The sequence below is a fragment of the uncultured Thermanaerothrix sp. genome (assembly GCF_938028735.1).
In the GTDB taxonomy this organism is placed as follows: domain Bacteria; phylum Chloroflexota; class Anaerolineae; order Anaerolineales; family Anaerolineaceae; genus Thermanaerothrix.
In genome coordinates, this window is the sequence record NZ_CALIMF010000004.1 from 1 (window position 1) to 57,671 (window position 57,671).

Annotated in this window: 51 protein-coding genes, 2 tRNA genes, 1 pseudogene and 1 other annotated feature (1 of these 55 running past the window's edge); of the genes and pseudogenes, 26 read left to right on the forward strand and 28 right to left on the reverse strand. The window is 55.0% G+C overall.

What is annotated here, in order from left to right; translation table 11 throughout:
• The 7 genes from Q0721_RS03085 to Q0721_RS03115 all read left to right on the forward strand — a co-directional run.
• Window positions 1-902 (forward strand): HD domain-containing phosphohydrolase (locus Q0721_RS03085; protein WP_299025188.1); only part of this gene is annotated, 902 nt, incomplete at its 5' end.
• A complete protein-coding gene (locus tag Q0721_RS03090; protein ID WP_299025190.1) occupies window positions 880-1,839 on the forward strand; it encodes an alpha/beta hydrolase-fold protein in 960 nt (319 codons plus the stop codon). The genes Q0721_RS03085 and Q0721_RS03090, both read left to right, overlap by 23 nt.
• A gap of 85 nt (window positions 1,840-1,924) precedes the next feature.
• Window positions 1,925-6,028, forward strand: coding sequence for a hypothetical protein (locus Q0721_RS03095; protein ID WP_299025192.1), 4,104 nt, complete (start codon window positions 1,925-1,927; stop codon window positions 6,026-6,028).
• Window positions 6,029-6,117: 89 nt separating this feature from the next.
• On the forward strand, window positions 6,118-7,371 hold the full coding sequence (locus tag Q0721_RS03100; RefSeq protein WP_299025194.1) for a S1 RNA-binding domain-containing protein: 1,254 nt from the start codon (window positions 6,118-6,120) through the stop codon (window positions 7,369-7,371).
• 68 nt (window positions 7,372-7,439) lie between these two features.
• A complete protein-coding gene (locus Q0721_RS03105) occupies window positions 7,440-8,537 on the forward strand; it encodes a membrane dipeptidase (RefSeq protein ID WP_299025196.1) in 1,098 nt (365 codons plus the stop codon).
• Between the two features lie 8 nt (window positions 8,538-8,545).
• Window positions 8,546-9,049 (forward strand): hypothetical protein, encoded by a 504-nt coding sequence (locus Q0721_RS03110; RefSeq protein WP_299025198.1) that lies wholly within the window; start codon window positions 8,546-8,548, stop codon window positions 9,047-9,049.
• Between the two features lie 59 nt (window positions 9,050-9,108).
• Window positions 9,109-10,311 (forward strand): M23 family metallopeptidase, encoded by a 1,203-nt coding sequence (locus tag Q0721_RS03115; protein ID WP_299025200.1) that lies wholly within the window; start codon window positions 9,109-9,111, stop codon window positions 10,309-10,311.
• 96 nt (window positions 10,312-10,407) lie between these two features.
• Here the strand turns inward: Q0721_RS03115 and thrS are convergent, their stop codons facing one another.
• Entirely contained in the window at window positions 10,408-12,201 is a 1,794-nt protein-coding gene (gene thrS / locus Q0721_RS03120; protein ID WP_299025202.1) for a threonine--tRNA ligase, read from the reverse strand.
• Window positions 12,202-12,709: 508 nt separating this feature from the next.
• Between thrS and Q0721_RS03125 the strand changes: the two genes are divergently transcribed.
• Both Q0721_RS03125 and Q0721_RS03130 read left to right on the forward strand, forming a co-directional pair.
• Complete coding sequence (locus Q0721_RS03125) at window positions 12,710-13,609, forward strand: cation diffusion facilitator family transporter (RefSeq protein WP_299025204.1); 900 nt, start codon at window positions 12,710-12,712, stop codon at window positions 13,607-13,609.
• A gap of 68 nt (window positions 13,610-13,677) precedes the next feature.
• Window positions 13,678-15,363, forward strand: a complete 1,686-nt coding sequence (locus Q0721_RS03130) for a YbaK/EbsC family protein (protein ID WP_299025206.1) — start codon at window positions 13,678-13,680, stop codon at window positions 15,361-15,363.
• Window positions 15,364-15,375: 12 nt separating this feature from the next.
• On the opposite strand, the gene Q0721_RS03135 is transcribed toward Q0721_RS03130, so the two are convergent.
• The 12 genes and pseudogenes from Q0721_RS03135 to trpE all read right to left on the reverse strand — a co-directional run bounded on the left by Q0721_RS03135 (window position 15,376) and on the right by trpE (window position 26,194).
• Window positions 15,376-15,906 carry a nucleoside-triphosphatase gene (locus Q0721_RS03135; RefSeq protein WP_299025208.1) on the reverse strand — a complete coding sequence of 177 codons (531 nt, stop codon included), beginning with the start codon at window positions 15,904-15,906 and terminating at the stop codon, window positions 15,376-15,378.
• A gap of 7 nt (window positions 15,907-15,913) precedes the next feature.
• A complete protein-coding gene (locus Q0721_RS03140) occupies window positions 15,914-16,690 on the reverse strand; it encodes an ABC transporter ATP-binding protein (RefSeq protein WP_299025210.1) in 777 nt (258 codons plus the stop codon).
• A gap of 2 nt (window positions 16,691-16,692) precedes the next feature.
• The gene (locus tag Q0721_RS03145; protein WP_299025211.1) at window positions 16,693-17,742 is read right to left on the reverse strand and encodes an iron ABC transporter permease; all 1,050 of its coding nucleotides are present in this window, start codon (window positions 17,740-17,742) and stop codon (window positions 16,693-16,695) included.
• Window positions 17,739-18,905: an ABC transporter substrate-binding protein gene (locus tag Q0721_RS03150; RefSeq protein ID WP_299025212.1), complete on the reverse strand. Its 1,167-nt coding sequence runs from the start codon at window positions 18,903-18,905 to the stop codon at window positions 17,739-17,741. Before Q0721_RS03150 ends, Q0721_RS03145 begins: the two co-directional genes overlap by 4 nt.
• Window positions 18,902-19,456 (reverse strand): PadR family transcriptional regulator, encoded by a 555-nt coding sequence (locus Q0721_RS03155; RefSeq protein ID WP_299025214.1) that lies wholly within the window; start codon window positions 19,454-19,456, stop codon window positions 18,902-18,904. Before Q0721_RS03155 ends, Q0721_RS03150 begins: the two co-directional genes overlap by 4 nt.
• Window positions 19,457-19,571: 115 nt before the next feature.
• The gene (trpA, locus tag Q0721_RS12315; protein WP_366519166.1) at window positions 19,572-20,468 is read right to left on the reverse strand and encodes a tryptophan synthase subunit alpha; all 897 of its coding nucleotides are present in this window, start codon (window positions 20,466-20,468) and stop codon (window positions 19,572-19,574) included.
• Window positions 20,466-21,647: pseudogene (trpB, locus tag Q0721_RS12320) on the reverse strand (tryptophan synthase subunit beta); the annotation flags it as partial. The pseudogene trpB and the gene trpA, both read right to left, overlap by 3 nt.
• Window positions 21,644-22,315 (reverse strand): phosphoribosylanthranilate isomerase, encoded by a 672-nt coding sequence (locus Q0721_RS03165; RefSeq protein ID WP_299025218.1) that lies wholly within the window; start codon window positions 22,313-22,315, stop codon window positions 21,644-21,646. The pseudogene trpB and the gene Q0721_RS03165, both read right to left, overlap by 4 nt.
• Window positions 22,305-23,108 carry an indole-3-glycerol phosphate synthase TrpC gene (gene trpC, locus Q0721_RS03170; RefSeq protein ID WP_299025220.1) on the reverse strand — a complete coding sequence of 268 codons (804 nt, stop codon included), beginning with the start codon at window positions 23,106-23,108 and terminating at the stop codon, window positions 22,305-22,307. Before trpC ends, Q0721_RS03165 begins: the two co-directional genes overlap by 11 nt.
• The gene (trpD, locus tag Q0721_RS03175; RefSeq protein WP_299025222.1) at window positions 23,105-24,124 is read right to left on the reverse strand and encodes an anthranilate phosphoribosyltransferase; all 1,020 of its coding nucleotides are present in this window, start codon (window positions 24,122-24,124) and stop codon (window positions 23,105-23,107) included. Before trpD ends, trpC begins: the two co-directional genes overlap by 4 nt.
• Before the next feature lie 11 nt (window positions 24,125-24,135).
• Window positions 24,136-24,705, reverse strand: coding sequence for an aminodeoxychorismate/anthranilate synthase component II (locus Q0721_RS03180; protein ID WP_299025223.1), 570 nt, complete (start codon window positions 24,703-24,705; stop codon window positions 24,136-24,138).
• 16 nt (window positions 24,706-24,721) lie between these two features.
• The gene (gene trpE, locus Q0721_RS03185; protein ID WP_299025224.1) at window positions 24,722-26,194 is read right to left on the reverse strand and encodes an anthranilate synthase component I; all 1,473 of its coding nucleotides are present in this window, start codon (window positions 26,192-26,194) and stop codon (window positions 24,722-24,724) included.
• Window positions 26,195-26,234: 40 nt separating this feature from the next.
• Window positions 26,235-26,543, reverse strand: a binding site (T-box leader).
• A gap of 126 nt (window positions 26,544-26,669) precedes the next feature.
• Here trpE and Q0721_RS03190 point away from each other — a divergent pair.
• The 8 genes from Q0721_RS03190 to Q0721_RS03225 all read left to right on the forward strand — a co-directional run bounded on the left by Q0721_RS03190 (window position 26,670) and on the right by Q0721_RS03225 (window position 33,934).
• Window positions 26,670-26,740 (forward strand) — tRNA-Gln (locus Q0721_RS03190).
• 142 nt (window positions 26,741-26,882) lie between these two features.
• Window positions 26,883-27,959, forward strand: a complete 1,077-nt coding sequence (locus Q0721_RS03195; RefSeq protein ID WP_299025226.1) for an NTP transferase domain-containing protein — start codon at window positions 26,883-26,885, stop codon at window positions 27,957-27,959.
• Window positions 27,952-29,256 (forward strand): hemolysin family protein, encoded by a 1,305-nt coding sequence (locus Q0721_RS03200; RefSeq protein WP_299025228.1) that lies wholly within the window; start codon window positions 27,952-27,954, stop codon window positions 29,254-29,256. The genes Q0721_RS03195 and Q0721_RS03200 overlap by 8 nt, the downstream gene beginning before the upstream one ends.
• Window positions 29,207-29,614 (forward strand): cytidine deaminase, encoded by a 408-nt coding sequence (gene cdd / locus Q0721_RS03205; protein ID WP_299025230.1) that lies wholly within the window; start codon window positions 29,207-29,209, stop codon window positions 29,612-29,614. Before Q0721_RS03200 ends, cdd begins: the two co-directional genes overlap by 50 nt.
• Before the next feature lie 30 nt (window positions 29,615-29,644).
• The gene (recO, locus tag Q0721_RS03210) at window positions 29,645-30,472 is read left to right on the forward strand and encodes a DNA repair protein RecO (RefSeq protein WP_299025232.1); all 828 of its coding nucleotides are present in this window, start codon (window positions 29,645-29,647) and stop codon (window positions 30,470-30,472) included.
• 128 nt (window positions 30,473-30,600) lie between these two features.
• On the forward strand, window positions 30,601-30,894 hold the full coding sequence (locus Q0721_RS03215; protein WP_299025234.1) for a hypothetical protein: 294 nt from the start codon (window positions 30,601-30,603) through the stop codon (window positions 30,892-30,894).
• A gap of 279 nt (window positions 30,895-31,173) precedes the next feature.
• Window positions 31,174-33,057, forward strand: coding sequence for a hypothetical protein (locus Q0721_RS03220; protein ID WP_299025236.1), 1,884 nt, complete (start codon window positions 31,174-31,176; stop codon window positions 33,055-33,057).
• Between the two features lie 25 nt (window positions 33,058-33,082).
• On the forward strand, window positions 33,083-33,934 hold the full coding sequence (locus Q0721_RS03225; RefSeq protein WP_299025238.1) for an alpha/beta hydrolase: 852 nt from the start codon (window positions 33,083-33,085) through the stop codon (window positions 33,932-33,934).
• Window positions 33,935-33,939: 5 nt separating this feature from the next.
• Here the strand turns inward: Q0721_RS03225 and cyaB are convergent, their stop codons facing one another.
• From cyaB to Q0721_RS03240, 3 genes are read right to left on the reverse strand one after another with little or no spacing between them, the layout of a single operon-like run.
• Complete coding sequence (gene cyaB / locus Q0721_RS03230; RefSeq protein ID WP_299025240.1) at window positions 33,940-34,566, reverse strand: class IV adenylate cyclase; 627 nt, start codon at window positions 34,564-34,566, stop codon at window positions 33,940-33,942.
• A complete protein-coding gene (locus Q0721_RS03235; RefSeq protein WP_299025242.1) occupies window positions 34,544-34,978 on the reverse strand; it encodes a hypothetical protein in 435 nt (144 codons plus the stop codon). The genes cyaB and Q0721_RS03235 overlap by 23 nt, the downstream gene beginning before the upstream one ends.
• Window positions 34,975-37,281 (reverse strand): glycosyltransferase family 39 protein, encoded by a 2,307-nt coding sequence (locus Q0721_RS03240; RefSeq protein ID WP_299025244.1) that lies wholly within the window; start codon window positions 37,279-37,281, stop codon window positions 34,975-34,977. Before Q0721_RS03240 ends, Q0721_RS03235 begins: the two co-directional genes overlap by 4 nt.
• 425 nt (window positions 37,282-37,706) lie before the next feature.
• On the opposite strand from Q0721_RS03240, the gene Q0721_RS03245 reads away from it, so the two are divergent.
• From Q0721_RS03245 to Q0721_RS12325, 6 genes are all read left to right on the forward strand, one after another.
• Window positions 37,707-38,528, forward strand: a complete 822-nt coding sequence (locus Q0721_RS03245; protein WP_299025246.1) for a DUF169 domain-containing protein — start codon at window positions 37,707-37,709, stop codon at window positions 38,526-38,528.
• A gap of 194 nt (window positions 38,529-38,722) precedes the next feature.
• A complete protein-coding gene (locus tag Q0721_RS03250) occupies window positions 38,723-39,352 on the forward strand; it encodes a ferredoxin family protein (protein WP_299025248.1) in 630 nt (209 codons plus the stop codon).
• A 63-nt stretch (window positions 39,353-39,415) separates the two neighbouring features.
• On the forward strand, window positions 39,416-40,573 hold the full coding sequence (locus tag Q0721_RS03255) for an MFS transporter (RefSeq protein ID WP_299025250.1): 1,158 nt from the start codon (window positions 39,416-39,418) through the stop codon (window positions 40,571-40,573).
• 21 nt (window positions 40,574-40,594) lie between these two features.
• Entirely contained in the window at window positions 40,595-41,824 is a 1,230-nt protein-coding gene (chrA, locus tag Q0721_RS03260; protein ID WP_299025252.1) for a chromate efflux transporter, read from the forward strand.
• A gap of 626 nt (window positions 41,825-42,450) precedes the next feature.
• On the forward strand, window positions 42,451-42,912 hold the full coding sequence (locus Q0721_RS03265; RefSeq protein ID WP_299025254.1) for a universal stress protein: 462 nt from the start codon (window positions 42,451-42,453) through the stop codon (window positions 42,910-42,912).
• Between the two features lie 101 nt (window positions 42,913-43,013).
• A complete protein-coding gene (locus Q0721_RS12325; RefSeq protein ID WP_366519163.1) occupies window positions 43,014-43,142 on the forward strand; it encodes an OsmC family protein in 129 nt (42 codons plus the stop codon).
• Window positions 43,143-43,326: 184 nt separating this feature from the next.
• On the opposite strand, the gene Q0721_RS03270 is transcribed toward Q0721_RS12325, so the two are convergent.
• The 5 genes from Q0721_RS03270 to Q0721_RS03290 all read right to left on the reverse strand — a co-directional run bounded on the left by Q0721_RS03270 (window position 43,327) and on the right by Q0721_RS03290 (window position 46,073).
• Window positions 43,327-43,641, reverse strand: a complete 315-nt coding sequence (locus tag Q0721_RS03270; RefSeq protein WP_299025256.1) for a hypothetical protein — start codon at window positions 43,639-43,641, stop codon at window positions 43,327-43,329.
• Window positions 43,631-43,993, reverse strand: coding sequence for a hypothetical protein (locus Q0721_RS03275; RefSeq protein ID WP_299025258.1), 363 nt, complete (start codon window positions 43,991-43,993; stop codon window positions 43,631-43,633). The genes Q0721_RS03270 and Q0721_RS03275 overlap by 11 nt, the downstream gene beginning before the upstream one ends.
• A gap of 298 nt (window positions 43,994-44,291) precedes the next feature.
• Window positions 44,292-44,489: a hypothetical protein gene (locus tag Q0721_RS03280; protein WP_299025260.1), complete on the reverse strand. Its 198-nt coding sequence runs from the start codon at window positions 44,487-44,489 to the stop codon at window positions 44,292-44,294.
• Between the two features lie 293 nt (window positions 44,490-44,782).
• Window positions 44,783-45,607 (reverse strand): DUF2268 domain-containing putative Zn-dependent protease, encoded by an 825-nt coding sequence (locus Q0721_RS03285; RefSeq protein WP_299025262.1) that lies wholly within the window; start codon window positions 45,605-45,607, stop codon window positions 44,783-44,785.
• Between the two features lie 394 nt (window positions 45,608-46,001).
• Window positions 46,002-46,073: transfer RNA gene (locus Q0721_RS03290), tRNA-Met, on the reverse strand.
• 104 nt (window positions 46,074-46,177) lie between these two features.
• On the opposite strand from Q0721_RS03290, the gene Q0721_RS03295 reads away from it, so the two are divergent.
• Window positions 46,178-46,951, forward strand: a complete 774-nt coding sequence (locus Q0721_RS03295; protein WP_299025264.1) for a DUF72 domain-containing protein — start codon at window positions 46,178-46,180, stop codon at window positions 46,949-46,951.
• A 93-nt stretch (window positions 46,952-47,044) separates the two neighbouring features.
• Here the strand turns inward: Q0721_RS03295 and Q0721_RS03300 are convergent, their stop codons facing one another.
• From Q0721_RS03300 to Q0721_RS03310, 3 genes are all read right to left on the reverse strand, one after another.
• Complete coding sequence (locus tag Q0721_RS03300) at window positions 47,045-47,443, reverse strand: hypothetical protein (RefSeq protein ID WP_299025266.1); 399 nt, start codon at window positions 47,441-47,443, stop codon at window positions 47,045-47,047.
• 104 nt (window positions 47,444-47,547) lie between these two features.
• On the reverse strand, window positions 47,548-48,864 hold the full coding sequence (locus Q0721_RS03305) for an NYN domain-containing protein (protein ID WP_299025268.1): 1,317 nt from the start codon (window positions 48,862-48,864) through the stop codon (window positions 47,548-47,550).
• Window positions 48,865-48,925: 61 nt separating this feature from the next.
• On the reverse strand, window positions 48,926-51,730 hold the full coding sequence (locus Q0721_RS03310; protein ID WP_299025270.1) for a helicase C-terminal domain-containing protein: 2,805 nt from the start codon (window positions 51,728-51,730) through the stop codon (window positions 48,926-48,928).
• Between the two features lie 190 nt (window positions 51,731-51,920).
• Between Q0721_RS03310 and Q0721_RS03315 the strand changes: the two genes are divergently transcribed.
• Window positions 51,921-53,861 (forward strand): glycosyltransferase, encoded by a 1,941-nt coding sequence (locus Q0721_RS03315; protein WP_299025272.1) that lies wholly within the window; start codon window positions 51,921-51,923, stop codon window positions 53,859-53,861.
• A gap of 57 nt (window positions 53,862-53,918) precedes the next feature.
• Complete coding sequence (locus tag Q0721_RS03320; RefSeq protein WP_299025274.1) at window positions 53,919-54,836, forward strand: 1,4-dihydroxy-2-naphthoate polyprenyltransferase; 918 nt, start codon at window positions 53,919-53,921, stop codon at window positions 54,834-54,836.
• Between the two features lie 17 nt (window positions 54,837-54,853).
• On the opposite strand, the gene Q0721_RS03325 is transcribed toward Q0721_RS03320, so the two are convergent.
• The 4 genes from Q0721_RS03325 to Q0721_RS03340 all read right to left on the reverse strand — a co-directional run.
• Entirely contained in the window at window positions 54,854-55,597 is a 744-nt protein-coding gene (locus tag Q0721_RS03325; RefSeq protein WP_299025276.1) for an ABC transporter permease, read from the reverse strand.
• Entirely contained in the window at window positions 55,594-56,355 is a 762-nt protein-coding gene (locus Q0721_RS03330; RefSeq protein ID WP_299025279.1) for an ATP-binding cassette domain-containing protein, read from the reverse strand. Before Q0721_RS03330 ends, Q0721_RS03325 begins: the two co-directional genes overlap by 4 nt.
• A gap of 5 nt (window positions 56,356-56,360) precedes the next feature.
• Entirely contained in the window at window positions 56,361-57,305 is a 945-nt protein-coding gene (locus Q0721_RS03335) for a MetQ/NlpA family ABC transporter substrate-binding protein (protein ID WP_299025281.1), read from the reverse strand.
• Between the two features lie 154 nt (window positions 57,306-57,459).
• Window positions 57,460-57,671 carry the final stretch of a heavy metal translocating P-type ATPase gene (locus Q0721_RS03340; protein WP_299025282.1) on the reverse strand. It continues 2,191 nt past the right edge of the window, so the window shows 212 of its 2,403 coding nt (coding positions 2,192-2,403); the start codon falls outside the window, past its right edge; its stop codon occupies window positions 57,460-57,462.

Here is a 57,671-nt window from a genome sequence, read left to right on the forward strand (position 1 = left end):
TCCTCGTGCCGGAAGATTGTGCTTACGAAGCGATTCTGAGCCGTCGAGTTGTGCAATACTCAAGCCCTGATCAGATTCCATTCCCCTCTGCAATCCGTGCTTTGTGCACCACCGAAGGACTCCAAACCTACTTGGTGGCACCTTTGATTGCGCGGGGCGAGACACATGGGATTTTTGAACTCTATTCTCGTTCCTCATTGCCCACTCCTCCTGACTGGCTCTCATTTTTTGAAAACCTTAGCGCCCAGACCGCAGTGGCCGTGGAACACGCACAGATGTTTCAGGCGCTGCAACAGGCCAATCTGCGTCTTACTCAGGCCTACCAAGCCACCATCGAGGGCTGGGCAGCGGCGCTGGAACTGCGAGATGGCAGTCTGAGTGGACACTCCCGCCGAGTAGCCGAATGGAGTGTTGAACTGGCCAAAACATTGGGGCTTAAGGGCGAGGACTTGACCTATATCCGTTACGGGGCTTTGCTCCATGACATCGGCAAGATGGCCATTCCAGACTCCATTCTTCAGAAAGAAGATGACCTTTCTGCTAAGGAATGGGAGGTCATGAAACGTCATCCTGAATATGCTCAACAATTTCTGGCTGCAGTGGATTTTCTCAAGCCCGCGCTAGATATCCCCTATTATCATCACGAGCGCTGGGATGGCAGTGGTTATCCGCACGGTTTACGAGGTGAACAAATTCCCCTGGCCGCGCGCATCTTTGCGGTGGTGGACGTATGGGATGCCCTGCGCACCCCGCGTGTCTACCGTTCAGTTTGGAATGACCACTCGATTGCGGAGTACCTGCGCCGAGAAAGCGGCCGTTTGTTCGACCCGCGCGTGGTGAGTGCATTCCTTGACTTACTCAAAGCCAAAGGCATCTTAGATGCTTCGGATCAAGAGTATTAGCATAAAGAAAATAGGCGCTAAGGGATTTCTGCGTACGCTGCTCAGGGGCTGGCTAGGCTTGGGACTGATCGGGACATTAGTCAATTGTAGTCCCGTTGTTCCCTTAAGAGGGCTCTCTACAGAGACGTTGCCTCCTGCTCCATCACCAAGTACACCCTCTCATACACCTTCGCAAACTACTTTTAGAGTTATCCCCTCTCCAACGCGACCCACCCCAACTCCCTGCGGAGCTGCTCGTCTGGAATCCCACACTATTGAACCTACCCCCATCGGTAAACCGCTCCGCTTTCAGGTTTACCTGCCCCCCTGCTACAACCCACAGGCCACCCCAGGGTACCCGGTACTCTACCTTCTCCACGGACAGGGTAGCGACGAGACCTTGTGGCTCGCTCTGGGTTTGACCGAAACGCTGGATAGGCTTGTTCAGGCCCATCAGGTGAAGCCCTTTCTGGTCGTCATGCCCCATGAGGAATATGCCCTCCGTAACCCTCAAGAATCGGCCTTTGGGCAAACACTCATTGAAGTCCTCGTCCCTTGGATTGAGACGCATTTCTCCGTCTGCCGCGAACGGGGATGCCGCGCGCTAGGGGGCATCTCCCGAGGCGCTGGATGGGCTCTCCACCTGGGTATTCAGCACGGGGATCAGTTCATCGCCATTGGTGCTCATAGCCCGGCGCCATTTTGGGGCGATGACCTGCGCCTATATTACCGAGCGGCTGAGCTCCCCGCCGACCAATGGCCGCGTTTCTACCTGGATAGTGGAGATCGTGACCGCTACCTTCAGGCAGTCCTGGCCTTTGTGGATCGTCTATCCAACTTGGGGCTACCCTATGAGTGGCACTTAAACGCAGGCGAGCATGATGTGGCTTACTGGCGGGTACATCTCGAAGATTACTTAAGGTGGTATGCTGCCCAGTGGCAAATCCCATCCCCCTGATCCTTTCTTGGACCAGTGCCAGAAGCCAACTTGTGAATGTGCTATAATCTCTCCCCAGAAAGTCTTTTAAGAAAACCGAGGATGTATGTTTAAGAATCTTATCCGTGTGCTAAGTGGCGATCCAACTCGACGCGAGCTCAATCGGCTGGTGCGTCTGGTGGAACGCATCAACGAACTGGAAAAAACCCTCGAAACCTACAGCGACGAGGCGCTGCGCGGCAAGACCGACGAATTCCGACAACAATTGCGCGAAGCCACTGCTGGCATCGAGGACGAGCAAGAGCGCTATCAAGCCGAGCAGAGTGCACTGAACGAACTTCTGCCCGAGGCGTTTGCCGTGGTGCGCGAGGCTGCCAAACGCACCTTGGGCTTGCGCCCCTACGATGTACAACTCATGGGCGGGATTGTGCTCCATGAGGGCAAAATCGCCGAGATGCGCACCGGCGAAGGGAAAACACTGGTGGCCACACTTCCCCTTTACCTGAACGCCCTCACCGGCCGCGGCGTGCACTTGGTAACCGTCAATGATTATCTGGCCCGGCGCGATGCCCGCTGGATGGCGCCAATTTATGACCTGTTGGGGCTCAAAGTGGGGGTTTTGCAAATGGCCGCCCGCACCGAGAACGGTAAAAAAGCCTTTTTGGTGGACTTGGAGAAAACCTCCCCCTTTGAGGACCAGCATCAGTTGCGCATGGTAGATCGGGCAGAGGCCTACCGCGCAGACATCGTTTACGGCACCAACAGTGAATTTGGGTTTGACTATTTGCGGGATAACCTGGCTATGCGCCTGGAAGATCGCGTACAGCGCGGACATTATTACGCCATCGTGGATGAGGTAGATAACATTCTCATTGATGAAGCCCGTACCCCTCTTATTATCTCCGGTCCGGCTGCTGAGGAAACCGAATGGTACGTCCGCATGGCCCAGGTGGTGCGCCAGTTACGCGAAGAAGACTACGAGATCAACGAACGTGATCGCACAGTGACTCTGACCGAAGTGGGCAAGGCCCATGTTGAGGCCCTCCTGGATATGGCACTAGGTGACCCCGACCGCCCTGAGGATATCACTCCCGAGCAGGCGCGCATCCTGGGTTACTTGGAGCAAGCTCTCAAAGCCCAATTCCTTTTCAAGCGCAATAAAGATTACATTGTTCAAGGCGGCAAGGTCATCATCGTAGATGAATTCACCGGGCGGCTGATGCCCGGAAGGCGCTGGTCAGAGGGTTTGCATCAAGCCGTGGAAGCCAAAGAGGGTGTCCGTGTCGAGCCCGAGAATGTCACCTACGCCACCATCACCATCCAGAATTACTTCCGTATGTATCAGAAACTGGCTGGCATGAGCGGCACGGCGTTGACCGAAGCCGAGGAGTTCAGCAAGATCTACAAACTGGAAGTCGTGCCCATCCCCACAAACTTGGAATATCAGGCCATGCAACCCGACTCACCCCTCATAGAGGTAACGGCGAAAGACGAGGATGGGTATAAGTACACTTACTACGCGCGCCGCGACGACCCCCTCAAGCAGCCTGTCTACTGGAAACGTAAAGATTATCCCGATGTCGTTTATCGCACCGAGGAGGCCAAGCTCCGTGCCATAACCCTGGAGATTCTACGTTATCATGTGCTGGGGCGCCCTCTTCTGGTGGGTACGACCTCGGTAGAACATTCAGAACGACTCTCCCAGCGCTTGCAACCGGAACTTCTGCGCCGTCTGATGCAGGCGTTGTTGGTGCGTCAGGCGTGGTTGGAAAAGCACAACCGCCAGGAAGGCGAGACCGCCATTCCCGAGTTGCAGTTCCTCAATAAGCCGCTGCCCGAACTGAATGTTGGTGAGTTGCGTCAGTTCGCACGCAGTGTGGGCATGACCTCTCTCAATCCGGAGGAAGGCGCTAACCTGGAACGTCTAATGCAAATGTTGGAGGTGCGTGAAGAAGACCGCCCTCGCCTGATTCGCGCCTTGCAGGGTGGGGTACCCCACCAAGTGCTCAATGCCCGCAAGCATGATGAGGAATCTCAAATCATTGCCCGCGCGGGGGCCTATGGGGCTGTGACCATTGCTACCAATATGGCCGGGCGCGGCGTGGATATTAAGTTGGGCGGTGAATTGCGCGAGGAGATCATCCGCGACGTGGTGCGCGTGCTGCGCCGCAATGGTTTTGCCAATGCCTATGAGATGAACAATGAAGAACGCCGTCAGGTACTCCAGAGTCTGCGCGAAGAGCAATATGGCATCTATGCCGAAGCGGTGCACACCTTTTTGAAGTACATGGACGAAATGGAAAAGGTGCGTGCCCTGGGCGGTTTGCACGTGATCGGCTCCGAACGACATGAAGCACGCCGCATTGACAATCAGTTACGCGGACGCGCTGCTCGTCAAGGCGACCCCGGCTCTTCACGGTTCTATCTCTCGCTAGAAGACGACTTGATGCGCCTTTTCGGGGGTGAGCAGGTGGAGGCCATGCTACGCCGTTTCAACTTTGACGAAAGCCTACCCATTGAGCACGGCTTGGTTTCGCGCATCGTCGAGCAATCGCAGACTCGCGTCGAGGGCATGAACTTTGACGTGCGCAAGCACTTGCTGGAATACGATGATGTGCTGAACCTACAACGCCAACGCATCTACGCGCAGCGAGATCGCGTCTTTGCCAAAGAAGACTTGAGCGAAGACGTTACCGATATGCTACGCAGTGAAATCCAGGCTCGGGTTCCAGCTGCTTTGCGCGACGAAGAAGGTCCCTGGCGCCTGCTTGCCTACTTGGAGGAGATACAGCCACCCATTGACGTGGATGGTCTTTATCATCCCTCTTACACCTTGCGCCTGGTGCTGGACGACTTGCGTCAGCGCCTGCCGGAGGACGTCGTGAGTCGCGAGCAACTCGTCACCGAATTGGTGGGAGTAGCGCGGCGAGCCCTAGAGGCTGAGCACGATCACCTACGCCGTATCGTAGAGACGCTCCTAGAACGGACCGAGGAGACGTTTGAGACACAACTTCGCGAACGCCTCGAAACTCTAGAAACTTACCTGGAAGGGCTGGAAGACCGCTTGGCTGAGAGCGAGGCCCCTCCCCGTCCTCAGGCTTTGCTGGATGAGTTGCAGACTCTGGTGCGCACTCCATTGCGCCTGAGCCCTGAACAACAACGCCGTTTGATCTCTGGGGAAGACGGACGTGAAGACATTGAACCCGTTTTGCGTGAGCAAATCGAAACCCACCTGCAGAACACTGCGCTGAACCGCCTGCTGGGGGCACTGCAGCAGCGTATAGAGAACTGGAATTTGCGCACTCCCGATGTACTAGGCCTGACCTGGGATGAGATTCGCCATCAGGTGCTTGAAGCCCTCGCGATAGCCTTCGACCAGCGCCTAAACCTGCTGGTTGGAGAGGATGGGCAGATTCTGCGCGATCTCAACACTTCTTTTGAGAAAGTGAATGGCAACATCATAGTGGACGAGCGTAGCCTGATGGGCTTGCTGCTTTTCATGACGCAAGGCACGCGCCTGGCATTCGACCGGCGTACCCACCGCCGTGGACAGATGCGCTACTTGCGCTTTACCTACGTCTACTATGCCGCCCGGCTGCTGGCCGACCAGGATCCCCGGGCTTTGGCCGAGGAGATCTTGAACCACCTAGAAACTGCCCAGCAGGTCTTGCAACGGGTTTGGGGGCGTTTCGAGTTCAACCGCCTGGCCCAAAGTGGAGCCACGGTTGGGCAACTCGATGAACGCGTGTTACAGCGCTTGAACAACCAGCAGGGAGAAGCATATCTGGAAGCCTTGCGCGATTTCCCCCTGGAAGCACTGAGCGAAGAACAGCGCGAGGCCGTCATTGAGGCTTTGGGATGGCGTTTGCAGAACGAAATTTACCGAGACCTTTTGCTCAGCGTCATTTCTCAGATGTGGGTGGATTACCTGACGCGCATCGAAGCCCTGCGTGTCTCCATTGGCTTGGAGGCCTATGCCCAGCGTGATCCGCTGGTGCAATACAAGAGCCGGGCTTCGGAGATGTTTGAAGAACTCCTTAGTGAGATTCGCGCGGGTGTGGTCACCCGCATGTTCACCGCTCAACCCACGCGCAGCATGACGGCTACTGTGGAACGCGAAAGGGCTGATGTAGCATTGTCCAATACATCTGCACAAACTATTCCAAGGGCTGAGAATACGACTCCGCGCAAGAAGCGTCGCCGTCACTAAGGAGGGTCAAATCGTATCGCGAGGGTTGCCAATCATGCTATTCACCTTTATAATGGGAACAATCTTTTTAGGCGGAGTATTTGAATCGTATGGACTACCATGAGACCTCACCGGAGCAGGGGGAAACCCCCGAAACCCCTACCAACGAAAACAACAACATGGCCACCCTCCTTGAGCAGGGCATGGCGATAGATTTTCCCAAGCGTGGGGAGATTCGCGAGGGCATCATTGCCAGCATCAACCCGGAGCAGAAACAAATTCTGGTCAGTGTTGGCACCAAATCTGAGGGCGTTATCAGCGGGCGCGAATTTGAACAAATCCCCCATGATGAACTGGCACAGCTCCAGGTGGGTCAGCGCATCCCCGTGTACGTGCTCGATCCGGAAGATCAGAACGGGAACGTCATCCTTTCTTACACGCGCGCCCGTGATGAGGTTGCCTGGCGCGAAGCGGAAGAATTGTTGCGTTCTAAAAAGCCTGTGCGCTCCAAAATTGTGGGGTATAACAAAGGGGGGCTGATTGTTCCGGTGAGCGGCCTGCGCGGTTTTCTGCCTGCTTCCCAAGTCAGCCTCTCCCGTCGGGCAATGGCCACTGGGGACACCCCCGAAGAGCGCTGGAGCAAAATGATCGGCCAGGAAATTGATGTAGTTGTGATTGAAGTGGATCGCGAACGCCGCCGCCTGATTGTTTCAGAACGTGCCGCCAGCACCGAAACCCGTGAGTCCATCAAGGAACGGGTGATCGAAGAATTGGAGGAAGGGCAGGTTGTCACCGGCCGGGTGACTAGTTTAGCCGACTTTGGCGCCTTCGTCAACATCAGCGGTGCAGATGGACTGGTCCATCTTTCTGAGATCTCCTGGGAGAAAATCAACCACCCCAGTGAGGTGCTCAAAGTAGGGGATGAGGTTCAGGTTAAGGTCATCTCCATTGACCGTGAGAAGAAGCGCATTGGTCTTTCAATCCGCCAACTTCAGGAAGACCCCTGGTTGCAGCGCGTTTCCAAGTACAAAGTAGGACAATTGGTCGAGGCAAAGATCACCCGCCTGACAAAATTTGGTGCGTTTGCTCAAATCGAGGGCCAGGAAGACTTGGAAGGGCTGATTCATATTTCTGAACTAAGTGAAAAGCGGGTGGAGCATCCTAAAGAGGTGCTGAAAGAGGGTGAAACGGTGACCCTGCGTATCATCCGCATTGATCCCGAGAATCATCGCATCGGCCTGAGCCTACGGCGCGTGGACTCATTGGCTTATGCAGATATGGACTGGTCAGCACTAGAAGAAGTTATTGAAGAAACGGACACCGAAAGCGAAGATCAGGCCCACAGTGAGACCGCTGAAGCCTGAAGAATACTGCCCTCATGAGGGAGCGCACCGCATATAGTGCGCTCCCTGCATCCAGGCACATCCCCCCCATGACATTGATCATAGATGGTCATCAAGATATCGCCTATAATGCCCTGACCTTTGGTCGGGATGTACGCCGTTCGGCGCTAGAAACGCGCCAACGCGAAGCCGACACTTGGATTCCAACTGTGACTGGCGAGACCCTGCTGGGCTGGCCTGAGTACCAGCAGGCCCAGGTGGGGCTGATCTTTGCCACTATTTTCCTCACGCCCGCCCCATACAAAGCAGGGGAATGGGAAACCCAGGTCTACGCCACGCCTGAGGAAGGCTACCACCTTGCCCAAGCCCAACTGGCCTGGTATCGCCAATTGTTTGATCACAATCCGGACTTTTTCCGCCCGGTAACCACGCGCCGAGAACTCGAAGCCGTACTGACCCCCTGGCGTCAGCGACCTGCCGCCTATCCTGCGATCACTTACCCAGTTGGACTCATGCTGACTCTTGAAGGCATTGAGTGGATGACCGACCCAGCCCAACTGGCTGACTGGTACGAGGCTGGGGTACGTCTGGTGGGGATGGTTTGGGCAGGAGATGAGCGGTGCGGTGGGATGTACCGGCGCAATGGCTTGAGTCGTGAGGGCCAACGCTGGCTCGCGGCCCTGGCTGAGGCGGGATTTATCCTGGATATCACCCACATGAGCGAGGCTGCCGCGCTGGCTGCGCTGGAATATTACGAGGGGGTAGTGGTGGCCTCCCACAGCAATGTACGTGCCCTGCTCCCTGAGGATCCTCTTGAGCGCCACCTTTCTCCGCTTCAAATCCGTTCCTTGATCGAGCGAGATGGCCTGATCGGCGTGTTGCCCTTCAATCGCTACCTGCACCCCGCGTGGAAAAACGGCGACCCGCGCGACCAGGTACGGTTGGACCATCTAATTGCCCATATTGACACAATTTGTCAAATGGCTGGCAACGCCCGCCATGTAGCGCTGGGTACCGATTTCGATGGTGGGTTCGGCTATCCGGCGGTCCCCCTGGAAATCAACACTATAGCCGATTTACCCAAATTGGCCGAGGGGCTACGCCAGCGTGGCTACACGTCCACGGACATCGCTGCAATTTTCCACACTAACTGGTATCGTATCCTTGAGAAGGTTCTGCCGGAGTGATCCCACAAATGTCCGAATCGCTTCCCACTTCTCGAGATGAACGTGCCGCTGGTCAGGAACCCCCTACCGGCCCACTGCCTTACTCACGATCGCGGATTCGCCTGGGGCTCTTGCTGACCCTGATAGGCTTCCTGGTCTTTTTGATCGGCGCACGCCCAGGGCTGTTTAGCCTGGATCGCAGTCCGGTGATTGGCTTTGTGCAGATTGCCGTGTTCCTGATCGGGCTGGCTATCATTTGCTTGGGGGGATACATTGCCTTGATGGCACTCTGGAAGAATCGCCAGCCCAGCATTGCCGCCGATATTGGTCTGCGCCTAGTCAGCACTGGCTATGTAGTTGCTGTTTTCGCCGGGATGGCAGATGTTTTTGGTATTGGAAGCCACCCCTTACCAGGGGTGCCCTACTTTGGTCCTTGGCAGGCAGTCGGAGTGGAAATCGGGCAAGCCATCATTGCTTTGGGATTTTTACTGCTAATCCCCTATGGCAAAGCGGGACAGGCGCCCGCCTCGTGAAGGGGGCGCTTGACGTCACTCCGATTTTTGTGATATATTGACACTGCGAGGTGCACCCCATGCATCCTTTACCAGATAAAACCGATCTTGCAGATGCGGACATAAACGGGGCAAATGCCCCGAAATCCTCAACCTCAAACAGACTATCACCCGATTGGTGGGATCGCCTGACCCAGATGGGATTGGGCGAGTTGACTCTACGCGTGGCCTCTGGGCTGGCCTCGCTTGTTTTAATCTTGATCGTCATTGCTCTGATGGGAAACCTCTCCACCCAAGTGACCATGCCCGCAGGTGGTGCGGCCGCTCAGGCGGCTGCTCTACCAACCGCTACTCCAACTGTAGCCATGCCTCCCTTTACGCTTCCCGAACCCGCCGCGGCCATTACCGGTGTGGTGCGTCACGCCCAACTGAAGACCCTCCTGCCCAGCCGCCCACGTTTTGAGATCACCCAGTATGAGGTCCAGAAAGGTGACACCATCTTCGGGATCGCCGAGAAATTCGGCCTCAAGCCCGAAACGATTCTCTGGGGCAACTACGAGACGCTATTTGACAATCCCCACTTCTTGCAGCCTGGTCAGGTGCTGAACATCTTGCCCACCGATGGGTTGCTCTACACTTGGCACGAGGGAGATAGCCTCAACAAAGTGGCCGAATTCTTCAAGGTCAAACCTGAGGATATTGTCAACTGGCCTGGGAATCACCTAGATGCCGCAACCTTGGGCGATTACTCGCGCCCCAACATTCAGGCAGGCACTCGCATCTTTGTACCCGGCGGCCGGCGTGAATTTGTGACCTGGAGTGCTCCACGCATCACCCGCCAAAACCCCGGGGTGGCCAAGATCATGGGGCCGGGGGCGTGTGGGGTGATCACCGAGGGCGCAGTGGGCACAGGCTCGTTCATCTGGCCAACTCCCTCCAAATGGATTTCGGGTTACGATTATTCACCCTCTACCAACCACTACGGGATTGACATTGGCGGAGCAATTGGGGTGGCTATCTACGCCGCGGACAATGGTGTCATTGTCTATGCCGGATGGAACGACTGGGGATATGGGAACGTCATTGTCATTGATCATGGCAATGGTTGGCAAACGCTTTACGCCCATCTCAGCCAAATCAACGTCGTATGTGGACAAAGCGTTTATCAAGGCGACCTGATCGGATTAATGGGCAGCACCGGGCGCTCCAGCGGGCCCCACTTGCATTTTGAAATGCGCCACGACGTTTACGGGAAGGTCAATCCGCACGATTTCTTGCCCTAAACGCCTGGCCTGCATCGAGGAGGAGAAGCCGTCAGGCGCCCGAGTCACACGACCCAAGGCGCCTGACCGGTTAAGGCCCTTTTGCAAGGGATGCAACTAGAGTCCTTCGGCAATATCCTGCTGAGCACGCGCGATGAAGGCCTCCAGCGGCAGGGGGCCTGGATTCTCACCATTGCGCAGGCGCAGCGCCACTTTCCCTTCCGCTACCTCCTTATCTCCCACGACCAGCATGTACGGTATCTTCTGCAATTGGGCATCGCGAATTTTGGCGTTCATGCGTTCGGGACGCTCGTCCACCTCCACTCGCAGCCCCTGCGCGCGCAGTTTCTCGACCACCTCGTAAGCGTAAGGAAGGTGGCGATCAGCGATTGGGATGAGCACAGCTTGTACCGGCGCAAGCCAGACAGGGAAAGCTCCAGCATAGTGCTCGATCAGAACCCCCATGAAGCGTTCCATCGAGCCTAACAATGCCCGATGAATCATGAAGGGGCGGTGCGGCTGGCCGTCCTCACCGATGTACTCCAGCTCAAAGCGCTCTGGTAGATTGAAATCGAATTGAAGGGTGCTTAGCTGCCACTCACGTCCAAGCGCATCGATCATCTTCAGGTCAATCTTGGGGCCGTAGAAGGCCGCTCCACCTTCATCAATATCATAATCAAGTCCGGCGCGCTCTAGCGCTTGGCGTAGGGCCTCCGTGGCCTTCTCCCAATCCTCAACACGCCCAGCAAACTTCTCGGGATCGCGAGTAGAGAGGTAGGCGTGGAAGTTAGCCATTCCAAAACGGCGCAAGATGTGCAGGCAGAACTGCAGGGTGCTATCAATCTCTTGTGGCACCTGGTCGGGACGGCAGAAAATGTGCGCATCGTCCTGGGTGAAGCCACGCACCCGGAGCAAACCGTGCAGAACTCCGCTACGCTCATAGCGGTAAACTGTTCCCCATTCCGCCATGCGGATCGGCAGATCGCGGTAACTGCGAATCTGGCTCTTGTAAATCATAATGTGAAAGGGACAGTTCATGGGCTTGAGGAGGTATTCTTCATTTTCCACCTGCATGGCCGGATACATGTTCTCACGATACCAATGCAGGTGACCGCTGGTTTCCCATAATGTGCTACGCCCAATGTGCGGGGTATAGACCGGCACGTAGCCATGCTTGAGATGCTCCTCTTTGCAGTACTGTTCAGCCAAGTGGCGGATCATCCCTCCCTTGGGGTGCCAGAGGATAAGTCCAGCCCCAACATCGGGATTGATGCTAAAGAGATCCAGCTCTTTTCCTAGTTTACGGTGATCCCGTTTCTTGGCTTCTTCTAATTTCCAGAGGTATTGTTGAAGTTGCTCTGGTGTCTCCCAGGCCGTTCCGTAGATGCGTTGAAGCATAGGGCGTCGTTCATCCCCGCGCCAGTAGGCGCCTGCCACGTTAAGAAGTTTGATAGCCTCTGGGTTGATCTGCCCGGTACGCTCAACATGTGGCCCGCGGCACAAATCCACAAATTTATCATGAGCATAAACAGAGATTTCCGGCTTTTCGGTGAGCGGATTTCCGTCCTCATCCATCCCCCCAGCCTCCAGCCCATCAATTAATTCCAGTTTATAGGGCTGATCGCGGAAAATCTGGCGCGCCTCCTCCGCCGTGACCACTTTCTTGACAAAAGGATGGTCGCCTTTGATGATCTCACGCATGCGCTGCTCAATCTTTTCTAGATCCTCAGGGGTCAAAGGGCGCGGCAGATCAAAGTCGTAGTAGAACCCATCCTCAATGGGTGGCCCAATGGCAATCTTCCCATTGGGAAACATTTCTAAAACGGCCTGCGCCATGATGTGCGCCGCCGAGTGGCGGATGCGGTATAGCCATGAATCTTCGTAACGCTCCTTCGCTTTTCCTTGCGTCATGATCAACCTCCTTTTCGGCTTAAACCTCATTATTTCTAGAACGAAGAACGCCTGCCCCTTCTGGGGCAAGCGTTCGGCGCTCGCGGTTCCACCCAGATTAGCCGGTGTCACCACCGACCATCTCATTACGACCGATAACGGGGTCCACCGTTTAACCTTACTGGGGAGTTATTCCCGTTCAGGCTTCCGCTCGCAGGGGGTTTTGGCCACCGCCTGTCCGCAGGGCACTCTCAGCTTACAATGCCCCTTCTCTGTCGGCACGCACTGTGGCTACTCGTCCTGGTCAGCGCGTTTTGGATATGAAGTGTCACAAATTATATAGGCGAAAGCGCAGAAAGGCAAGGGGAAATGCTCTAATTCACCTTCCCCCTTATGACTGAGATTCAACATTCCATCTTCTCCATCCACGCTTTATGGTAAACTATGCGCAGAAAGACTGGTGAGATTCAAGCCATCGCCTCCGGGTGGGGCTGTTTTATGTCAACTCATAAGGAGTCTTACAAGCCCGATGCGTTGGGTGCGCGATTATAAACCCCAACCCCAAGTGCAGGGATGGTATCGTCAAGCCCTGTGGATTACGGTAGGCGGGAATGTTTTTCTAGTGACCATCAAAGCCCTAGCAGCCTATCTCTCGGGCAGTGTGGCCCTATACGCCGATGCGGCCAACTCGGCCTCAGATGTGATCTATTCCTTGTTGATGGTTTTTGGCCTGTGGATGGCTCAGCGTCCACCCGATCTCACCCATCCGCAAGGTCACAGCCGGTTCGAACCGCTGGTCGGTCTGATGGTCACCCTCTCGATGACCCTTGCTGGGTTCGAGGCCGCACGCGCTTCATTACAGCGTTTTCTGGCTGGTGGTCTGGCGATTGAACCGGGTTTGCCCACCCTGGTGTTGCTCTTCAGCGCCGGGGTCAAAGCCGGAATGTACCTGACCATCACACGCTTGGCGGTTAAACTCCACAGCCCTACCTTGCGCACCACCGCACAAGACAACCTCAGTGACGTGCTCACCTCTACTGCTGCCTTTGTCGGAGCGGCCGGATCGAAATTTTTGCACCCGTTGCTTGATCCTATTGCCGGCTTTCTGGTGGCTCTGTGGATTTTCCGTGCCGCCTTTCGCGCCGGGCGCGAGAACCTCAATTACCTAACCGGTGCCGGCGCCTCTGAAGAACTCCGCCAAAAGATCGTTGAAGTAGCCCAGTCCGTGCCAGGTGTCTTGCGCGTCCATCACCTGATGACCGATTATGCCGGACCACGCCTGGTGGCCGACCTTCACATCAACGTAGATGGGGCTACCCCCCTGGTCGAAACCCACCGTATCTGCGATGAAGTGATCGCGCGCGTTGAGGCCATCCCCGAGGTAGATCGCGCTTATGTACATATTGAGCCTGATGACTGGATAGACTGATTCCCCCCTTATTTTTGCCCCAGACTTCTATGCGCCTATCTGCCCTCTTCCCTCCCACAGGACGCGAGATGCCCGCCAACAGTCCATCAATCGGCCAGGGCTTACTCATCCGCGCCGGTTATCTGCGTTTTTGGGAGGGGAAAATAGCCTACCTCCCGTTGGGGCAACGCGTTTTGACGGCTCTCCAGCGACTCTTGGACGAAGAAATGAATCACCTGGGAGCCCAACAGGTTACTCTGCCCCTATCTGTGACTCCCAACCCTTTGAGCGTTGCCCCTATACCCTGGAAAACCCTGGAAGGCATATGGGACTCAACAGAAAGCGAAACCTCTCTTGCACCAACTCACTTCAGGACTATCCAGACGCTTGCCCAGCGTGACCTCCAGACGTATCGCCAGTTACCATGCACGCTTTACACCTACACGCACCTTGCAGCCGCGCCTTGGGAACGCCTCGCCCCGTTACGCCTCACCCAGGCACTGGTGCTAGAATCTTTTGCCCTGACCGGGGCTTCCTCAGCTCTGGAGGGCGTGCAGCGCCGTTATCTTCAGGCAGCCTGGAACGTGCTCCACCGTCTGGGTATACCGGTGCGTTGGGCGCAGGCTGGCCCCCCGGACTCACTCACGCCCCAAATGCTGTGGGTGCCTCACCCGCAGGGGGACCTCGCCATTCTTTCCTGCCCGCAAGGCGATTACGCCGCTCTGGAAGCCTTTGCAACGTATGCCAAACCCGAGCCAATCCCAGAACCGCTGCTACCTCTTGAGCCCATTCCCACTCCGGGGGTACAGACCATTCGCGATCTGGCCGGTTTCTTGAACCTGCCTGAAGCCCGGCTTGCCAAGGCCGTTTTCTACCTGGCTCAGACAAAAGAAGAGGCCGAAGAATTCCTTGTTCTGGCACTGGTGCGTGGTGATCGTACTCTCAGCGAAGCCAAACTGGCGGCTGCGCTGGGTGCCCACCGTCTGCGCCCCGCATCCCCCGAAGCCATCACTGCTATTGGCGCTGTACCCGGGTACGCCTCGCCCATCGGTCTTAAAGAAGGAGTGCGCATTCTCGTAGATGATCTGATTCCGCACTCCCCCAACCTGGTCGCGGGCGCCAACCGTCCAGATACGCATATGCGCCATGTCAATTTTGGGCGGGACTTCAGTGCCGACCAGGTGACCGATCTGACGCTGGCCCAGGACGGCGATCCTTGCCCGCATTGTCGGGCCCCCTTGGAGAGGCACATGGGGTTGCCCGTGGCATGGCTGGGTGCACTGGGTGCGCTGGAGACAGTTACCTTCTTAGAAGAAGACGGTCAACCCCACCCCTTATATGGGGGGTACTTCCGCCTAAACCTGGAAGCAGTCTTGTTAGCGCTGGCTGAACAGCATCATGATCCCCAGGGCTTGAAATGGCCTGTCATCCTTGCCCCTTTTGCTGTTCATCTAATCGCTTTGGGTGGACGCAAAGCACCGCGGGTCATCGAAGAAGCCGAGCGCCTTTATGGGTTGCTACAAGCCGCGGGGGTGAGTGTCCTTTACGACGACCGCGACACCAGTCCAGGGGTTAAGTTCAACGATGCGGATCTGATTGGCCTGCCACTGCGCCTCACCCTGAGCCCCCGTACCTTGGAAACCGCAGCAGTAGAAGCAAAATGGCGCGGAGAAGCCGAAAGCCAGATCATTCCTCTGGCTGAGGTGCTAGAGTGGGTGCCCCGTCGATTAGCCGAACGCAGTACCCCACCCCGTCGCCGCGAGTTTACCGCCTGAACGCCCCCTATGTCACTCGAATAACAAATCCGCCAACCGGATAGATGAATTGGGGTGACGAATTGCCAAAACATGCACAGGCGCCCACCGTGCCGCCAGTACAAGCAACGCTGGGCGCAGAACTACCACCCCCAGACGATAAGCGCGAGAAGCCAACGCCGCGAGGGCGGCTACCCAACCCTTGCCCTGCTCCAGTTCCAGCGGCCCAATTTCATCCACCACCAGCAGATCACAGGGCACAGCCGTCTCAAAAACGGCATTCCCCCAGGCTAAGGTGGTGGGATCAAAACCCCACTCATGGGTATGCACATCAGTAACCGCACCCACTTCGCGCCGTCGGGCCAGCAAGCGGCGTTCACCACTACGCAAATCAACTGCCTCGATGGCCACTTTCTGACCATTCTGATAAACTCCCGGGCTGAGCACCCCAGCCACATCCCACCTCCGCCCGCGTGCTTCCTCTACCAGGCGTTGGCACGCCAGGGTCTTACCAGCCCCAATTTCACCGGTGAGTATCCACAAGTGTGAGGTCTGTTCCTTCACTATTCTCTCACTCCCAAGTCACAAGCCGATGCCCATCAAATTCCCACACCCTCAATGGGACATTGTAGGTCGCGCTTAGGGTCTCTGCATTCCAGAGGGTTTCCAAAGGTCCACTGTGTAGCACCTGACCATCACGCATGAGTACCACCTGCTGAGCCAACGCCGCAACCACCTCGGGTTCGTGGGAAGTCATCAGAATGGTAACCCCTTCGGCGAGCAAACTCCGCAAACACTCGATCAAGTGTTTCTTGTTGGCCAGATCAAGATGGGAAGTGGGCTCGTCCAGGAGCAATAACCGGGGCTGCTGGGCCAGCGCCCGCGCCACCAGGAGCAATTGGTACTCGCCCCCACTCAACGCCTGCACCGAACGGCGGGCCAGGTGGTGCAAACCCACTCTTTCTAAAGCCTCCCAGGCAATCGTCACATCCGACGCCGCAGGCATCTGTAGGGGCAATAAGTAAGGCGCGCGTCCCAGAAGCACATACTCGAGCAGGGAATAGGCAAAAGGGTTGGCTTCCCGTTGGGGCACCAAAGCCACTATACGACCGATCTCCTGGCGGGAATACTCGGCCAACAAACGCCCTTCCAGCCAAACTCGCCCTCGCCGCGGCAGGTAACGGCCGTAGGCCAGGCGTAGCAGGGTGGTTTTCCCCGCCCCATTAGGGCCTAGGATGGCGGTGACCTGCCCCTGAGGCACCTCTAGGGTCAATCCTTGCAAGACGTCCTGAGAGGTTTCAGGGTAACGGAAAGCCACATTTTCAAAGCGGAGAAGCGGCGCATCCATCTTCATACCTTGATTGTGGGTCGCGTCATCAGGATCAGAAAACCCACGGCACCTAAAATAGAGGTCAACACTCCTAGTGGGATTTCACCCGCGCTCAAGATCCGCGCCAGGTCATCACAAACCACCCCAAATGTCCCTCCCAGAAGCAGAGCGGTGGGCAGGGTGTAGCGCGCATCGGCCCCGCTTAGACGTCGCGCCAATTGCGGCACCAGCAACCCCACCCAACCAATCAACCCACCGATTGAAATAGAGGCCGCCGTCACCATAACCGCCGCCAATAGGGCCAACAGGCGTTCACGATGCACAGCAACCCCCAGTGAAAAGGCTACCTCATCTTCCAACGCCAACAGATTCAACCGCCAGCGCATTAAGAATAAAACCAATAAGCCGATCATCATCAGGGGCAAAGCCGAAAGCAAAGGCTTCCAGGTTACACTTGACAACCCGCCCAGTAACCAGAACGTAATCTCGGGCAACTGGCGTAGCGGGTCAGCCAAATATTTGATCAGCCCCACACCAGCGGCAAAGAACGCCGAAACGGCAATTCCTGAGAGTAATAGACGCAGAACCCAACCGCCATAACGCACCCGCCGCGCCAACAGATAGGAAAGCGCCAACCCACCCATCCCAAAGAGTATTGCGCTAACCTGAACCCGCCAAGCCATCCCCCCAAAAAGGATGATGCTCAAAGCAGCGCCGAAAGCGGCCGCTTGCGAAACGCCCAGGAAGCCCGGCTCGACCAAAGGGTTGCTGAAAACCATTTGAAGCACCAGGCCCGCCACCGCCAGGCTCATTCCTACCAGCATAGCAGCCAGTAAACGCGGCAAGCGCAGATTTAGAATTAAGCGCTGGGCCAAAGGATCCTCGAGCATCTGGGTGGGCGACATAAGCCCCAATTGGGGATAACGCCCCAGAAACACCGAGATTCCCATTACGGCGACCAACAAAACCCCCATCCAGAACAAGCGCTGGCGAGCACGCACCCGGCTTTCAAGCCAAGTGGACACATGTGCTGTCAGATCCAGGGGGTGTGCACGTGGGACAACGCTCACTCTAAATCCCCTTTCAAAATTGGCAGAATCCGGGACTCGAAAGTAGCCGCGTCAATCCCATACAAACGCTCAAAGAAAGCCTGCGTTTCGGCTTTCATGTCTAGCCCAGGATAAGCCTCAGGATGCAAGCGCCAGGCCAGCCAGCGCAGCCCCAGCACCCAGCGCACATCGGGTTGATCCCAGGAGTAGAAATCCTTGGGGAATGCATATAGACGTCCCTCGCGCACGGCCCGCATGGCCTGCCACTGGGGGTCCTCTTTGAGACGCGCCACTACTGCTTCGGGGTCAGCCGTATAGGCGAGGATAGCAATTACATCCGCGTCCCAGGCCGCAATTTGCTCTAGGTTGACCCGGGTCCAGCCACTACCCAGTTCAATATCCGTCCACACAGGGCGACCACCAGCCAGCTCAGTCACAATCGTTTGAATCCAGGTTTTAGGGGCCACGTTGAACGCTACCTGACCATCCCGGTCAGAGTAATAGAGCAGCAACGTTCGTGGCCTCTGCTCAGGCGTAAGGCCTTGAAGGGGTTGGGTTATTCCACTCACTTGCTCAGCGAAGAAATTGGCCATCTCTTCGGCACGCTGCGGGTTCTGGAAAATTTGTCCCAGGATACGCAAATCCCGCTGATACTCCTCGGGGGTCTCTAGCGAAAGATAGACAACCGGAATCCCCAGCGTTTCGAGAGGCTTCCCCAGTGGTTCAGCCATATATGTCTTCATAATGACCAAGTCGGGTTGGGCTGTGACCACTTGCTCGGCTCCCACATTTGTTTCAAAGGCGATTTTCTTCGGCAGATTGGGATCTACCAACACCAGAAAATCTCCTTCGGCACTTTGGCTGGTACTTGAAAGAGCCACCACTTTATCTTTAGCCTCAGGGAAAAGAAAAGCCGCATCCGCTAACAAGGCAGTGGCACGCCCCGCAATGACCACCCGTTGCGGCGGTTGAGATAGGGTCACCTCGCGCCCTAGGGCATCGATGAAAGTGATCGTCACAGGGGTTGGACTCGCCGTGGGTACCTGTGTAGCCGTAGGTTCGAGCCTCGTTGTCACCACCGGTGAAGGTGGGGGTGTTGGGGTCGGTATCGCAGAGACCGCCGTACAGGCAACCAGGAATAACGATAATACCAGCATCAAGCTAAAAACCAAGCGAGACCTCATGATGAACCTCCCGACATGGAAAATGTATGATCGAACCAAGTCAGCAAGGCTTCCACCTGGTGGATGCGCAAGGTGCACGCCATGCGATTGTAGATCTGATTGGGTGAAATGGTTTGGCACTGAGCACGCAAACGCTCCAACCCGCGCATGATCTCAGCACGTTGGCGGGCTAGAAAATTTGGAATTGCCTGGGGTGCCAGTTGTTGCAAGAGATAAAGGCGCGTCGGCAATTCCAGGCGAATGATTTGGACACTGCAACGACTGGGAGTCTGCAACCAGGCTTCTGCTTCGGCACGTCCTCGAGGGGTTAAGGCGAACACTCGCCGCAACAGGCCCCGTTCCGTTGGTGTCTCCACGCCTTGCACCCATCCCCGCGCTTCCAGGCGCGCCAGCGAAGCATACAGCTGGCTCTGGCTGAGGTGCCAAATATGCCCCAGATCCTGGCTGAAAACGCGATGCAGTTCATAACCGTGCATTGGGCGCTCGAGCAAAAGGGCTAACAAGGGATACTCAGGGGTGGGCGAGCGGCGCATCAGAAGATTCCAACCCATAAAGTGCATTCAATACTCACTGAGTGAGTATTGTTGCACTCAATATACACCATCCCTCCACCCCAGTCAAGTGATATTTGTCATACAACTATGGATGTCATACCCCCTAATGAATCTATCTCGCCACCCCAACTGCATGGATCAGAGTAGCCAAGAAATCTTCCGCTGCTTCACTTGGTCGGGTGGAGTTTGCCACCGCCCGAATCAGCGCAGAGCCCACAATTACACCGTCGGCCAACGGATACAGCGCCTGCACCTGGGCAGGCGTTGCGATACCGAACCCAATCGCAAGTGGTAGCGTAGCAACTTGACGCACCCGTCGGATGAAAGCGCCCAGGTCCGGCGGCAAGGAATCCCGTGCCCCGGTCACCCCTGTCACCGAGACCAAGTAGAGAAAGCCCTCGGCCTCGCGTGCGATTTGTGCAATTCGCCTTGCCGCAAGGTTGGGTGGAACTAATGAGATTAGAGCCAGATTGTGCGCCTGACACAAACGCCGAACCGGAATGGCTTCTTCTAGCGGAAGATCAGGAATGATGAGCCCATCCACACCAATATGGCTAGCATCGCGGATAAAAGACTCCAGGCCATAAGCCAGCAGTGGATTGAGGTAACTCATGAACAGAAAGGGTTGATCTATACCTTGACAGCGCAAGGTGGCAGCCATGTCTAAGGCTTCAGGAACGTTCATTCCCTGAGCTAGGGCGATCTGACTGGCCTGTTGGATGGTTGGGCCGTCTGCAAGTGGATCCGAGAACGGGATTCCCAGCTCAATAAGGTCGGCCCCGGCCCGTGTCAAGGCCTTGATCACCTCCAAAGAGTCCTCTAGAGTAGGGTATCCTAACGGAAAATAAGGAATGATCGCCGGGCGTTGCAACTCTCTTGCCTTCCTGAAAGCCGCGGCAATGCGCTCGCCGCCCGGGGGCAGTATACGCGGGAGGGCGAAGGACGGCTTAGAAGGACGCTCCCGCGACAAGGGTTGATAGGTATCTTGAGTGGAGAAGGGTGTTTCCAACGCCCGGGCAACACTCTCAAGGTCCTTATCCCCACGCCCGGAGAGATTGACCAAAATGATGGAGTCCGCGGGTAACTGAGGTGCCAGGCGAATGGCCTCGGCCAATGCATGCGCGGACTCCAGCGCCGGTAAAATCCCCTCCAGGTGGGCCAACATTCGAAAGGCTTCCAGGGCCTCGGCGTCGGTAACCGCGGTGTAAACAACCCGACCTTGTTCGTGCAACCAGGCATGCTGAGGGCCTACCGCCGGATAGTCCAATCCAGCAGAAATGGAATGCGTCCCCAAAACTTGACCGTCTTCATCTTGAAGCAAATATGTCAGATTACCATGCAACACGCCAGGGCGGGCGTTCGCTCCTTTTGCCAGTCGCGCGGCGTGCCGTCCACTCGCCAGCCCCAAGCCACCGGCCTCCACTCCGATCAGGCGCACCACTTGATCCTCCAGAAATGCGGAGAATAATCCAATAGCATTTGAACCACCCCCCACACAGGCAATACAAACATCCGGCAAGCGCCCACACTCAGCCAGGATTTGTACCCGTGCCTCCTGGCCAATGACGGCTTGAAACTCACGCACAATATGCGGATAAGGGTGAGGGCCTAGCGCGGACCCAATCAAATAATAAGTATCTTGAACGTGGGTCACCCAATCCCGGATCGCTTCGTTGACTGCATCTTTCAAGGTACGGCTACCACCTGTCACCGGACGCACCTCGGCGCCGAGCAAATGCATGCGCAGAACATTGGGTTGTTGGCGTGCCATGTCCACTTCACCCATATAGATAACACATTCCAAACCCAGCAAAGCACATGCTGTTGCCGTAGCCACTCCATGCTGCCCAGCACCCGTTTCGGCCACTATTCGCCGCTTTCCCATGCGCTGAGCCAGCAAGGCTTGTCCCAACGCATTATTAATCTTGTGGGCACCCGAATGGGCCAGATCTTCGCGTTTGAGGTAAATTTGCGCGCCGCCCAGAGCCGCGCTTAGGCGGCGCGCGTAGGTTAAAGGCGTGGGACGCCCCACGTAAGTCCTGAGCAGGTAGTCCAATCTAGCCTTAAACTCCGCATCTTCCAAAGCATCAATAAAAGCCCGTTCCAGTTCTTGGAGCGGCGGGATTAGTGTTTCCGGCACATACTGACCACCATAGGGTCCAAAATAGGGCGAAAAGTGCGCTGTCATGACCCACCTCGTGAGTTATCAAGTGATAAGGCAGCATAAGCCTCATGAGCTCGTCGCAGAAACATCTCCATACGGACTTTATCTTTGCGCCCGGGTGCGCTCTCCACCCCCGAAGCCACATCCACCCCCCATGGTCTGACTTGAGTGATAGCCTCTCCGACATTTTCGGGAGTCAGACCCCCGGCCAACAAAATGGGAACACGTTGAGACAACCACATAGCAACTTGCCAATCAGCCCTCTGCCCACTTCCGCCATAAAAGCCCGGCCTCAAAGCATCCACTAGACACGCCGGGGGTTCAGGACGCAGCGGGTAAGCACGGAGAAAGGCCTCAACTTCATCTCGTGAGCGCGGACGGAAGGCCTTAAATGCCCGTGGGCCCAAGCGCTTAACCTCTTCTGGGGGCTCGTCGCCACTCAACTGGGCAAGATCCAAACGACACATTTCCAGCGTCTGGAGTACGTCAGCCACAGGGGCGTTGACAAACACTCCCACCAGCGTTGCCTCAGGATAGAGAGAACGAATAACTTCTACAATAGGCCGAGATACGGCTGGAGAGATATAGCGTGGGCTGGACGGGTAAAAATTGAAGCCCAACAAATTCGCTCCGGCAGCCAAAGCAGTTAAAGCGTCTTCCAGTGTGGTAATACCACAGATTTTAGCCACCATGATCATCACACTCCCCACGCAACTCACGTAGCAGGGCAACAGGGTCTGCCGCCCGCACCAAAGCCTCACCGATCAGAAAAGCCTCCACACCTACTGTGCGTAAGTATCGTATATCTTGTGAGGTCTGGATCCCGCTCTCGGCAATCACCCCAATCCCCGCCGGGACCAGAGGACGTAACCATCGTGTGACATCCAGACTGATGGAAAAATCGTGTAAATTACGGTTATTAATCCCAATAAGGCATGGTGGACCAGCACGCAACGCCTTCTCCAAATCTTCCGCCGTATGAATCTCCACCAGTGCCGTCATCCCTAGGGCTTGAGTTAGCGTCATCAGGTCATGAAGAAGCCCCTCGTCCAAGTAGGAGGCAATCAATAGAACCGCATCTGCCCCCGCCGCCCGCGCTTCATAAAGCTGGTACGGATCAAAAATAAAGTCCTTGCGCAACACTGGCAGAGGAACTTCGCGCACCACCGCTGCCAAATCGTCGAGGTTGCCTCGGAAGAAACGGGGTTCGGTGAGCACACTGAGCGCCACTGCGCCCCCAATGTTGTAAAGCCGCGCCTGGGCCACCACATCGAGATTGACGCATAGCATCCCCCGCGACGGTGAAGCCCGTTTAATCTCAGCAATAATTGCAGGGCAATCATCGCAAGATCGCAGTGCAGCCCGAAAATCCCGCGGAGGTGCAGATTGTTCAGCCTCACGCCGCACCACGGGGAAGGGACGCTGGCGTTTAAGCCATTCCAAATCCTCTGCCCTGGCTGCGAAAATAGCTTCTAATTGGCTCATAACACCACCTCATGCGAAAACGCCACCAGCGCCTCCAAACGTTGCAATGCCGCCCCACTTTGCAGCGCCTCTTCGGCCTCGTACAAGGCCGTAACCAAGTCACCATTCTCCACAGCCAGCGCCGCCGCCGCATTGAGCAGGACCACATCGCGTCGCGGAGAGCGATCCTCACCCGCCAAGAGTGCCCGCAGCATACGTGCGTTTTCTTCAGGTGGTCCCCCATGCAGATCGGCGAGGCTTGCCGGGCGCAGACCCAAATCACGAGCATCCAGGTCATAGGTCTCTACTCGTCCATCTTTTAAGTGGCTGACCCGATTGGGGCCCGTCGTTGTCAACTCGTCCACACCTCCATAGCCATGCACCACCAGCGCTGCTCTGCCACCCAATGCCCCCAAGACCTCGGCCATGACATGCGTCCATTGGGCTTCCGCCACGCCAATCAGTTGATGTGTCGCCCCAGCTGGATTGGTCAAGGGGCCTAACAGGTTAAAGATGGTGCGCTGACCAATTTCACGGCGTGGACCTATCGCGTGCTTCATCGCGGGATGGAAACGCGGAGCAAAGAGAAAGCCAATGCCCACTTGTTCAATACACCGCGCGACTTGCTCCGGGGTGAGATCCAGGTTAACCCCCAGCGCTGCTAGCACATCCGCGCTACCACATTGTGACGACGCCGCGCGGTTACCGTGCTTGGCCACTTTGCGCCCCGCGCCAGCAATGACAAAAGCGGCCGCCGTCGAAATGTTGAAGGTGTGCTGACCATCTCCACCAGTGCCAGCTGTATCCATCAGTGGACCAGAAGAAGCCAGGGGGATCGGCGTGGCATGTGCACGCATTGCACGGGCACTGCCCAAAATCTCTTCGGGCGTTTCCCCCTTCATACGCAGGGCGATCAGATAGGCACCTATCTGAGCCGGGGTGGCTTCTCCGCGCATGATCAGGTTCATAGCCTCCTCAGCCTGAGATTCACTTAAGTGCTGGTATTTGACCAGTTGAGCGATATAAGGCTGGAGCATTTTTCACCTCCTCAAGATGGTCTTAGCGCGAGAAAATTTTGCAACAAACGTTCTCCCTCTTGGGTGAGAATGGATTCGGGATGAAACTGCACGCCAAAAATCGGAAACCTGCGATGACGTACCCCCATAATCTCACCTTCTTGAGTCCATGCGGTAATCTCAATCTCAGATGGTAAAGGGGGCTCAATCACTAAAGAGTGATAACGGGTAGCCTCAAAGGGGTTGGGTAATCCAATGAATAAGTTGCTGCCATCGTGATGCACCAGGGAGGTTTTTCCGTGCATCAACCGCGCGGCACGTACTACCCGTCCCCCAAACGCTGCTGCAATACACTGGTGCCCCAGGCACACCCCCAAAATCGGTATGTATGCGCCCAGTTCACGGATCACATCCACGGAGATCCCTGCATCCTCGGGATCGCCGGGCCCAGGCGAGATCACGATGTGAGAGGGGGAAAGGTGTTTTAGATCCGTACAGGTAAGCGCATCATTGCGGAAGACCTGAATCTCATTTCCCAGCGCCCCCAGATACTGCACCAAGTTATAGGTAAACGAATCGTAATTATCAATAACCACGATCATTGCCCAATCCTCCATCTCACCGGGATTCGGTTTCGGCCAGGTCAACAGCCACTAGCAAGGCACGGGCTTTATTAAGCGTTTCTTCATACTCCCGCTCGGGGAGAGAATCGGCCACAATCCCAGCACCGGCTTGGACTATCAAGCGATCCCCGTGGTAGAACATGGTACGGATGGTGATACAGGTATCCATGTTCCCATCCCAACCCACATACCCCGTTACGCCGGCATACGGACCACGAGGATGAGGCTCCAAATCACGGATGATTTGCATCGCCCGGATCTTAGGTGCCCCACTCACTGTACCCGCGGGGAAAGTGGCGCGCAACAGGTCCAGGGCGTTGACTTCGGGGCGCAAACGTCCCTCCACTTGTGAGACAATGTGCATCACGTGGGAGTAACGCTCCACAATCATGCGTTCGGGCACCTTAACGCTGCCGTATTCGCATACCCGCCCTAGATCATTCCGCGCCAGATCTACCAGCATGATGTGTTCGGCTCGCTCTTTGGGATCTGCCAAGAGATCAGCTTCATGAGCGAGATCCTCGATGGTCGTAGTGCCACGGGGACGTGTGCCGGCTATCGGGCGCATCATTGCCTGCCCCGCCTCCAATCGAACATGCAACTCAGGCGAAGCCCCGATCAGATAGAAGGGCTCCCCTGCTATCTCGCCAAAGTCAAAGTAGAACATATAGGGTGAAGGATTGAGACGGCGTAAGGCACGATAAATCTGGAAGGGATGCACCCGGGCCGGTCGGATCAAGCGTTGAGAGAGAACTGCTTGGAAAATCTCTCCGGCAGCGATGTATTCCTTGGTCTGTGCCACTGCAGCAAGAAAGCGGTCACGTGAAAACGTTGAGCGTGTCTCCATAGCACCGCCCCTCTTAGAAAGGGGCAATGTAGGTAAACGGGATTGGCGCAGGCGAGCCATGACCTCGGCCAAACGCTCCTCTGCCCTGACGGTATCTTTCGAACCCGGACGAGCGAGCAGTAACATTTTGTTAAAAGCATGATCAAACACAATCAAGACGCCAGTTTCCAACAAAATGGACTCGGGTAGCGATAGATCAGGGGTAAGTCCCAAAACGGGTTCAAAGTAACGCGCCAGTTCGTACCCCAGATAGCCAACCCAACCACCGGTGAAACGAGGCAGACGGCCGGATGAAGACACCGCAGGCATTGAAGGTTGAAGATAGGGTTGCAAAACTGCCAGGGGATCGCCACCTATCGGTATAGTCGTGCGTGTGCCTTTCCACTGGTTGTAGATCTCCCACTTAGCGGAGCGCAAAACCCAGATTTGTTCAGGGAACAGACCGATAAACGAGTACCGCCCTAACCGCTCACCCCCTACCACACTTTCAAGCAGGAACGCTGGCCCTAGTGAGGCCACTTTAAGATAGGCTGAAACAGGGGTTTCGGTATCGGCAGGTAACTCATAGACCTGCGTGCCATCTGCCAGCATGCTCACAACAGCAAATTGCGGGGAAACCATTTTTATCACCTCCAGCAGTTAAAAGGCAGTCCCCTCCATCCTCAGGGACGGGAGGGGACTGTTTCCCGCGGTGCCACCCTGCTTAGGCCGGCCCATTTACAAAAAATCCCGTCGGTGATGCGACGGGATAAAAAAGGCCAGCCTCACTCTTGCGAGTACGCCGGACTTAACCGGATATACTCTTTGCCCTGATAACGGTGGCAACTCCGGCACAGGCTACTAGGCACATCGCCGTTTGCCCTGCGGCTCTGGGAACCATTCAGCATCCGCGTACAGACAGGGCTCGCACCTATTCCCTGCTCTCTGGACTGCCGTTTTGATGCCTACTCTTTCCCTTCAACGCCTTTCCAAGGGGTCAAACTATTCAATTGGTGAGGTTCAAGTTGGGGCAATTTTACAACGAACCTGTGTTTTGTCAAGGCATTGCCATCCCCTCAATTTGCGATTAAAATAAAAAACGCTCTTACGCAAACACTGGGGCGTGGTGCAATGGCAGCACACCGGACTTTGGATCCGTGGATCTTGGTTCGAATCCAGGCGCCCCAGCCTAATGGTCGGCAATGAACAAAGCCCAAGACCCACCTTTTTATTCCATAGTAGACGACATTTCCTCTCTCCATCTTGTGAGTCTTGCCGCTAGGGCAACGCCTGGCAAGACTCGTTTATTTTCGGGAGGTTCATTGGATTGATGGATCTACGCCTGACCCCTGTCATCTTAGCCGCCGGTCATGGCAAACGCATGAAATCCAACCTGCCCAAGGTGCTTCATCCCCTCGCGGGTTTGCCCATTATTCATCATGTGTTGCGCGCTGTGCGTGCCGTCGCCACGGAGCCCCCCGTGGTAGTGATTGGGCATGGCGCAGATCGGGTGCGTCAAGCTATTGGCGAAGGAGTGCGTTTCGCCTATCAAGCCGAGCAATTAGGCACTGCGCACGCCCTCCAGATGGCAGAACCCCTGCTGGCAGGCCAAACCGACCTCATCCTAGTCGTCACAGGGGATATGCCCCTGCTAACGCCAACGACCTTTCGTCGCCTGATTGCCCTACAGGCCGCTAACCCAGGGCCTTTGAGTCTGGTCACCCTGATCAGCGATAATTCGTATGGATTTGGGCGTATCCTGCGTTCACCCGATGGTAATGTCCAGGGCATTGTCGAGGAAGCCCAGGCTACCCCCGAGCAACTGGCCATCCGCGAACTCAATGCCAGCGTGTATTGCTTTGATGCCCACTGGATCTGGGAGGCCTTGCGACGCGTTCCCCTCTCCCCAAAAGGAGAGTACTACCTGACAGATGTTGTTGGACTGGCCGTCCAAGAGGGTCAGGCGGTACAAACACTGGTGTTGGAAGATCCCCAGGAGGCGTTGGGAATTAACACCCGCGTTCATTTAGCCGAAGCCGAAGCCATTATGCGCCGCCGCATCACCACAACCTGGATGGAAAACGGGATAACGATCATCGACCCCAACAGCACCTACATTGAGATGGATGTGCAAATCGGCCGCGATACCGTTATTTACCCCTTCACCTGCCTGCGCGGGGCGACTCGCATCGGGCAGAATTGCCGCATTGGTCCTTTCACCTTGTTGCAGGATGTGATTACAGGCGCAGATTGTCACCTAGTCGGATGCGCCTTGCAGGACACATACCTGGAGTCCGGAACATCCATTTTGCCTACGGGGGGAGCTACGCTCACTTGGCTATCCGGTAATACCAGCACCCCCCTTGCCACCCCGCCACCTGAAGATTTATCCCCCCACTATGAGTAGCGCTCTCGGATTTGGACTCGCCAGTTTGTTGCTCCTGGATGGAGGCGTTACCCTGCTGCGCGCTGCTCTGCTCAACGCTCAGCGGGGGCGTCTGCTACTGCGCGCTGAAGGACGTGAGCGGGAAGTTGAGCGCGCCGTGCGCTTGTTGGAGGATACCTATCTGCGGGTAGGGCTGCGCTTTGCCCTATCCCTGCTGCACCTGACTTTGGGTTGGGCATTATGGCAGACACTGTTTACTTTAAACCCTACCTCAGCCGCTAATCTGCTGTGGGTTCTCTTGGCTGGGGGGCTTGTACTAGCATTGGAGCATGCTCTTGAAGGGGCTGTGGTGGCTCATGCCGAGTCCTGGGTACTGAACCTCTATGGGCTGTATCGCCTTCTGGCATTCCTGGTCCATCCCTTGGCCGCCCTGCTCATTGCCCTGCGCGGTGGGCGGACCGCTTTGGAAACCTCACCACACCCGGTCACCGAAGATGAATTACGCGCCTGGGTCAAAAATGAGGACACCCCTGGTAGCCTGGAAAAGGGCGAGCGCGAGATGATCTATTCTATTTTCCAGTTTGGCGATACCCTGGCGCGAGAAATCATGGTACCACGGATAGACATCCTGGCTCTGGAAGCTAGTACAACGGTAGAAGAAGCCATCCGTGCTTTCACCCAGTCCGGGCATTCCCGTGTCCCGGTGTACGAAGAAACCATTGATAACATTATCGGCTTGCTCTATGCCAAAGACCTCTTGCGCATTCAACTGGACGCCGAAATTCCCCCCGATATTCGCCCCTTCCTGCGACCAGCCTATTTCGTCCCTGAGTCCAAGAAGGTGGATGACCTCTTGCGAGAGATGCAGGCACGCAGCATCCACATGGCAATTGTGGTGGATGAGTATGGGGGTACAGCGGGCCTGGTCACGCTGGAAGACATTGTCGAGGAAATCATCGGCGAGATTCGCGACGAATACGACCAGAGTGAGGAACTGCCCTACCAGGAAATTAGCCCGGATGAATATGTGCTCCATGGCCGCCTTTCGTTGGATGATGTCAATGATTTGCTCGAACTAAGCCTGAACACCGATATTGCTGACACATTGGGAGGCTATATCTACAGCGTGGTGGGCAAGGTGCCGGTTGGGGGGGAGCAGATCCAGGTAGGGGACTGGGAATTTATTGTGGAACAGATCAGCGGACGGCGCATCCGGCGCGTTCGCGCTATCCGCCGGCCCCGGCAAGCCAACACCGAGGAGGATGTGAATGAGGCTCGACGACACGACTCGCCAGCAGTTAGTAGCCACAGCGCTTGAAGCCCGTCAATGGGCCTACGCCCCTTATTCCGGTTACGCCGTTGGGGCTGCCTTGCTTACGGCTTCGGGCAAGATTTATGACGGTGTCAACGTGGAAAACGCCGCTTATCCCGATGGCATTTGCGCCGAGCGGGTAGCCGTCTTCAAGGCCGTCTCCGAAGGAGAGCGCGAGTTCATTGCTATTGCAGTGGTCAGCCAGGATGGAGGTTTTCCGTGCGGCTCCTGCCGTCAGGTACTTAGCGAGTTTGGCCTGGATACCTGGGTGATTGTTGCCAACACCCACGGCGAGATCCTTCAGGAAGCCCGCGTGGGCGATCTCCTCCCCCGTCCTTTTGGACCTAAAAACCTGCTGGATTGAAAGGACGCGCACAGCTGGAATACTATCACCATGAACTTGGCTCAGGAGCGCATCCTCAAAGTTGAAGCCGTGGTGCTGGAGCACCACGAATGGGGCGAGGCTGACCGCTTGCTCACCCTTTTCACTCGCGAGCATGGACGATTACGGGCCGTCGCCAAGGGAGTGCGGCGAATCCGCTCGCGCAAAGCCGGCCACCTTGAACCCTTTACCCGTGTGTCACTGGTATTGGCACGCGGGCGCGATTTATGGATCGTCACCCAGGCTGAAACCCTGGAAGCCAACTTGGCTCTCCATGGCGACCTGGAAGGCATTGGTTACGCTAGTTACGTGGTAGAACTCCTGGAGCGACTGACATATGAAGAGGGAGCCAATCCCGATCTGTACCGTTTGCTGGTAGAGACACTGCGTCGCCTGGATGAGAACCTCGACCCGCCCGCGTTGATCCTACGCTATTTTGAATTGCATCTGCTCGATTTGGCCGGGTTTCGCCCTGAGTTAAGGGAATGCGTTACCTGCCGTCAGTTGATCCAGCCAGAAGATCAATATTTCTCACCTGCGCTGGGAGGAGTGCTCTGCCCCCCCTGTGGCAAGATGGAACCTTCCGCGCGCCCGGTTTCCATGAACGCGTTACGCTACCTGCGTCATTTGCAGCGCAGCCCTTATGCTGAAGCGCGTCGAGCGCACCCTACCCCCACTGTCGCTAGTGAGATGGAACGTCTGCTTCAGGAATATCTGAATTACATCCTCGAGGCGCGTCTCAATAGCCCGGACTTCCTGCGCCAGGTACGTCAGTCCCTCAGCGGCACCAACCATCTTCCTTCTTCTATCCCTCCTTCTGAAGAAAATCTTTCAGACTAACCCGCTGTCTGTAGGGCTAATCTAAAAAAGGTCGTGCCCGCCGAGTAAGGGGTCTCGAGGGGCTGAGATTTCCGCCCATTAAACATCATTGCCGAGGGAAGGCATATTGAGGCACAGTAGTAGGGAAGATGGTCTGCAGGATTCATAGACCGCTGGCATTGGCGGGGAATGGCGAACAAGGCTTCGCCATCCCACATGGGATCGTTAAGGGCAAGAACAACCACGCCACCAACCGCCTTTGTGGAGAAGCCGGACACAACTCTGGCGCGTCTCCTGACTGCCTACTTGCTCACCTCGACCAACTCTCCGGCGAACACAAAAACCTGGATACGGCGGTGGGAGGCTTAACCGGCCTTGGGTTTGATGCGCGCTCGCCAATGCCCGGCCCTTCAGCATTTGGATCACTTGCCACCGGGCGCTGACCCGTGCACTAACGCCTTCATCGGCTCAACTGAGCCTGTTGAAGTTTACGCCACCCTCACCCCTGGCACTGATGCAAAGTGGCTCAAAAGAAAACAACTTGCCACCCCAAGCCAGGCCAGGGGTTGGGTTAAGTGTGCACACCTGGCTAGGCAAGAACTTGTGATAGAGAGGCTAGAGCTTATCCATCGGACTTGAGTCGTAGGAACGACAAGTGTTTTAGTCACCGAGCAATATGGTAAACTTTATTTATGGGAGGCTTAGAAATTCGGGAGAGAACAGTGAGAGCAGGCATAAGGCGCAAATTGACCTGGAGCGGGGGAATAGGGCTAATTGCGTTGATATGGCTCGGTCTACTGCCCTTCAAAACTGCCCAGGCCGAAGAGCCCACGCCCGAACCTTATGCCCGCCGTACTACCCTATCCTATGAGTACACTGCCTACCGTTGGTGGGTCGTCGAGTGGCGCACCAACTGGATCGCGTGCGAGTTGGTGATCGAGCATGCGGGGCTGCCCTACCCCGATGAAATCCGCACCTGGTGCGAACCTCATGTGTACAATCTCTGGCGCAATACTCAACCCTGCGTCCTTACAACCCCCGAGCAACCTTTGACAGCCTGCCCGGGCTATTACCTGCACCTAGCTGAGCAGTGGCAAGCCAGCCGCGAGATAGAAGTGGAACTCCCCCTCCCCAGCGTATGGTTAAGCCTGGAAGGGTGCACTGCAGATCTGCCACCTGGTCAATGTGACCGCCTCCCTTTGTTACGCCTGGAAGCAGCGGAACCTCTGCCCAACGAGATGATTATTGCCATTAACGGCACGTTAGGAAATGAGCCTTTCGCCTGTCGCGGTTCCACCTGCACTGTGCCCTTGCGCCCAACCGGTCTGCAAGGCGAAACGCTGGAATTCTGGGCCGACTCCTCCTATGGCGATTCCAGCCCCCACTACACGGCATTGGTGCGCGTGCTGCCACGAGGTGATTTTATGGCCCCAGAGGGGCGCACGGACCAAACACCGCTTTATTACGTTGACATTCTGAGTTCTCAGTGGCGCGGGAGCATGCAGGCTAGCTGCGCCGAAACATGGCAATCATTTCCTGATCCCGGCGGTCCACCCCCATGGTTGAGCACTCCCAACGATCCCCAGGGGCTGTATTCCTCGTTGACTCTGTACTACCTGGCCGGCATTTTGATCACTCGGGGGGAAGTAGATGCCAGCGATTGTCCGGCAGGAGGGTTGCAAGCGCCGCTGGTTGCCAACACGTGTGGAATGCAACGTGCTTATGATCTCGTCCTGGAATGGCAAAACCGCTTTGATGAGGAAATCTGGCGCGTCGCTCAGGAAAGTGGTGTGCCAGCCCAGTTGCTCAAGAATATTTTCACGCGTGAAAGCCAGTTCTGGCCCGGCATTTACCGCACCTACCGCGAAGCCGGATTGGGGCAGTTGACCGAGAACGGCGCCGATACACTCTTGTTGTGGAACCCGACCTTTTTCGCCCAGTTCTGCCCCCTGGTGCTACATCAATCTCGCTGCGATCTAGGGTTTGGCAATCTCAAAGCTGAGGAACAGGCCATGCTGCGGGGAGCGCTGGTGCGCCAGGTCAATGCCAGTTGTTCGGAATGCCCTGCCGGAATTGATCTAACCCAGACGCGCTATAGCATACACGTTTTTGCTGAAGGACTGAAAGCAAATTGTGAGCAGGTAGGGCGGCTGATCAGCAATCTGACTGGGCGCATGGCGGGCGAGGTTAGTTCATACACCGACTTGTGGCGTTTTACGCTGGTCAATTACAATGCCGGTCCCGGCTGCTTGCTGCGCGCTCTGCGCGGGGCCTATAGCGCAGGTGAACCGCTGGACTGGGAACATGTGGCAACCCACCTTGAACCGGCTTGCCGGGGAGCTATTGACTATGTGCGCGATATCAGTGAACGCTTGGGCGGGGTACAGCCCACCCCCACCTCCTGGGTCTACCCCGGTCAGACGCCTCCCTCACCCCCGCTGGTTATAGCGCCAACAGCCACGCCGGCTTCTGCCACAGCCCGCACCCCTACACCACCCCCTGTACCAGGTTACTATCCGCCGGCCACCCCGGCGCCAACCCAGCCAGGCGGCTATCCAGAACCTGGCTTCACGACCACGCCGGGTGCGGGTTATCCCGGACCGTGAAGACCGACCACACCAGGAGGGTTTTGTGATTGAACTCCAGCATCAATGGGTGGAGGTCGAGGGCCTGCGCATTCACTTGCTCTGTGCTGGAGCCGCTGCAGAGACCATTTTGCTACTGCATGGCGGAGGTATTGACTCCGCTTGGCTCTCATGGCAACCCATTATTCCCACCATAAGCGAGAACTACCGTGTCCTGGCGCCCGATCTGCCCGGGTACGGCGAGAGCGCCCGCCCGGATATCTCCTACACCATGGCATTTTACGTCGACTTTGTGGCTGCGCTGCTGGAGGTACTTCGTCTGGAGCGGGTTACCTTGGTGGGTGTCTCCATGGGCGGTGGCATCGCTATTGGGTTGACCCTTGCCCACCCTGAACGTGTCCGACGCTTGGTGCCCGTGGATAGCTACGGACTGCAACGCCAAGCACCGGCTCATCGCTGGTCCTACTGGTTAGTGCATTTGGAAGGGCTAAACCGCTTGACCTGGGGGTTGATGGCGCGCAGTCGCTCCTTAGTGCGGCTGTCTTTGCAACAAATTTTTCACGATCCCCGCAAAGTGGACGCAGCATTGGTTGAAGCCGTTTTCGAGGAAGTCCGCAAACCTCATGCTGGACGGGCTTTTCGCTCGTTTCAACGCCACGAGGTGCTCAAAGCAGGTCTGCGAACGGTTTACCTCGAACGCCTGGGAGAAATTCGCGCGCCCACCCTGTTTATCCATGGCGAGCACGACCCTCTGGTACCCCTTGCAGCAGCGCGCGAAGCCCACCAGCGCTTGCCCGGTTCTCGCCTGGCGGTTTTGCCACACTGTGGGCATTGGCCCCAACGTGAGGACCCAACCACATTTAGCCAGATCTTACGTGGGTTTCTGGCAGAAACCTGATTTTTTTAGTCAACATCGGCCGGACGCACCTCCAAATCGGAAGCACTAACGCGGATACCGGCAAAAGCCTCAAACGTCAGGTGGGGGATACTCAAACGCAGGCGCCGTTTGAGGATCTCAAACATGGCCAGATAGCTCTGACGTATGCGCGCCGTCCAATCCAGGCCCAGTTGCCGAGCAGTCGCTTCGATGATAGTCGCGTCGGGACCTTCGATCTCGCAGAAAACGCCATAAGGCATCTCATCAATAACGATTTCCACTGCCCCCAGTTGGTAGGTTGTGCGCCACTTCTCGTAAATGACACTAACCTCCAGCCCTAGCGCCTCCAACAGATGACGCGCCGTTTCAAAATCGCTGACCCCAACCTCGATTTCCTGGCGGGCACTCACCGGCGCATCAGGCTGAGCCGGCCCTTTATAGGTCAGGGTAGTCTGGTAGGTGCGGCGCAAACGCAGCACCCGATGCTCACGCGTCAGATGCCGATCTGGAAAATCAAAACGCAGGTTGAGTTCATATTGGCGGGGTTCAACCTGCTTGGCCCCCAGAACCCGCAACCGTTGATGCAAGCGCGCGGGCTGGCTCAGGTAAAACTTGACCTCAATTTCTTCTTCAGGATGAAGCGCGTTTTTCATAAGCACCTGATGTTATCTCATGGTGAAGAACAAGAAAACCGATCACTAGAAGCACCCCGTTAAGCCCCAATGCAAAAGGCCAATTGTCCCGGATGGTTGGCGAGACCGCTACAAAGAGGCGATCCACCCAGTTCCACAGGCTCCAACTCACCAAGGTGATTCCACTCAAATACAGTCCCCAAACGCGCTGCTGCCACACACCTAAGATCGCAGTGGCCCCTAAAAGGGTGAACACCACCCCTGTCAACGCCAGATAAGCCGGCCCAGGCCATATCCCAATCTCAATTAACCAGTTCCACAAGATCAGCGCCTGAACACACCGCAAGGCCTGGGTCAGCGTCAACCCAAACAGTCCTAAGAGCAATGCCCATCCCCACCCCCCACGCCGCGAGCGCATCACCGGGGGACTCATTTCCACCGCACCTCCCATAAATGGACATGGGCCGGCTCGCTATCGCGCACGTTGAGTATCTCAATTTCCATACGAACGACCTCTGACGGCGCGGGCAGGGTCAAAGTCATCTCACGGGGCAATGGCGTTTCGCCCACCTCCTGGCTCACCACCATCGCCTCCGTAGCACCTGGTGCCCATACTTGCACAGTAACCCGTGTCGGCACTCCACCAACCCGAAAAGTAAGGGCATGGATTATCTTGGGAGCAGGAAACCCCAATTGGATACGTAATGGGTTAGCCTCATAGGTGCGAATCAGCGTTGTGGGGTCACCATCAAAGGCATGTTGAATTTCCCCCATGTCCAGATAGGAGTAAGCCACCTCAGCCAGACTGCCATCAGGCAAGTTCACCTGGCCCTGCACCAAAGTGCGACGTTGCTGGCGCTCGGCCTCCAGAATCGCCTCAATGTTTTCCACATAGCACAGACGAACAAAGTAGAAACCTGGCCGACCGTCTGGATAGGGCAGAGTTTGCTCAACGCGGATATCGGTAAACTTGGGGCTATTGCGGGCACGCTCAAATTCTTCTGGGGTCATGACCAAAATCAGGCTTTCCAGTTCCGGGCGGTACTCATTCACAAAACCGTCAATGTTGCCCAGTTCAAATGGCAGGGGATCGCCAACGAAGAAGCGAGCCAGCGCGTCTGTACCATTTGCCCAGGTCGGTGAAACCAGAATTTTCGCTCCAGGATGATCTTGTAAATAGTCTTGAACCGCAGCAAACACTTGCTGCGCACCATATTGCATACCATTGAGACCGTAATTACGATACCACAAGGGTGCGTTGAGCAACGCATCACGTAGCATAGCCGCACCATATAGGCTCAACCCAGCAAACGCGAAACCGGCCAACGCGTTCAGGGTCATCGCTGAGGGGATCCAATTGGCAAGACCCCGCGCCACACGGTGCATTATCCATTCAAGCCCCAAGGCCGTGAGCAACGTCGCTGGGATCACCATAAACAATGCCCGCGTCACCCCCAAGCCGACCAGCGCAGCCCCGCTGGGTGCCGCCAATACGGCAATCAGCAGTGTGCGATAGGCCGATTGCCGCAAGCGGCGAAACATTAAAACAATCCCCACAAGCGTAAACAATAAACCGGGGCGCCATAAATGCCCATAATTTTTCATAACGTGGCGAATCAGATCCGGGGGATCGGGGCGAAACCAATAAAGCAGGTTGAGTCCACGGAGATACTCTTGCCCCCAGAGGCGTAGCTTTTCCCCTAGTGGCAGGGGTTGAAGCCAGTACGAGCGCAGAATCTCAAGATGGCGGAATGTCTCTCCGGGGTAGGTAAGTTGAAAGCGAAGATATGGCAGGAGCAGCAATATCCCCAACGCCAGGGCCTCTCCTACCTCACGCCGATGTTGCCAGTGATAGCGCACATCCACCACCGCCAGAAGCAGGACGCTCACCGCAACCACCATTTGCGCCGCGCTGTAACTATAAAAGGTAAGCGCTGCCAGAAGCGCAACATGGCGTAAATAACGCGGTTGTTCAATGCGATAACGTAGATAGTAGTACAGAAAACCGGCATAAAAACTGGTGGCCAAGGCAGTTTCAAATGCTGTACGTGAGTGGAGGAACCAAGTTGGTGTCACGGTTAAAATCAACGTCGCCAGCCAGGGAAACTGACTTCCAAAAGCCCTCCGCATAATCAGCGCCACCCACAGCGCCGCTAAACAGGTGATCAGGACAGACGTTGCCCGTGTAACGATCACCGAGCGGCCAAATAGCAGATAAGGCAAGACTTGGAGATAGACGGAGAGGCTTAGGTTATACTGCCCCCCATTTTCAAAGTACGTGGGGAGGAATTCGCCATCATAATTGCGCAGACCATCGCGCAGGAAATCAGCCGCCAGCAGTGTTTGTACCGCCTCATCGCTGAAGAAATAAACGGGAAAACGATCTAAACCTACCAAGCGGGTAAACGCATAAAATGCCACTGCCACGGCCATCAGCAATCCCATCCAGGGCAAGGCTCGCAGGCGGGCTGTCAAGCGCAACCAAGGTGTTGTGTTAGGCCACAACTCTGCCTCGGTGACCCAGGACGGTAAGGGAAGTTGCTCGGCAGCTTGCGGTGGGTTACTCAGCGCCAAGGTATGGGTTTCTAGGGGCTCACCTTCGGGGGTCAGAGTAGTTACATTGAGATGATAATGCTCACCCGGTTGCAAGGTCAAACGCAAATTGACTTGGCGCAGAATGGAACGCCGCCGCGGTGAAGGTAAAGAAGACTCAGCAGGAACTTTCGGCTCAGCCATGGTTCAGGGGAGATTATAGCACGGCGGCCAGAGGATGACGCATTGCCCACCTCGCCGATACTGGCATATTCCTACGAGACAAGCACCCTTGCACCGGAGCGGAAAAGTAAGGTCTCGTCCATTGGATCATCCCAAGGACCATGGTAGCGCCAAGGATAGCACCGGGTCCGGGGTAAGTGCCTCTTATTTCCGAGATCGCAGCATTTCTAGCGGTATAGAGGCAACGAAACATTTTGGGGTCACTCGAACGGTTGCTGAGAGGATTCTAGGAGATAGGCATACCGGCGTGAGACGATTTCCGTTTCGGTCTCAGATCCATCTCTTGACAAAACTTACGAAGGGCTTATAATCGCATTCATTGTATTGAATATATTTGGCATTACGTTTGCTAAATATTGAAACCACCCGCTCGCAGGAGTGTAGCAATGTCACAGGAACTCAATCTTGAACCGTATCTTGAACTATATAACGAGGTGATGGCCTCCATCCGGCCAAAGACTTTCCCCTTTGGCGTCAAGTTCTACGATAACCTAGAGGAACGCCCCCCAAGAGTTATGCGCCCTCCAACGCCGATGAATGTTTGCCAGGCTACGGCGTTAACCCGCTACCATGGCCGTTTGATGTACTTCACACTGGAGGACATGGCTTGCATTATTGGAGCAGTGGCTGTGGGCATGATGGAGCCTCCCGAAAATATGCGTTCCGGCAAAATTGCTGCGATGCTTCATGCCGACTTAGAGTCAGCCAGACGCTTCACCGACTTGGTACCACGTATTCCCCCCGGTAAGGTCAAAGCCATCGCCTCAGCGCCGCTTGATCGCCTAACGTTTGAACCGGATATTGTAGTGATATATGGAAACACTAGCCAAGCCATGCGCATCGTTCAGGCCTATCTATGGAAGCGTGGCGGGCGAGCCAACTTTTCCACTGGCGGCGAATACAGCCTGTGTGCCGATACCCTGGCAAATACCTACAATACACAGGATCTCTCGCTCGCCATCCCTTGCTTTGGCGACCGGAAAACTGCCATGGCACAGGACGACGAATTGACTGTTAGCTTTCCAGTAGCGCTCATCCCAGAAATCCTTGAGGGCTTGCGCGGTACAGCCCAAACCGCTGCCTACCCAACGCCCTTTGACATCGGTTTTCCACAAATGCCCGATTACACTCTGACAGAATGGGCAGTAGCATTTCGTCAGCAACAGCGTAAGGTGTCGGTTGAAAGAACAACAAGGAATACAAAATAGATCTGTTGGCGGGTGGCTGGTAGGCGCAACATACGCAGGGTAACCACCCACGAGGTGAGGTGCCACAGCCAGGAGTATGTGCAGGTGGACACGGCAAATTTAGCCGCCACCCCTACGCGAAGGAAGTATAACTTGTTTAGATCAGGAAAATCTCAAAGATTTTCCAAACCCCAAATCTTGTATGGAGGCTAAAAATGGCTAAAGATGAACTTTGGCATGGCATTCCCCGTAAGGATATTCCCTGGTTTCCAACCGTTGATCCTGAGGCATGCATTGGGTGTACCCTATGCTTTTTGACCTGTGGCCGCGGCGTTTACGATATGGAGGGCAACAAGTCCGTGGTCGTAAATCCATACAACTGTATGGTTGGCTGTAGCACATGTGCAACGGTATGCCCAACCCAGGCCATCGCCTTCCCCGACCGAGAATTGATTTGGAAGCTGGAACGCGAGCACAAAATTTTTGGCATCGTCCGCAAAGAATCGGCTGAAAAGAAAGCCAAACTGGATGCTCTGAAAGCACGGGCAGCCGCTGAAGATGCAATAGCAAAGCTGGTCACGCGGGTAAAGTTTGAAGTGGCGGGGGAATTTGACGATAAGAACCTTCTGGGTCAAATGCAAGAACTGGTCGAAAATCGGCCATATGATTTTGTCAACGTAGACCTGAAAACGCCGACCGTAAAAGGCACCATGGAGAAAACGCCTTCTTTCATGAGCTTTGAGGTAACTTCAACAGAACAGGCCGATATCCAGGAATTTTTACCTGAAGTGCGCGACCTAGTTCGCCGCAATGGGTTAGTGTTGGTCAGCGAGAGTAAGTTGTAACAGATGGCGTTCCCGGGAGCGTCCCTGTAATTACAGGGACGCCCTCTAACATTCAGAAATAATATGAGTAGCCCAACAAGAGCGCTCGGAAGGTTCGATACGATCATTCACGCCAGTCTGGGACTGGCAGCTGGTTTGAGCGCGGCCTTTTTTGCCGTGCTAGCCACACGCTTAGGTGCCTCGCCATGGCTGTTGGCGCTAATCACCAGTGCGCCGTATCTGGCGAACCTGCTAGCTCCATTTTGGGTGGCGCAAGCCAGGCGTTGGGGAACGCACAGGTTGATGGTCGGCTCGTTGGCAGCAGCAGGGATCATCCTCCTTGCGCTTGGATTGGCGCGCACACCACTGGTGTTTGCCTTGCTGGTGCTACTTTACTATCTTTTCTATGGTATTGGCGATCCACTCTATGTCGCCCTGGCCGAAATTGTTTATCCTGAACGAACCGGCTCCAGTCTTGGCCGGGTGCAGGCGGTTTTCAATGGTGTACATGCCCTCGCTAACGCGCTGGCCGGCTGGCTGATAGATACATTTGGCGCCTTTATCACACTGGCAGTAGCCTCTGTGAGCACCAGTGTTGCCGCTGTGACCTACCTACCTTTTCCAGATCTATCGAATGGGGTCAAGGAGGGTACGGCTTCCCCCTGGCAAATTCTGCGCCAGGATAGCCTCATCCGGCGCATGGTTTTAACCTTGATGATCGCCGGAACAGGCATGGTGATGATGCTACCCGCCTTCCCGTTAGTTGAAGTGCAACAATTAGGGCTGAACAACACTCAGATTGGTATCTTGCTGGCAACCAACAGCCTTGCACTGGTGGTCGCCTCGTGGCTGTGGGGTCAGCGGCTGAGCAAAACGCCAACGCACATCGTTAATGCCTTTCGCCTGGGGATGCTTGCCATCGTGGGTATGGCGGCGCTGTATGCCATGAGCGGGTCATTTTGGGAGTTGTTGATTGCCAATATCCTATGTGGGATCGGCGGCTCCGCCATTTCAGTTGGTTGGCGGCTGTTTGCCATTGATTACCCTTATGGGACTGATGATCTCTCTGGCCTTCACCTTCTGACCTGTGGTATTCGTGGCCTATATGCACCTGCCCTCGGTGCGGTGTTGATATCAATGTGGAATCCAGCAATTGCTTTCTGGGTTGCTGCGGCCCTGGTGTTGGTTGGCATATTGATATTACCACCCACTGACATGATTGCCAAACTAGCAACCTCCTAATCTTTATCGATTCAAACCTGAATGAAGGAACACTTGATGATTGCCGAGTCACTTGAAACACAACCCCGTTCGCAAGTCCCACTGTGGACAATTTTTACATCGTTTCTCATCGTTGGTTTGACGGCCTTTGGCATGGCAATCTTGCAAAAACTCAAAGCGCTCGTATTGGCACAGCGCTGGCTGAGCGAGGAAGAGATGAACGATGGGTTGGCAATGGTTCAACTCTACCCTGGCCCGATCATGGTTGATTTCACGGCCTATATTGGCTATGTGCTGCGTGGCGTTCCCGGAGCACTCCTTGCCGCGGCTGGTTTTTGTTTGCCCTCCTTTATCCTAATGCTGATCCTTTCTGCGCTATATTTTGCTGCCGGCAACCTGCCCTGGGTTCACCCCCTCTTCCAGGGCTTAGAAGCCCTAGTTGTAGGGGTGATTCTAAATGTCACCCTTGACATGGGCAGCCGGGCCATCCAAGGCAAAATCGAAGCCGTCATTACGCTGTTAGCCTTTGGGGGGCTCCTGCTCAAGTTCGACGCGGTACTAACGATCTTGATGGCCCTGGCGTTGGGCGCCGCCTTCATCCATCCGGCTTCAAGCAAAGGAACTCCAGCCCCACAAGCCAGTAACCCAACCCCGGCTTCAATCTCAATACGGCGCGGGTTGGCAATTAGCGTAGTAATAATCATTATCTTGGGCGTGGTAGCGCTGGCCATATCTTTGGACTCGGAAATTGGCCACTTGGGCCTATCGCTTTTCAAGATCGGCGCCGTAGCCTTTGGCAACGGGACGACCATTATTCCCCTGCTACAATCAGAGGTGGTCGAAAAGCACCATTGGATGAATCTGAACCAGTTTGCCGATGGGGTTGCCTTGGGACAAATCACCCCTGGGCCTTTTTTGATTACCTCGACCTTCATCGGATATAAAATAGGGCGCATAGGGGGCGCGCTACTGGCCACCTTTGCCATTTTTTCGCCTTCTTTTGCCATGACACTGATCTTTACCGAGGTGTTTGCCCGTTTGCGCAATCTCAAGATCGTTCGCGGCGCTCTGGCCGGGGTGCTGGCTGCTTTCACTGGGATGCTGGCAGCAGCCCTTCTGCAGATAGGCACAGTCGCGTTAACCGTGCCGGTCGCTTTTGTGCTGGCAGGTGCGGCCTTTCTTGCTGTGCGCTATTTCAAACTCGACATTCTATGGGTATTTGTCGGCGGACTGAGCATCTGGGAGGGACTGCTGGCACTAGGTTTAGTTTAACATGAAAAAGATCTGTTTTTCAAACTGGCTTTTGTGCCGGTTACCAGGGGGGCGCAGGGCATATTGCGGGCTAGTGCTGCGCACCCTCTTCAAAACCGGAATCCGATTTGACCTCGTGGAAGGCGCCTCGGCTGGCGCTGTTAATACCCCTTTTTTAGGCCTAAACGGTTTCCCCCCAAAGTCATTGAAGGTTCTGAAAAGCGGCCGCAAAAATCAACATGTCGCTCCTAATCCCGTCCAGATCAGCCTGCGGGGGATCTGTAACTAACCTTCAACTCTTAATTGTGACTCGTTGGCTATCACTTGCAATATTATTGAATGCCGTCATCCTCATATTACCCATGGGCTTCTTGGCCCCCCCTATTGGTTAGGCCGCTGCGTTTTCAACCGCGAGCAGATCATCGCTGTCACCTATTCCTCTGGAATGAAGAACCTACTCATTGCAGAAGAATTGGCTTTCACCAGCCTTTCCAGTCAAGCATCGGTGGGGTTACCGGCAACATTAGCCTTTAGTGTACAAATGCTTACTGCCAACCCCCTTTATCGTTATCTGCGCACGAAAGAGACAAAAATTCAAATGATAGTAAACAAAATCCATAATCACAAAGTGCCAGCCGGAGGTAAAAATGTTCAAAAAGATCTTGTGGGTTACCGATTTTTCAGCCGCTGCGCAAAAAGCTGGCCAGCAATCTCTGGCTTGCGTGAAGTGCAGCGAGGGAGGAAGCATTGATGTTCTGACAGTGATAGATCCCGAGGATTTACCATTCCTAGAAATTGTGCCTAATCCATTCATTACAATGGCACAAGAAGAATCGGTTGGAGAGCGTTTGGAAGAGGAATATAAGCAGCAAGTACTTGACCAACTGACCCTCAAGACGCGATTTCTCAGGGATGCAAACGTGCCAATCACCTTGCACATTCGAGTAGGAATCCCCTGGAAAGAGATTGTCATTGCAGCTCAAGAGCTCGGCACAACCATGATCGTGATTGGTTCGCATGGCAAGCGCAGTTTGGAAGACATATTGCTGGGCAGCACGGTTGAAAATGTTATCAAGCATGCTCCCTGCCCCGTCTTAGTTGTCCGCTAATCAAAAACAGGAGATTTTATAAATACACAAACACGAGAAACGACGGTTCATAGGAAAAGCGGGAGCGCCACAAGGCTGAATCCAAGAGCAGAAAATTTTCCATGATCATTGATGAATCTCCGTCACTAGGGGGTACGGATGGTGGCCCATCACCGGTTCAGGTCTTGCTGATGTCCCTAGCCGGTTGCCTTAAGGTTACCGGCCAAGTGATTGCCGAACAAAGGAGATAGAGACTCGACAGCGTGGAAATTGGGGGGCTTTAAGTCCCTACACCTTTATGAACTATTCTTTAGCGGTCCCTGTGTCCACCTCAATACCCTTTTTATTCGCGGAAGAGCGCGCTAGCAAATTGCGCATTAGCTGGCCGTGTAGCGCCGCACCGCACAGCAGAAGGGATCGGCTAGAAGCAACCAGTTAGCCCCACAGTCCAAATTCAGATAAGGCCTTAGGTGTCATGGATCGCTTTTTCAATAGAGTTTGGAGCGTTGTGTTCCGTTTCGCCCTTTTCTTCGTAACAGGATTGTAGAAAATGAAAAATATCACCCCTGCCAACACCATCCAACCCGTCCAATCACCCAGACGGACGGCAAGCGAATTTCTTGTGCCCAAAGGCGCATCGGCGATGATGACCTGCCCCTCGCGATCGCCGCCAGGCGTAACCGCAGAGGCGAGGATCCGCCCGTAGGGATCAATGACGACAGAATCGTTACCTCCGTTGTCAGATTTCACCACGCTCACTCAGAAATTGCCCCCCGGGCGATAGCACGGTGGCTTCATCTCGCCAAACATGCTCACCCTCGCGGACCACGTAACCCAGCACTAGATAGGCGTCGCTCTCGGCGGCCAACTGACGAAACTCGGTGGTGCAGGTGACCTGCGGGTCGCCTTCAATAGCGATTTCCAGCCAAACGATGATACAGGCGCCGTCTTGAGCCGCTCGGCGGGTGAGTTCGTTGAATTTGTCCACCGCGCTCCACAAAATGCCCGCGTTATAGTGCAACGCAGCAACGTGAACGGTAGGTGTTGTCGGTATACGGTAAAGAACAAGGCTGAGGCCGATCCAGAGGATCAATGCAACCATCACTCCACCCAGTTACGTACTAAGCGGCTGGCAAGGTAAGGAATGTCGGGGTCAAGTCGCCAGTATCGGTCGAATAAGCATAGCGCACCTAGACCAATCCCATAATTCACCGACATAATAAGTAAACCAAGGCCAAAAAAGCTAAAGATACTTACCAGTTGGATAAGCCACGGTTGACTGTAGAGCACGTTAGCGACAAAGCCCCAGGTGCCCATAATGGGAGATGAAATCGCGTATCATTTCAAACCCCACCCAGTTGAGGGCACCACATCCAACGAACCAACGGTAGCCGGTGCGTTCATGAAAAGCGCGCACGCCGCTGTCGGCTAGATCGCTGATGCCTGTGATAAGTAGCAGAAGCCAGGGCAATATAGAGGCCACTGCCGGCAAAGATGGGCGTCAGATAACGTCCCAGCCAGCCACCGATAGTGATGGCTGAAGCCAGACTGGAAGCCCGGCGTGGCAGCACGCGAAACTGGGCAATCATCATAGGCACAAAACCAACCCAGATGAGCGGCCACTGATTATAGGGTGGAAAAGAGAGTATCAGCAAAATGGTACCAACCACTGAAAACAGGATACCGATACCGACACGCAGCCAGATATTTTTTCCGACCCAGATTCATTTCGTCGTCCCTTCAATGGCAATGAATGAGGTCCTAAGCAGGCCAACGGTTGGTTTTAGCAGCAACGGCTAGACGCTTACTTAAGACTTCCTCGCCCAAATTCCACTCTGCAGCCCGCCGCACATTCTCTTAGTAGCAAAGCCATTGTCTGCTGCAAATGGTGTTAGATGGGCTCATTTCTTCCAAGAGATATCTGAATGATTTGCCAAAATCTTTTCTCGCTTGTTCCCAATAAATCTTGTAACGTAAGACATTGTTGCTTGACATAACGCTCGATCAATATAAGTCCTGCATAGTAACCCGCCCGATTTTCCAGAACATTATCTGTCTCGGAGAAAGAAAACAGGCGATTTCGTCTATCACTGCAATCCAATTCATCTGCCAGAACACGGAATATTTCTTCCTCTCGTTCTAAACAGGCTTCGTACCATTGTTGAACACGGTCGAAAGGAAGATAATCTGCCCACAACGCTTGTTCATTGCTAATACTCAGCACTTCCTTTGAGATGAACGTAGCTATCCCTTCTGTTACTAATTGTCGAAATACCTTATTCTTTTCGTACTCATTCCTAAAGTAGAATGCTGGCTGCTGTTGATAATGCAAAGCATGAGCAATTTCATGCGAAACAAAAACATCTACTGCTTGGGGTGAGTGATAAGTCTCAAGGGGAAGCCAAACTATCCAGCGAGTTGTTAGGGGGAAAGCGTGTCCATTCGATGTGCCATGACCGACTAATAGAACGATGTCAATGTTTGTGACATTCAAGCCCTTTTCTTCAAATCGTTTTGACAACAGAGGCAAACGCCCTATAACGAAATCACGCCGACGGGCAATTTCTTCTGCGTCTCGAAAAGAATACGCTTGTAAAGGTGCCCAAAATGTGTGGTAATGCTGAAACAATTCAGGAAAAGCGGATTCGTATCTGGCAATATCGTTATGTTGAATGACGTGCCGAATATAGTGTTTCGTCAAATCTATAATGAGCATATACTCTCCTTATTGCTCAAGGAGAACCCACTTAATCTACAAATCTACACGTCATTTTCACGTATAACCGAACGGAGAAAAAGCATATTATCCTGCAATTATGTTCGAACAACCAAATCCTCTGCCAAGAGCAAATTCTTTTTCTATTGCATTGTATATCCAAACGCGTGAGGTTAAACCGTTTCTATGCCCACTTCATCCCCGCCCAAACCCTAAAAACTTCTGTCTTGCAAATTGACTTTTGTTCCACTCCATGCGCACTGTGCCAAATACTCTGAGCGCCCGCCAACGGCCCTATGGAGAGAGATAGTGGCAAGGAGATTCTCAGGAATACAGATTAGAGCCTCCTGCCGGTTAAAACCGAAATCCGCCCTCGCAGGCGGATTTCATCAGGTAGCGGGGGGTGGATTCGAACCACCGACCTCCGGGTTATGAGCCCGACGAGCTGCCACTGCTCTACCCCGCAGCGCGATCCTTATTATAATGAGAACTGCCTCGCTCGTCAAGCGTTCCGTGTTCGTGCGCATACAACCTTTTACTCAAGGACTATACTAACTAAAAGAGATTCTCATGGCCTCATTCATCCAGTCGCCCTGTTTTTATATCGGCACCTCGGGCTGGACCTACCCTCACTGGCAAGGGCGCTTCTATCCCCCCGGCTTACCCGCCAGCCGACGCTTTGCCTTTTACGCGCAGCATTTCAATGCCGTAGAGATCAACGCCACATTCTACCGCACCTTTAAGGAGCCGACATACCGGAAATGGGCTGCCCAGGCTCCTGAGGGATTTCGTTATGTCCTCAAAGCCCCCAAAACTATCACCCATCGCAAATACCTTGAGGACGCAGAAGAGGATATCCGAGCCTTCCGGACCTCGGCCGAGTTCCTCGAAGACAAACTGGGGGTAATCTTGCTCCAACTGGCCCCTAGCACTCCTTATGATCCATCCCGCCTGCGCCGCGCTTTGCTGGCGTTTGGTGATCCTTCCCGCATCGTCGTGGAGTTCCGTCATCCCCGCTGGCTCACTGAGGAAACGCGCGCATTGCTCGCCGACCTAGGCGCCGTTTTCTGCGAGGCCGATTCGCCGAAGAGCCGCCCCCTGGGTTGGGTCACAGCTCGCACTGCTTACTTCCGTCTTCACGGACGCAGCCACTGGTACTATCACAACTACACGCAAGAGGAATTACATGAAATCGCCGACTGGATCCGCCGAGCCACCCGGCAAGGCGCACAAACTGTCTATGTGTTCTTCAATAACGACTTTGAAGCGTTTGCGCCTTTCAATGCTCTCGCGCTACAGAAGATCCTGAGTGGCGCTGGGCTTACCCCTGCACCATCTCAATGACCGCACCCACCCTTTACTCCAGCCTGTCAACACGGCCACGCTCCCCGGCGCCCTTCAGGTTTAGCCCTCGGTTGTCTGGATATTTATGAAGAATCATAGAACAAACTGACGTAATCCCACCCCTTCATCTGCCAGAGCACGCAGGTCTTCATTCAGGGTATCCATGAACGAACCAAAGACGCCCTTATCGTAGTAATTGGGGAAATACGCCTCCACCACCAGATCAAAGTCCTTATCCAGATATCCCCGGCAAACCCGCGCCAGTCGGTTGTAGGCATTAACCGCTTGATGAACGTCATTGCGGTGCGTAAATCCCTTATCATTGATCTTGAAGAACGTGGTAAACAACACCCCAAAGGCATAGTCTTTCACAATCAGGTTGAAGTGACGAGGGTGGCGCGCAAAAAGCACCCGATCCTCACCCCACGATGTTTCGTAGCCCAAAAAATCCAAGTGGGCAGCGATTTGATCCATAAGGGTTGTGGCAAACATAGGTTCTCCTTTTCTAGGATTCGCTCCGAGGGATCCATTTCCCCCCTTCATTCCTAATCATAACACACAAGGGAATTCATGCGTCCTGAGGCCACCCCCCAATTTCAGCCGATTTCGGGAATGAGTCCTTGCAAAACCTCTTCTCGGACTTCCCCCAAGACATTAGTCAATTTTTGGCGCGCCGCTTGACGCACCTTCTCCAAAATGATAGCCGCCGAGCGATTTTCCGAGGGTAGGGTCAACCGCTGCTCAGAGAGGGACACTCCTTCTGGCTCACGCACGAACACGTTAGCCGAGACCAGGCTCAACAAGGCAAGTTTAACCGCTTCGGAAGAGATCTCACCATCTAGACCTGCCACAATGGCCTCAATGGCCGAGCCAATATCGCTCTGCTGAACGGGATGCTGGGCCAGCCAGGAAACCACCGCATAGAGATCGCTAGCCGACGGCAAACGGAAGATGGGGCTCCCCGTGGCCAGAATGCTGCGATAGGTCTCGGGGGTATGCACCTCGCGCTTGTCCATGTCGGGCAGGATTTCCACCCCTTTCTGCACCGCGCTACGTACAGCCAACACGGCCTGCGAATTCAAGGGGCGAGCAATGCAAAAATCAGTGCCCTTACATACGTACTGCATATACTCGATGAACTTGGAAAAACCCAGACGAATTGGCTGGAACCCGGGCACAGCATACTTGATCGCCTCTTGAATGACTGAAAGATAAATACCGTTTCGCATTAAGTCGGTCTGGGAGATAGGATCGTGCGCGTACCACTCCAAAATCTCACGTGTTTTGGCCACAATCCTATCTGGCGTTAGTGCCTTCAATGGCTTGATCCGCTGAGCTAGGCGGACGTTGCGAGGGTCATAAACGTCCACCGATGGAGAAACCCCAGCAGGCACAGGGGCGGCTGCCCGTTGCGGTCGCTCTTCTTCTCCTTCATCCGGGTCACTAATCCAGACAAAGGCATCACATACCGCCTGGAAAGTTTTATTCGTGGCCGTACGATACGCACACCCCACTACCACTTTGCCATACTCATGGAGTTTCTTTGCCAGGGCCGCAAATCCACCATCACCGGAAACAATGACGAAGACCTCCAAAGCAGGGCGCACGTGGGCCAGATCAATAGCGTCAATCGCCAGCTGGATATCGGCCGCGTTCTTCTTCTGATCCCGCGAAAACCCAAAGACCTGAATCGGGTCAATGCCCAGTTCGTTGATCTCACCCCGCATGATCGCCAGGCGCGGATCGCTCCAATTGGCATAAGCCCGTTGCAAGGCAATCTGCCCAATTTTGCCAGTTTGGCGAACGGTCTCCAAAATATCCTTTAGAGAGAGGTTGGCCACCATCTGCTGGGAGAAACTATATCCCTTGAGCAGATTCTCAATGTCGTAAAAAACGGCAGTATTAAACCCCATATTATTCACTTTTATCCTCCAATGACTCCAAAAAACACAAGCACGCCTCGTGCTCAAATCTCTACAAATTCAACCAACGCACAACTGCAGCGGGCAGTTCCTGCATGGACCCAACCCGCAAGGTGCACTGGGGCAAAGACTCCAGAAAGGCTTTCCCATACCCTTTAGTAAGGATACGCCGATCCAGAATAACCACCGCCCCGCGATCCGTTTGCGTTCGGATCAGCCGACCAAATCCTTGCCGGAAGCGTAGAATCGCCTCGGGGAGTTGGTACTCGTTAAACGGGTCCTCAAATGTCTCAGCGCGCGCCGCCACGATGGGATCAGAAGGGACATCGAAGGGCAAACGCACAATCACCAGTACCGAGAGCGCTTCACCGGGAATATCCACCCCCTCCCAAAAGGCACGCGTCCCCAGCAAAACCGCGCGCTCACTCTCGCGGAACGATTCTAAAAGCAGGTTGGAAGAGGCACCCTCCCCTTGCTCGTAGACCTGGATATCAGCCTCTAACAGGCGCGGGGTAATGGCTTCAGAGGTGCGACGCAACTGGGCATACGAGGTGAAAAGCACCAACATGCGCCCACCTGTGGCTTTTGCCAGTTGCACCAGAATATGCTCTACCTTACGCTGATAATCCCCACCCCCATTCGGTTCAGGAATATCATTCACAATATAGAGCAAGGTCGAATTCTGGTAATCAAAGGGCGAATCGAGCGCCAATTCATCTGCCGTATAGGCATTCAAACGGCTACGCAGGTAATCAAAGTTGCCTTGGGTGGTCAGTGTTGCGGAGGTGAGCACGACACTGCGCTTCTCATTCCATATGTATTTCTCCATCAACGCCCCAATGTGGACTGGGGCAACCTGCAGTGCCACACGGCTGACATTGTTATTCCCCGTGGCCTCCACCCAATAGACAAAAGCTGGATCAGGCTGACTGACCAGGGCCGTTATGTAATGATCGGCTTCGCTTAAACGCCGCAGGACTCCGTTGAGCGTGCCCAGCGCATCTTCCAGTTCTTCGGGGGTTAACCCCAGCACCTCCCCTAGTGCCCGAGTAAGTTGTTCGCCCCGCATCAGCAGGGTGACCAAGCGTTCGCGAACGGCTCCCCAGGCCAGTTCAACCGCCTCCCAGGTTGGCTGATGGCGGTTACCCGGCAACAAGCGCACCTGTTGCGCGTACGGTCCCAGCGGCTGTCCCTCTCGTTCGTATTCCAGGAATGTCTCCAGGGCATTGAAAAATTGCCCCAGCCCCTGTTCAACCTGGAAGGCTAAATCGGTAAGCACCTGCATTTCCCGATTCACCGCCGCAAAATCAGAAGGGCGCAATATGCCACGCAACTGCGTCAGCAGATGTCCTAGAACACCGCTGGATGTTCCCCCCAGTTCCCGGAGTAGACGCGCCAGGTCCTCGCGTGTGATGCGATAACTAAGCGCATTCGTGGTGGCCTCTTCCAAGTGATGCGCTTCATCCACAATCAGCACCTCGTAATCGGGGATCACCCGATTGCCGGCAATCACATCGGCCAACAGCAGAGCATGATTGACCACCACCAGATGCGAGGCTAACGCCGCTTGACGCGAGCGATAAAACGGGCAAGCGCCTCCGGTGCGCTTAAGACAAGTTTCCGCCTTGCACTCTTCATCTTCTGCGGAAAGCCGCTGCCACACCTCGCGCTCTGCCGGCCCGTGCAAGGTGATCTCGCTACGATCGCCGCTTCCCCCTTCCCACAGCCAAACCAGAATCTTGCCTAAAATGCGCAACTCGTCTGCGCTCTGTGGGCCACGCTGACGCAGTGCCTCCAGACGCCGCGGGCATAGATAATTGCTCCGTCCCTTCATCACCGCGGCCCGGATATCCAAACCCAATACCGCCAGTAGGTCAGGAATATCTTTTTTGATCAACTGTTCTTGCAAGGTGATCGTATTGGTCGAGATCACCACGCGGCGGCCATTTTGCCAAGCCCACAAAGCCGCCGGGATCAGGTAGGCAAAAGACTTTCCCGTCCCAGTACCTGCCTCAACCAGCAGGTGATAACCCTCTGAAAGCGCCTGCGCCACCGCGCGCAGCATCGCCACCTGCTCAGAACGATGTTCAAAGCCATTCATGTACTGCGAGAAGATCCCACCGGGCTCTAACAAGGCGGCCGCTTCATCAATATCCAGTGCCACTGGTGAAGCGCGCGGCTCCAGTGGGCGCACTATCCATTCCGCTTCTGGGGCATGAAACCACTCCTGCGCCGATGGGGAGGTGGGGCGAGCCTGAATACCTTCCCGAGCCCGCTGGCGGAGGATTTCACTGAAAAACCAGTATCCCATCCAGTCCAGCGACTCGCTCAAGCGCACCAGTTCTTGCACAATTTCAATGGGCAGGTGAAGGGCTTTCTCAAAAAGCCGCTGGTAAACCGCGTGTGTCAGGCGGGCATCATCTAAAGCGCGGTGGGAATTGGGCAAGGGGATGCCCAATAATTGCCCCAACGATCCCAGATTATAGCGGCTGGCCGAGGGCATCAGGATGGCTGCCAGTTCGTAGGTGTCCACCGCTTCGACCAGGGTGAGTGCGCGCTGACGACGTAGAAAGGCAAGATCAAAGCCAATGTTGTGGCCCACCACAACTGCATCCCCCACAAAGTTTTCCAGATGCGGCAAGACCGCTTGGATCGGGGGGGCATCGCGCACCATCAAATCGCTGATTCCGGTCAACTGGGTAATCGTGTGCGGAATTGGGCGGCCCGGATTGACCAATGTGCTCCAGGTTTCCTCGACACGAGGGCCATTAAAACGCACGACGCCAATCTCGATAATGGCGTCACGCGTTGGGTCGGTACCGGTTGTTTCCAGATCCAAAGCAACAAGCGAGCTCATTGACAAAATTATACCATCAGCGCCCTCCCCAAAGTGAAATGCCGATAACCTTTCCGCCTCACCATTATCTTCATGCCAAGAATTTTCTGACAGAAATTTTACATGCCATTTACGGTTATCTAACTCTCTTTTTATTAAGATTCTGACATCTCGCATTTATAGTGAAATGAGTAGGAGGCAAGTAACAATCATGTTGCGCTTTTCAAGTGTATGGTTTACGCACCTAAGACGCCTCTTTCAGCGTATCGACTGGCATGTGTGGATTCCTTTGTTGGTCAGCGCCTACATGGTGTTCTACCTAATATGGCGCGTCGTTGAGACGATTAACCCACAAGCCCCCATCCTCTCCTGGCTGTTATGGGGAGCCGAAGCCTTTAGTGTGCTCAATTACCTCCTTTTCTCATGGATGACCCGCCGGATCGATCCCCCTATTCCCTATCGCCCCCCACGCCCAGGGCTGAAAGTAGATGTCTTTGTTCCCACTTACAATGAAGACGTAGAAATATTAGAAGCCACACTCACCGGCTGCCGCCTAATGACCTACCCCCATCGCACTTATCTGCTGGACGATGGACGGCGCGAAGAAGTGCGCCAACTGGCTGAACGTTTTGGGGTCGGCTATCTCACCCGCCCGGATAATCGTCACGCCAAAGCGGGAAACCTCAACCACGCACTTAAACACACTGATGGAGAATTTATCGTTGTGCTGGACGCCGATATGGTACCTCAGCCGGACTTCTTAGACCGCACTCTGGGATACTTCGAAGATGAACGGCTGGCTTTTGTCCAGTTACCCCAGGAATTTTATAACCTCGACTCCATACAACACGATCAAAGTAAACCCACCTGGCACGAGCAATCCCTTTTCTTCCATGTTATTCAACCAGGCAAGAACTACACTAACAGCGCCTTTTGGTGTGGCAGCCCCTCGGTCATCCGCCGCAGGGCACTGGAAGATGTAGGAGGCGTGGCCACCGAAACGATCACCGAAGATATTCATACCTCGGTACGCCTACACAGCCGTGGCTGGAAGTCTCTATTTGTCAACGAATCCTTAGCCTTTGGCATCGCTCCGCAGACAATTACCGCTTACTTGCTCCAACGCCTGCGCTGGGCGCAAGGCACAATGCAACTCTACCGCAGCCAAGAGAGTCCCTTGTGGATTCCGGGGCTGACGCTAAAACAACGGCTTTCCTACCTAGCCAGTTTTCTAGCGTATATTGAATCGGTGCAGAAGTTTATCTTTCTGATGATGCCGGTTGTGATCCTGCTTTTCAATGTGCTCCCCATGCGGGTTGAGTTGCCACGTTTCCTGCTTTTCTGGACACCGTATTTCATTCTGAACATCGCCGCCAATCAGTTCGGGGGGCGGGGCTACTTCCGTTACTTTAAGAGTGAAGTCTATGCCTTTTTGCGCATGGTTGTCTTCATGCAGTCCCTGCTAGTATTGTTGGTTAACAAACCCCTCAAGTTCCAGGTGACTCCCAAATCGGTAGACCGTTCTGTATACGAGAAAGAACGCAGCGCCTTGCGCTTGCACTTTGCACTACTGGGTGCGATGATTGGGGCCTTGCTATTTGGTAGTTTCCGCCTGCTGGTTTCAGGAGTCACTGAATTGAGCCGTGAGGCCTTCTGGATTGTGCTGTTCTGGGGGCTATATAATGCCGGTGTGGTCTACTTGGGCGTGCGGGAAGTACTCCGCCGTCGCCACGAACGTCGCCATTATCGGTTCCCAGTACGCCTTCAGGGCTATTTAGAGCATGAGGGGCACAAATATCCGGCTACTATTTTCAACCTGTCCCTGAGCGGGGTGGGATTCCGGATCCAGGCACCTTTTGCCCCTGGCCTTGTGCTATCAGGTGCACACCTAACCTTCAGCACTCCGTATCATCCGCGCATCCACGTCGTGCTAAAATCGGTGATGCTCCGTCGGGCCGATGAGCAAGGTTGGCTAGAAGGCGGCGCTGCTTTTGACAGCCTAGAGTCGTCAGAACGGGACTACCTTTTGGAATACCTGTTTGTCTATCGTCCAGGCGAAATCTTGAGGGAAGGGCTCAACGGCGTTAAATTCGCTGTCACTCCGGCCACTCAGCCCCAAAGTCTGTCCACGTTGTCACAAGAAGCCAGTTGAAGTATGATGGGGCAATGCAAGGGCAATCCATTCAAGTTATAATTCAGCCTGGCACTTATGGAGAACCAGATTGCCCCTCAAATTTCCCCCTGGCGTGCCTGGATCCTAGCCGCTCGCCCAAAAACACTTCCTGCTGCGGCTTCTCCAGTCATTGCTGCCACCGCACTGGCTTGGGCCGAGGGGCATTTTCACTGGGGAGCCGCACTGGCCGCACTCACGGGAGCCTTGCTCCTACAAATTGGTGCTAATTTAGCCAACGATTACTTTGATTATCAAAAGGGGGTAGATACCGTTGGGCGTTTGGGACCGTTGCGCGTCACCCAAGCAGGTTTGCTGAAACCACACCACGTCCTAGCTGGGACCCTGGTGGTGTTTGGATTGGCGAGTCTGATAGGGGTATACCTGATTGCACTGGCCGGGTGGCCGGTGGCATTGATCGGGTTGGCCTCCATCTTAGCGGCACTGGCCTACACCGGTGGGCCACGCCCTTATGGTTACAGCGGGTGGGGGGAAGTAGCCGTTTTCCTCTTTTTCGGCCTGGCCGCTGTAGTGGGTACCTATTACATTCAGGCACGGCAGGTCAGCGCTGGTGCGGTGGCCCTATCCATCCCCATTGGGCTCTTGATCGTCAACATCCTGGTCGTCAATAACCTGCGCGATATTCCTACGGATCGCGCCACTGGTAAGCACACCCTGGCCGTCCGCTATGGAGAAACCTGGACGCGATGCGAGTATCTAGCCCTCCTGATAACCACCTATTTGGTTAGCATCTTGGCAAGCGTGGTTGGCATCCTCCCCCTCGGCGGCATGCTCGCCCTGGCGTCATTGCCGCTGGCCATCCGGGTTACCCAGGGGGTCTGGTTAAACCAAGGGCGTGCACTCAACCGCTCCTTGGCCGAGAGTGCGCGATTAGTGCTAGTATTTAGCCTGCTGTTTTCGCTTGGGGTTGTGTTCGAAAAAATACTCCTTCACTAGCCCTTAATGGCATACGACTAAACAACCGTCTGCCAACGGCACCAACGTTTCTCCAGCCCATCCACTAAAAAATACAGTCCCAATCCGAGCCCACTCATGGCAACAACCCCCGCGTACATAGCCGGATAATTCAGAAGGGCACTGCCATTGAGGTAGATATAATATCCCAAACCCTTCTGGGTAGCGAAGAGCTCGGTCACATAGAGCACTGCAACCGCCGTCCCGATGGACTGACGCAGAGCAGTCAGAACAGCGGGTAAACTGGCCGGCAAATAGACAAACCGAAACAGTGCCAATCGCCCTGCCCCCAGGCTGCGCACGCTCAAGATAAGTTCGGGACGCAACCCTGCGGCCTGATCGCGCACCAATACCAAAATCTGAAAGAACAGAATCAAATAAATAACGACTATTTTTGAAAGGTCACCAATACCGAGGAAAAGCAACACGACTGGAACAAAAACCACCTTCGGAATAGGATAAAGCAGATAGATCACTGGAGCAAAGAAAGCGTTCAACCGTTTCGACTGTCCCAAAATCAAGCCAATCGGCGCAGCAGTGAAAATAGCCAGCAATGTACTCGCCACCACCCGCCACAGACTGGCTAAAAAATGCACGCCTAACGCCCCACTGCGGATCTCTTGCCACAGGACTGCTCCCACCTCCAATGGGGGCGGCAAAATAGGTTGCTGCACCATTAACGCCACCCCTTGCCAGAACGCCAAAAGACCCAGCCCGGCCAGAAGCAAGTTACGGCGATTCATAATGCCTCCAGACGCGCACGCAGATCACGACACAAATCACGGTAGGCCGGTGAATCGCGATACTCGGGACACAAAAAATCGGGATTTTCCACCACCTGCGCGGTTCGATTAGGTGGATGCCCCAGCAAGAGGATCTTTTGCCCTAGTAGAACCGCCTCTTCAATGACGTGGGTGACGATGACCAGCGTCAACCCACGTTCCATCCACAGATCTAGCACCAGGCGTTGCAGGCTTTCCCGTGTAGGCGCATCCAGTGAAGCAAACGGCTCATCCATTAGTAAGAGATCTGGATTCAAAACCAGGGTGCGGGCAATTGCCGTGCGCTGGCGCTGACCGCCCGAGATTTGTCCCGGATAGCACTCGGCAACCGGTAGCAGGCCCAAGCGCTCCAGCCAGGGCTCCACATCCAAAGTTGGGTGATAGTCGCGTGGTGCGTGAACGCCATCCGCCCCATAGAAGTTGCGAATGCGCAGTCCCAAACGCACATTCTCGCGCACTGTGGCCCAGGGTAGCAGCCCATAATCTTGAATAATCAAACCGGTCTGGGGGCGGGGGCGCGTCAGGGGTTGGCCATCAATCCGAATCAGCCCTCGCTGGGGGCGTAGCAATCCCGCCAACAGGGAGAGCAAGGTGCTCTTGCCACAACCTGAAGGCCCCAGAATCACCCAGGCTTCATTATGCCCGGCAGCCCAGGTAAAATGCTCAAAGATGGGCTTGCCGGGCGTGTAAGCAAAAGTAACGTCCTCAACCTTGATCATCGCCCTTAAGGCAACAAAGTGGGGTTAACACAATCGTCATACGCCAGATCCACATTCAAATATCCCTGAGCCTTCGCCCATGCCAGCGCATCGGCAAACTGTGCTTCGGTTGGAACACCTTTTAGCGGGTAGGTGGGCACGCGAAAATTCTCAGCCAGGGGCGCAGGGACCATTTTCTGATCTACCATCAGGCTACTGTATTTTTGAGGATCGGCATTAATGCGCTGGGTAGCCTCTTCGATCGCCGCCAGGAAGCCCTTAACCGCCCGAGGATGCTGATCAATCACGGCTTTGCGGAAGGAGATCAAGCTGAAGGAATATTCTGGCGCTACTGTGTCATCCAATATCGGGATAGCCCCTTGTTGCGCTGCTAGTGTAGAAAATGGTTCTGGAAGCATAGCGGCTCTAAGTTCACCACTCGCCAGCAGGGCCATGCGATCAGGTATCTTGGGCACCGAGATCATTTGAATCTCCTCTGCCTGGAAGCCCTGCCGTTCCAATAGACGTTGAGTCAGGTATTCAATCACTGTGGCTTGAGAAACCCCTATGGCAACCCCTTTCAGGTCACTCACCTGCTGAATTCCTGCGCCTTTGGCAGCCAAAATACGAAAAAGCGCTTGATCTGCCGTCGCCGTCCTTGCAAAGCGCACTGCCTGTACCTGGGGGGTTGCTTTATTGAGAAACATGACAGAGGTTAATTCGTTGATCATGGCATCTGCCTGACCGGCTGCAATCAATTGATCACGCTCCGGAGCCGAGCCCACCGGGATCAATTCCACCTGGACACCGTGCTTCTCAAACAGACCCTCCTGCTGCGCCACTACAATGGGCAACCCATCCAAGATGGGAAGAAGTGCCACCCGAACAGTTACTTTTTCACTTGGGATTGCCGGGGCACATGCAGTGACCAGCATCAACACCAGCAACCAGAAAGCAAATAGTTTTCTCATTGGCCGCATCTCCAAAAAGTAAAATTGACCGGGCATAAGTATAACTCAGGCAAATGAAGAAGAACGACGAAATTATAACCCCCCATGAGAACCCGCCACTTGCCATCAAACGCTGGGCGGGTGGCGGGTTCCTCGGATAAGAAACAGAAGAACGTCAAGAAGAAAACTGCCGAAGCAGGTGCGAGGGCACCTTTGGCGGAAATGGAGCCTTGGACAACCCACGATACCCCAACAGGCGCAGTCCATTCAGCACTACAATAACGGTGCTCCCCTCATGCCCCAGCACGCCCAACGGCAAGGGCAAAGTAGCCCCAAAGGTCGTGCTGACCAGCACGACAATCATCGCCAGGGCAAAGGCCAGATTCT

What these genes read in the sequence shown, in the direction of transcription:
- Q0721_RS03150 (WP_299025212.1), bottom strand. Translation starts at nt 18,905, where the DNA reads ATGAGGTCTCGCTTGGTTTTTAGCTTGATGCTGGTATTATCGTTATTC.
- thrS (WP_299025202.1), bottom strand. Translation starts at nt 12,201, where the DNA reads ATGACGCAAGGAAAAGCGAAGGAGCGTTACGAAGATTCATGGCTATAC.
- Q0721_RS03275 (WP_299025258.1), bottom strand. Translation starts at nt 43,993, where the DNA reads ATGGTTGCATTGATCCTCTGGATCGGCCTCAGCCTTGTTCTTTACCGT.
- Q0721_RS03265 (WP_299025254.1), top strand. Translation starts at nt 42,451, where the DNA reads ATGTTCAAAAAGATCTTGTGGGTTACCGATTTTTCAGCCGCTGCGCAA.
- Q0721_RS03165 (WP_299025218.1), bottom strand. Translation starts at nt 22,315, where the DNA reads ATGGTGGCTAAAATCTGTGGTATTACCACACTGGAAGACGCTTTAACT.
- Q0721_RS03115 (WP_299025200.1), top strand. Translation starts at nt 9,109, where the DNA reads ATGCATCCTTTACCAGATAAAACCGATCTTGCAGATGCGGACATAAAC.
- Q0721_RS03255 (WP_299025250.1), top strand. Translation starts at nt 39,416, where the DNA reads ATGAGTAGCCCAACAAGAGCGCTCGGAAGGTTCGATACGATCATTCAC.
- Q0721_RS03130 (WP_299025206.1), top strand. Translation starts at nt 13,678, where the DNA reads ATGCCCGCCAACAGTCCATCAATCGGCCAGGGCTTACTCATCCGCGCC.
- Q0721_RS03320 (WP_299025274.1), top strand. Translation starts at nt 53,919, where the DNA reads ATGGAGAACCAGATTGCCCCTCAAATTTCCCCCTGGCGTGCCTGGATC.
- Q0721_RS03250 (WP_299025248.1), top strand. Translation starts at nt 38,723, where the DNA reads ATGGCTAAAGATGAACTTTGGCATGGCATTCCCCGTAAGGATATTCCC.
- Q0721_RS03215 (WP_299025234.1), top strand. Translation starts at nt 30,601, where the DNA reads ATGGTCTGCAGGATTCATAGACCGCTGGCATTGGCGGGGAATGGCGAA.
- Q0721_RS03310 (WP_299025270.1), bottom strand. Translation starts at nt 51,730, where the DNA reads ATGAGCTCGCTTGTTGCTTTGGATCTGGAAACAACCGGTACCGACCCA.
- Q0721_RS12325 (WP_366519163.1), top strand. Translation starts at nt 43,014, where the DNA reads ATGATCATTGATGAATCTCCGTCACTAGGGGGTACGGATGGTGGCCCA.
- trpE (WP_299025224.1), bottom strand. Translation starts at nt 26,194, where the DNA reads ATGGTTTCCCCGCAATTTGCTGTTGTGAGCATGCTGGCAGATGGCACG.
- Q0721_RS03155 (WP_299025214.1), bottom strand. Translation starts at nt 19,456, where the DNA reads ATGGGTTGGAATCTTCTGATGCGCCGCTCGCCCACCCCTGAGTATCCC.
- Q0721_RS03195 (WP_299025226.1), top strand. Translation starts at nt 26,883, where the DNA reads ATGGATCTACGCCTGACCCCTGTCATCTTAGCCGCCGGTCATGGCAAA.
- Q0721_RS03335 (WP_299025281.1), bottom strand. Translation starts at nt 57,305, where the DNA reads ATGAGAAAACTATTTGCTTTCTGGTTGCTGGTGTTGATGCTGGTCACT.
- Q0721_RS03200 (WP_299025228.1), top strand. Translation starts at nt 27,952, where the DNA reads ATGAGTAGCGCTCTCGGATTTGGACTCGCCAGTTTGTTGCTCCTGGAT.
- Q0721_RS03245 (WP_299025246.1), top strand. Translation starts at nt 37,707, where the DNA reads ATGTCACAGGAACTCAATCTTGAACCGTATCTTGAACTATATAACGAG.
- cyaB (WP_299025240.1), bottom strand. Translation starts at nt 34,566, where the DNA reads ATGAAAAACGCGCTTCATCCTGAAGAAGAAATTGAGGTCAAGTTTTAC.
- recO (WP_299025232.1), top strand. Translation starts at nt 29,645, where the DNA reads ATGAACTTGGCTCAGGAGCGCATCCTCAAAGTTGAAGCCGTGGTGCTG.
- cdd (WP_299025230.1), top strand. Translation starts at nt 29,207, where the DNA reads ATGAGGCTCGACGACACGACTCGCCAGCAGTTAGTAGCCACAGCGCTT.
- Q0721_RS03295 (WP_299025264.1), top strand. Translation starts at nt 46,178, where the DNA reads ATGGCCTCATTCATCCAGTCGCCCTGTTTTTATATCGGCACCTCGGGC.
- Q0721_RS03100 (WP_299025194.1), top strand. Translation starts at nt 6,118, where the DNA reads ATGGACTACCATGAGACCTCACCGGAGCAGGGGGAAACCCCCGAAACC.
- trpD (WP_299025222.1), bottom strand. Translation starts at nt 24,124, where the DNA reads ATGCTCCAGCCTTATATCGCTCAACTGGTCAAATACCAGCACTTAAGT.
- Q0721_RS03305 (WP_299025268.1), bottom strand. Translation starts at nt 48,864, where the DNA reads ATGGGGTTTAATACTGCCGTTTTTTACGACATTGAGAATCTGCTCAAG.
- Q0721_RS03235 (WP_299025242.1), bottom strand. Translation starts at nt 34,978, where the DNA reads ATGAGTCCCCCGGTGATGCGCTCGCGGCGTGGGGGGTGGGGATGGGCA.
- Q0721_RS03180 (WP_299025223.1), bottom strand. Translation starts at nt 24,705, where the DNA reads ATGATCGTGGTTATTGATAATTACGATTCGTTTACCTATAACTTGGTG.
- Q0721_RS03285 (WP_299025262.1), bottom strand. Translation starts at nt 45,607, where the DNA reads ATGCTCATTATAGATTTGACGAAACACTATATTCGGCACGTCATTCAA.
- Q0721_RS03315 (WP_299025272.1), top strand. Translation starts at nt 51,921, where the DNA reads ATGTTGCGCTTTTCAAGTGTATGGTTTACGCACCTAAGACGCCTCTTT.
- Q0721_RS03110 (WP_299025198.1), top strand. Translation starts at nt 8,546, where the DNA reads ATGTCCGAATCGCTTCCCACTTCTCGAGATGAACGTGCCGCTGGTCAG.
- Q0721_RS03140 (WP_299025210.1), bottom strand. Translation starts at nt 16,690, where the DNA reads ATGGATGCGCCGCTTCTCCGCTTTGAAAATGTGGCTTTCCGTTACCCT.
- Q0721_RS03240 (WP_299025244.1), bottom strand. Translation starts at nt 37,281, where the DNA reads ATGGCTGAGCCGAAAGTTCCTGCTGAGTCTTCTTTACCTTCACCGCGG.
- Q0721_RS03125 (WP_299025204.1), top strand. Translation starts at nt 12,710, where the DNA reads ATGCGTTGGGTGCGCGATTATAAACCCCAACCCCAAGTGCAGGGATGG.
- Q0721_RS03325 (WP_299025276.1), bottom strand. Translation starts at nt 55,597, where the DNA reads ATGAATCGCCGTAACTTGCTTCTGGCCGGGCTGGGTCTTTTGGCGTTC.
- chrA (WP_299025252.1), top strand. Translation starts at nt 40,595, where the DNA reads ATGAAGGAACACTTGATGATTGCCGAGTCACTTGAAACACAACCCCGT.
- Q0721_RS03330 (WP_299025279.1), bottom strand. Translation starts at nt 56,355, where the DNA reads ATGATCAAGGTTGAGGACGTTACTTTTGCTTACACGCCCGGCAAGCCC.
- Q0721_RS03105 (WP_299025196.1), top strand. Translation starts at nt 7,440, where the DNA reads ATGACATTGATCATAGATGGTCATCAAGATATCGCCTATAATGCCCTG.
- Q0721_RS03090 (WP_299025190.1), top strand. Translation starts at nt 880, where the DNA reads ATGCTTCGGATCAAGAGTATTAGCATAAAGAAAATAGGCGCTAAGGGA.
- Q0721_RS03300 (WP_299025266.1), bottom strand. Translation starts at nt 47,443, where the DNA reads ATGTTTGCCACAACCCTTATGGATCAAATCGCTGCCCACTTGGATTTT.
- trpC (WP_299025220.1), bottom strand. Translation starts at nt 23,108, where the DNA reads ATGAGCCAATTAGAAGCTATTTTCGCAGCCAGGGCAGAGGATTTGGAA.
- Q0721_RS03095 (WP_299025192.1), top strand. Translation starts at nt 1,925, where the DNA reads ATGTTTAAGAATCTTATCCGTGTGCTAAGTGGCGATCCAACTCGACGC.